This is a genomic window from Massilia sp. DWR3-1-1 (genome assembly GCF_049898325.1).
In the GTDB taxonomy this organism is placed as follows: Bacteria; Pseudomonadota; Gammaproteobacteria; order Burkholderiales; family Burkholderiaceae_D; genus JAFCUW01.
On the sequence record NZ_JAFCXL010000005.1, the window covers coordinates 112,169 to 167,835 of the forward strand.

Consider the following 55,667-nt stretch of genomic DNA (forward strand, 5'->3'; position numbering starts at 1 on the left):
GCGCCGACGTGCTGCGCCCGGTCGTGCAAAGCCTGTCGCCGCCGCTGCCGCCGATGACCATGACGAGCGCCACCGGCCGCATCGACCAGGTCAGGAACATCGTCGACATGCAGGGCGACGTCGTGGTCCTGCGTCCCGGCTCGCCGCACGGCCCGCGCCTGCGCCTGAAAACCGAGGCGCTCACCATCCTCACCGACGAAGACAAGCTACGCACCGATCTGGCCGTTGAAATGCTGCAGGATGCCACCGTCATCACCGGTGTCGGCATGCTGGCCGACCGCGCCGCCAGCCAGGTCGACCTGTACCACCGGGTCCACATCGTCTATCCGCCGAAGCGCTGATGATCTCCACCGAGCCGCCGAACCCTTACCGAACTGAAAGCCGAGAACCGACCATGAACATTCGCCTGCTGCTCTGCGCGCTGATCGCCGCCACCACCTTCGCTGCCGGCACGGCCTGCGCCGAACGGGCCGATTCGAGCAAGCCGACCGTCATCGACGCCGATTCGGCCACCGGCAACGACGTCACCCAGACCCGCACCCTGATCGGCAATGTCGTGCTGCAGCGGGGCACCCTGCTGATGAAGGCGGGGCGCGCCGTCGTCAAGAGCGACCCGGAGGGCTATGTCTACGCCACCTTCTATGCCGCCCCGGGCGGCCTGGCCACGTTCCGCCAGAAACGCGACGGCGCTGACGTCTGGGACGAGGGCGAGGCCGAGCGCATCGAGTACGACAACAAGCTTGAAATCGTCAAGATGTTCTCGAAGGCGAAAATCACCACCCTCGAAGGCAAGCGCAAGACCCAGGAAGTGCAGGGCCCGTACCTGTCCTACGACAGCCGCAAGGAAGTCTATTCGGTCGAGAACGACGTCAGCGGCACCAGCAAGGCCGGCTCGGGCCGCGTGCGCATGGTGATCGAGCCGAAGCAGCCGGCGGCAACGCCAGCGCCCGCCGCCGTGGCGCCGTCGACGCCTGTGCCACCGGCGAAAAAGCCATGATGGAAGCGAAATCCTGCGGCAGTACCCTGATCGTGCGCGGCCTGCAAAAAAGCTATGGCAAGCGGCTCGTCGTGCGCGACGTCTCGCTGCAGGTCGAGTGCGGCGAAGTGGTGGGCCTGCTGGGCCCCAACGGCGCCGGCAAGACCACCTCGTTCTACATGATCGTCGGCCTGGTGGCGTCCGACGCCGGCTCGATCGACATCAGCGGCGTCGACATCTCGAGCCTGCCGATCCACCGGCGCGCCATGCTGGGGCTGTCCTACCTGCCGCAGGAAGCGTCGGTATTTCGCAAGCTGACTGTGGAAGAAAACATCCGCGCCGTGCTCGAACTGCAAAAAGTCGACGGCAAGGCGCTGACCAAGGCGCAGATCAACGAGCGCCTCGACAGCCTCCTGGCCGACCTGCAGATCGACAAGCTGCGCGAGAACCAGGCCTTGTCGCTGTCGGGCGGCGAGCGGCGGCGCGTGGAAATCGCCCGCGCGCTGGCCACCAACCCCCGTTTCGTGCTGCTCGACGAACCGTTCGCCGGGGTCGACCCGATCGCCGTCATCGAGATCCAGCGCATCGTGCGCTTTTTGAAGGAGCGTGGCATCGGCGTGCTCATTACCGACCACAATGTGCGCGAAACGCTGGGCATCTGCGACCGCGCTTACATCATCAATCAGGGCGCCGTGCTGGCCTCCGGGCGCCCCGATGACATCATCGCCGACGAGTCGGTGCGGCGGGTCTATCTGGGCGAACACTTCCGCATGTAGGCCACTGACGAACCATGAAACAGTCCCTCCAACTACGCACGTCGCAGCACCTGGCGCTCACGCCGCAGCTGCAGCAGTCGATCCGCCTGCTGCAGTTGTCGACGCTCGAACTGCACCAGGAGCTCGAGCATCTGCTGTCCGACAATCCCCTGCTCGAGCGTCTCGACGACCCGCTCGACAACTCGGTACGCCTGCTGGCCGATGGCGCCGTCGGCGCCAGCGGCAACGCCGAAGCGCCGGAAGTGTCGAACCAGGATGCGCCGCCCAGCGCCGACGCGCCGGCGGCCGACAGCGGCGAGAACGTCGACATGGGCGGCGAGAGCGCCCAGGACACCAGCGGCGACGGCGAGGACTGGAGCGAAGCGTCGCGCAACAAGTCGCCCGACGACGAGGATTCGCGCCCGCAGATCGAGGCGACGGCCACCAGCCTGCGCGAGCACCTGTGTGAGCAGATGCGCCTGGCCATGCTCGAAGTGCGCGACCGCGCGCTGGTCGAACTGATGATCGACGCGCTCGACGACAATGGCTACCTGACCGAATCGCTCGACGACATCCTCGAGCGCATGCCGGCCGAACTCGAGATCGATCCGGACGAGCTGAAAACCGCCTTGTCGCTGCTGCAAAGTTTTGACCCGCCCGGCGTGGGCGCGCGCAACGCCGCCGAGTGCCTGGCGATCCAGATCCGGCGCATGGCGGGCGTGCCGCTGGTGACGCGCCGCATGGCCCTCGACATCGTCTGCAATCACCTGACCTGGTTCGCCCAGCGCGAATTTAACAAACTCAAAAAAGCCCTCGACTGCGATGACGAGGACCTGCGCGAAGCGCAAGCGGTAATCCGCCAGTGCAATCCGCACCCGGGCGCCGGCTTCGGCGCCGGCGCCTCCGACTACGTGGTGCCCGACGTCATCGTCAAGAAGGGCCGCGGCGGCTGGACCGTGAGCCTGAACAACGACGTCATGCCGCGCCTGCGCGTGAACAGCATGTACGCCAACCTGCTCAAGCAGGGCAAGGGCGAGAGCCAGATGGGCGCGCAGCTGCAGGAAGCGAAGTGGCTGATCAAAAATATGCGCCAGCGCTTCGACACAATTTTGCGCGTGGCCGAGGCCATCGTCGAGCGCCAGAGAAATTTCTTCTCGCACGGCGCAGTTGCCATGCGGCCACTTGTGCTGCGTGAAATTGCTGATACACTGGGCCTACACGAGAGCACTATCTCTCGGGTAACCACTCAAAAATACATGCTGACCCCGCATGGAATGTTTGAGTTGAAATATTTCTTTGGCAGCCACGTAGCGACCGACGCCGGCGGCGAAGCATCGTCGACAGCGATCCGGGCACTGATCGTGCAATTGACAGGAGCGGAAGACCCGAAGAACCCACTTTCAGACAGCAAGATCGCAGATATGCTGGGGGAACAGGGGATGGTCATTGCGCGCCGCACGGTGGCCAAATACCGTGAAGCGCTCAAGATTCCACCTGTCGCTCTCCGCAAGAATCTGTAGATCGTTTTTTCAGTGTTCCTCTACGTCCCGCTTTATGCGGCATGCATGAACAGGAAGCGACATCATCTAAGGAGTGTGTATGAATCTCACAATCAGCGGACATCATCTTGAAGTGACCCCAGCCATCCGTGACTACGTACAGAGCAAACTGGAACGCGTGCGGCGCCATTTTGACCAAGTGATCGACATTGCTGTCATTCTCACCGTCGATAATCTGACTGAAAAAGAAAAACGGCAGAAAGCCGAAATCAACCTCCGATTGCCGGGCAAGACCATCAACGTCAACGCCCTGTCGCACGACCTGTATGCCGCCGTCGACTGTCTCATCGACAAGCTCGACCGCCAGGTCATGAAATACAAATCCCAGATCCAGGACCACGACCACCAGGCCATCAAGCACCTGTCCGAGCAAGAACTCCCGGCCGCTGCCGCTTAAGGCCGACCAATTCGGATGAGGGCGCCGTCAAGGCGCCCTTGTCATTGGGGCGGCCGCTTGTGCGCGGGGCGACTGCTAAAATAGGCGTTTTATTCCAGTCCCCACGCCATGACCGACTTCGTCAAGACCCGCATCGCTGTGCGCACCGGCATCATCACGCTGGACCGCCCGCGCACCCTCAATTCGCTCTCGCTGGACATGATCCGCGCGCTCACCGATGCGCTGCTGGCCTGGCAGGACGACGCCGCGATCGACGCCGTGGTCCTGCGCAGCAGCACCGACAAGGCCTTGTGCGCGGGCGGCGACATCCGGTATTTTTACGATGTCGGCACCTTGCCCACCACGGGCGGCAGCGCGTCGCTGGAAGATTTTTTTACCGAGGAATACCGCCTCAACCACCTGATCCACTTTTACCCGAAAACCTATATCGCCCTGATGGACGGCGTCGTCATGGGCGGTGGCCTGGGCGTGTCGGAAGCGCACCGCGAGCGGGGCCTGCGGGTGGTCACCGACGGCAGCAAGTTGGCCATGCCTGAAGTAAACATCGGCCTGTTTCCCGACGTGGGCGGCAGTTATTTTCTCAGCCATGCGCCCGGCAGACTGGGCTACTACCTGGCTTTGACGGGCTTGACGGTGCGCGCCGCCGACGCCTTGTATTGCGGCCTGGCCGACACCTTCGTCACCCAGGCCACCATGCCGGCGCTGCTCGAACTGATTGAGCGCACGCCGGGCGCGCAATTGCGCGAGGCCGTCGCCGCCTTCGCCGCGCCGCTGCGCAGCACCGCCGGCGTCGCCCCGCTGGCAGACCAGCGCGCCGCCATCGACCGCCATTTCAGCTTGCCCACGATCGAAGCGATCATGGCCTCGCTGGAGAAGGATGACAGTGAGCCCATGCAAAAAGCCCTGGCCGCCATGCGCAAGCGCTCGCCGCTGCTGCTGAAAGTGACGCTGGAATTGTTAAATCGGGGAGCCACACTGGACCTCGCCGACTGCCTGCGCATGGAGCGCATCCTGGTGCGGCGTAATTTCGAGCATGGCGAAGTGCTCGAGGGCATCCGCGCGCTGGTGATCGACAAGGACAATGCGCCCCGCTGGAATCCGCCCACCCTCGACGCCGTCAGCGATGCCATGGTCGCGCAGTTTTTCGCCTCGCCGTGGCCGGCGCGCGCCCATCCCTTGCGCGATCTGGGCGTCTAAATCACCGGGCCTGCGCTACGCCTGCTCGCGGTGGCGCAGCACCACCCGTTCGGTGGGGCCGAAATACGCCGCCAGGCGCTCGGCCATGTACACCGAGCGGTGCTGGCCACCCGTGCAGCCCAGCGCCACCGTCAGGTAGCTGCGGTTGTCCGTCTTGAACGAGGGCAGCCATTTTTCGATGAACGCGCGGATGTCTTCCAACAGCTCGCTGGCGGCCGGCTGGGCATCGAGAAAGGCGATCACGGGGGCGTCCATGCCTGTCAAGGGACGCAGGGTAATGTCGTAATACGGGTTCGGCAGGGCGCGCACGTCGAACACGAAGTCGGCGTCGAGCGGCACGCCCAGCTTGAAGGCGAAGGACTCGAAAAACAGCGTCAGCGGCGCCCGTTCGAGGGCCACCAGCTCCTTGATCCAGGCGCGCAGTTTATTGGCCGACAAGTCCGAGGTGTCGATGACCAGTCCCAGTTGTTCGATGGCGGACAGGCGCTCGCGCTCTTCGGTGATGCATTCGATCAGGGTGCGCCGCGACGCCGGATTTTCCTGGGGGCGCAACTGGTGCGACAGCGGATGGCTGCGCCGCGTTTCCGAAAACCGCGCCACCAGCGAATGGGTATTCGAGGTGAGGAACATGACCTTGACGTCGTGCCCCTGGGCCTTCAGTTCGGCCACATTGACGGGCAATTCGACCAGCGACTCGGAGCTGCGCGCGTCGACGGCGACGGCCACGCTGGGCACGCCTTCGGCCAGCAGGGTATCGACCAGCGGCGCCAGCAAGGCGGGCGGCAGATTGTCGACGCAATAATAGCCGGCGTCTTCGAGAACGTTGAGGGCGACCGATTTACCGGAGCCTGAAATACCTGAAATGAGAACAATGCGCATGGGGCGATGATACCGCATGCGGGGCCGAAGTCGCAGCCAGGCCCCGATTTAATGCTCAGTGCGCTTGCTCAGGCGCCCGGGTCGGCGGCGCGCACCACCAGTTCGGCATAGCCGGTGGCGGGATCGAACTGGCGCGCCAAGTGCCAGCCCGGGGTGGGCGCGAGCAGCACTTCCGCCGTGGTGCGCACCAGGTTGCCATACACGACGTGGCCGCCAAACACGGCGCCAGCCGCGTCCGCCTCCGCCATGTGCAAATGGGCGCCCTCGGCGGTGATGGCGCCCGCCATCGAGACGATTTCGAAGTCGCCCGGCAGCAAGGTCGGCTGGGCCGCGCCCGCGAAGCGCAATTGCACATCGCGCAAGCTGCCCATGGCCGAGACGACGAAGGCGCCGCCCGCGCCGGCCGCCTCGAGCGCGCGCCGCAGGTCGGCGCCCGGCGCCAGTCGCATGGGCAGCAGGTCCATCAGTCGCCGCTCATCGCCTGGCGCTGGCGTTCCATGAATTCCTGCAAGGTGTCGATGCCACGCAATTGCAAGATCGTGTTGCGCACGGCCGCTTCGAGCAGCACGGCGATGTTGCGGCCGGCCGCCACGGGAATGACCACCTTGCGCACCGGCAAGCCGAGCACGTCTTCGGTGGGGAACAGGAAGGGCAGGCGCTCGGCTTCCTCTTCCAGCGCGCTGCGGCGCACCAGGTGCACGATCAGTTTCAGGCGCATCTTGCGGCGCACCGCCGTTTCGCCAAAAATGGCCTTGATGTCGAGCAGGCCCAGGCCCCGCACTTCCAGCAGGTTTTGCAGCAGGGGCGGGCAGCGGCCCTCGATCATGTTGGGCGCGATGCGGGAAAACTCGACGGCGTCGTCGGCCACCAGGCCATGGCTGCGCGAAATGAGTTCGAGCCCCAGTTCGCTTTTACCCAGCCCGGAGTCACCCGTGATGAGCACGCCCACGCCCAGCACGTCCATGAACACGCCGTGCATGATGATCCGTTGCGCCAGCTTTTTCGACAGGTACACGCGCAGGTAATCGATCACCTGGGCCGCCGGCAGCGGGGTGGAAAACAGGGGAATGTTCTGCTCGTCGCAGATGGCGAGGATGTCGGGCGGGGTGTCGAGCCCCTGGGCGATGATCAGGGCGGGCGGGCCGCCGGCGATCAGTTCGCCGATGACGTGGCTGCGCGAATTCGATTTGAGGCGGTGGTAATAGGTCAGTTCCTGGTGGCCGAAGACCTGGATGCGGCCCGGGTGGATCAGGTTCAGGTGGCCGACCTGGTCGGCGGCCGAGGCGACGTCACCGGAAATGAGGCGCTCGCCGCCGGGAAAGCCGGCGAACCAGCCCAGTTGCAGGCTTTCGCGGTTGTCGTCGTACAGCCGTTGAATGGTCAGCGGGGATTGCAGCATGGAAGGTCTTCATTCAGTCAAGACCGGCAGTGTAGGGAGGCAGGGCGGCCGGCACGAAAGAAGTTTAACCCAAGGCTTGCAGGCTCGGTTGCCAATTGATAATGCGGGAATGGACGGCGCGGGGGTCGTTTTCCGTCGACAAGGCCGTGCGGATGGCGTCATCGGAGAATATTTCGGCGATTTCCGACAGAATTTCCAGGTGCTGCTGGGTAACGTGGTCGGGAATGAGCAGGAAGAACAGCAAATTGACAGGCTGGCCATCGGGCGACTCGAACGGAATCGGTTCGAGCAGGCGCACGAAGGCGGCCAGCGGCGACTTGAGGCTCTTGCTGCCCTTGATACGGCCGTGCGGCACGGCAACACCATGACCGAGGCCCGTGGATCCCAGCCGTTCGCGGGCGAACAGGTTGTCGGAGACGGTCGAGCGGGCGATGCCGCAATTGTTCTCGAAAATCAGGCCCGCCTGTTCGAATGCCCGCTTTTTGCTGGACACTTCGAGATCAAGCTGGACATTCTCAAGGGATAAGATTTTGCTAAGATTGGTCATGACACTAGAAATCGTGCTCTGGGCACAGTGACTTGCGAGCCGGAATTATAGGCCTGTTTGCGGGCCCCCGCATGGCATTTATCACAGTGCAACGATACAACAACGGTCGGCGTGAAGGTTGAGACTAGGCCCGCCTGCGGTCAAGGTCAACGGCGCAGCAAACTGCGCTTGCGCGCGATCAAAAAACAGCCAATTTTGCCCTTTTATTGCCGCGCGTTACGCAAATTCGGTGGGCGCCCACTGGTAAAGTTGGTACGCCATGGGTTGATATCAAGCCCCCCGCGCCGGGTATAACGGGCATACACGGCCAGTTTTTGCGGTTTGCAGGCGCGCAGGATATCGACAAAGATGCGTTCGACACATTGTTCGTGGAATTCGTTGTGCTCGCGGAAACCTATCAGATAGCGCAGTAGACTTTCCTGGTCGATCTGGGGGCCCACATAATGAATTTGTACGCTGGCCCAATCGGGCTGCCCCGTGACCAGGCAATTCGATTTGAGCAGGTGCGACAGCAGCTTTTCTTCCACGGGGGCGCCGTCGAAGCGGGCCGTGAGCACGTGCGGCGCCGGTGCATAGCTGTCGATTTCCAGGTCGAGGCGGTCGAGCAGCAGGCCGTCGAGTTCGCCCATCCGGAGCTGGTCGAACTGGTCCGGCAACACCAGGCTCACCTGCACGGGCGCGCCGAAGCCGCCCGCCAGGTCTTCCCGCAGCAGCGCCAGCAGGGCCTCTTGGTTGGCCAGTCGGGTCTGGTTAAACGAGTTCAGGTACAGCTTGAACGATTTCGATTCGATGATGTTGGGGCTGTCGGCGGGCGCCGTGATGGTGGCGATGGCCACCTGCGGCTTGCCGCGCATGTTCAGCCACGACACCTCGTAGGCGTTCCAGATATCGACGCCGAAAAACGGCAGCGTGCCCGTCAGGCTGAGCTCATCGCGCTTGTCCTGGCGGGCGATGGGAAACAGCAACTCGGGCGCGTAATCGCTGCGGTAGGCGGCGCTCTTGCCGAGCGGAGAGTCGGCCGGGGTGCCGGCGGCGGTATCTGGAATCATCGATCAACTTTACATGTATTTATAGGAACAGCTTGTAGACGGGGTTGGCCGTCTCGTCCCAGTGGCGGTAGCCCAGGCTGGCGAGGAAGCGACGGAAATCGTCCATTTCTTCGGCCGGCACCTGCAAGCCGACGAGGATGCGGCCCACATCGCCGCCCTGGTTGCGGTAGTGAAACAGCGAAATATTCCAGTTCGGCGCCATGCTGTCGAGAAAGCGCATGAGGGCGCCCGGCCGTTCGGGAAATTCAAAACGGTAGAGCAACTCGTCATGGGCCAGCGCGCTCTTGCCGCCCACCAGGTGGCGGATGTGCAATTTCGCCAGCTCGTCGTGGGTCAGGTCGAGCGTCTTGAAGTCGTGCTGTTCAAACGTGCGCGCCAACAGGCCGGACTCGCTGCGCTTGCCGATCTGGATGCCGACGAACACGTGGGCCTGGGCCTGGTCGCTGACCCGGTAATTAAATTCGGTGACATTGCGCGGTCCCACCAGCTGGCAAAAGCGGCGGAAGCTGCCCCGTTCTTCCGGCATGGTGACGGCGAACACGGCTTCGCGCGCTTCGCCCAGTTCGGCCCGCTCGGCGACAAAGCGCAGGCGGTCGAAGTTCATGTTGGCGCCGCAGGCGATGGCCACCAGGGTCTGGCCCGCGATGGGCTGCCTGGACATGGCGGCGCGCTCGACGTAGGCCTTGGCGCCGGCCACGGCCAGGGCGCCGGCCGGTTCAAGAATGCTGCGGGTGTCCTGGAACACGTCCTTGATGGCGGCGCAGATGGCATCCGTGTCGACGATGATGATCTCGTCGACGACCTGCTGGGCCACCCGGAAGGTTTCCTCGCCCACCAGGCGCACCGCGGTGCCATCGGAAAACAAGCCGACGTCGGGCAGGGTGATCCGGCTGCCCGCCTTCAGGCTTTTCGCCATGGCGTCGGAGTCGAGCGTTTGTACGCCGATGATTTTAATGTCCGGGCGCACCGCCTTGACGTAGGCGCCGATGCCCGAAATCAAGCCGCCGCCGCCGATGGCGACGAAGATGGCGTGGATCGGCCCCGCGTGCTGGCGCAGTATTTCCATGCCGATGGTGCCCTGGCCGGCGATCACGTCGGGGTCGTCGAAGGGGTGGACGAAGGTCAGGCTTTGCTCGCGTTCGAGCGTGAGCGCGTGGTTGTAGGCGTCCGTGTAGGAGTCGCCGAACAGCACGATTTCCACGTTCGGTCCGCCCCGTTCGCGCACGGCCTCGATTTTTACGGGCGGCGTGGTGGTGGGCATGACGATCAGGGCGCGGCAGCCCAGCTTGGCGGCCGACAGCGCCACGCCCTGGGCGTGGTTGCCGGCCGAGGCGCAAATGACGCCGCGCTTGAGCTGGGCGGGCGACAGTTGCGCCATCTTGTTGTACGCCCCGCGCAGCTTGAAGCTGAACACGCTTTGCATGTCCTCGCGCTTGAAATAGATGCGGTTGTCGAAGCGCTGCGACAGCGATGGCGCCAGTTCCAGCGGGGTTTCCTGGGCGACGTCATAGACGCGCGAGGTGAGGATTTTCTTCAGGTAATCGATGGTCATAGGGCGGGGCGGTCTCGGCAGTCTGTGGACAATTGGCAGGAACATTGTTGACCAGGACTGCGCAGGGCGGCGGATGACCGGTCTGGCAGTGCGAGGCAGGGCCCGGTTGGCAGGCTCGGCGTATCGTGTCGTTGCATGGAGTTTTCCTCATTATAATAGACGCCTCCCCGCAGCGGCTCCCGGCCTCCTTCCTGATGATCGAATCTGCCGTAATCTGGCTATTGAAGCTGGTCGCCGCCCCCGCGGTGGGTTTGTCGTCGATTTTTATTGTCAGTTTCATTTCCGCCACCTTGCTGCCGCTGGGCTCGGAGCCGGCCGTGTTCGCCGTCGTCAAGGCCAATCCCGATCTGTTCTGGTCGGCCATCCTGGTGGGCACGCTGGGCAACACGCTGGGCGGCGCCTTCGACTATTTTCTCGGCTACCGCGCCAAGGTGGCCTTCGCCAAGGAGCGCAAGACGCGCTGGTTCTTGTGGCTCGAGCGCTATGGCCCGAAAACGATGTTGTTGTCGTGGGTGCCCGGCATCGGCGACCCCCTGTGCACGATGGCGGGCTGGCTGCACATGCCGTTCTGGCCCAGCGTCGGCTACATGGCCGTCGGCAAGTTTGCCCGCTATGTGAGCATGACGTGTTTGTTGCTGTACGTGCCAGACGGGGTGTGGAAAAAACTGGGCGAGCTGATCTCCTAGGCCCGTGATCAAGGCTTCCTGCCGCAGCTTCCTTCGGTCATCGTCATTTTTGCCGAATTTTAGGTTGTCGGCACTTCGTTCCAGTCTCATTGCTTCGGCCTGTCGTCCAGCGTGGTGCAGCGCAATACGCTAGAATAAGCGTCCCCGGGCCAGCCCACACGCCACCACTCCATGAACGCCCCAGTCCAGATCCAGGCCCTCCTGTCCGATGCGCCGCACGGCCCGTCGACAACGCGCTTGCGCGAAATTCCCTACAACTACACCTCGTTTTCCGACCGCGAAATCGTCATCCGCCTGCTGGGCGAAGACGCCTGGCAATTGCTCGATCAATTGCGCGGCTCGCGCCAGACGGGCCGTTCGGCGCGCATGCTCTACGAGGTGCTCGGCGATATCTGGGTGGTGCGCAGGAATCCGTACCTGCAGGACGACATGCTGGACAACCCGAAGCGGCGCGCCGAACTGATCGACGCCCTCCATCACCGCCTGGCCGAGGTCGATAAACGCCGCCTGGCCGTCGATGTCAGCGAGGCCGATCCGGCCGTGGCCGCCGCCCGCAGCGCCGCCGTCGAACGCCTGCTGGCGGCCGCCCGCAAGGCCGTCGACGACTTCGGCGCCGAGTTCCGCGCCACCTACGACCTGCGCAAGCGCGCCGTCAAGGTGCTGGGCCGCTACACGGACAAGCACAACATCCGCTTCGATGGCATCAAGCGCGTCTCGCACGTCACCGACGCCACCGACTGGCGCGTCGAATACCCGTTCGTGGTACTCACGCCCGACAACGAAGATGAAATGGCCGGTCTCGTCACCGGTTGCATCGAGCTGGGACTGACCATCATCCCGCGCGGCGGCGGCACCGGCTACACGGGCGGCGCGATTCCCCTGACGCCCATGTCGGCCGTCATCAACACGGAAAAGCTGATCGACCTGGGCCCCGTCGAAATGACCCGCCTGCCCGGCGTCGAGCGCGACTACGCCACCATTTATTCGGGTGCCGGCGTGGTCACCAAGCGCGTCTCCGACGCCGCCGACCGGGCCGGCTTCGTGTTCGCCGTCGACCCCACGTCGGCCGAAGCGTCCTGCATCGGTGGCAATATCGCCATGAATGCGGGCGGCAAGAAGGCCGTGCTGTGGGGCACGGCGCTGGACAACCTGGCCTCGTGGAAAATGGTCGACCCCAACGGCGACTGGCTCGACGTGACGCGGATGGACCACAATCTGTCGAAAATCCACGACGCACCCGTCGCCACGTTCCGGCTCGACTGGACGCACCCGAACGCCAAGGGCGAAGCGAAAAGCGCGCCGTTCAAGACGGAAACCCTGGTCATCCAGGGCAGCAAGTTCCGCAAGGAAGGCCTGGGCAAGGACGTCACCGACAAGTTCCTGTCCGGCTTGCCGGGCGTGCAAAAAGAGGGCTGCGACGGCTTGATCACCTCGGCCCGCTGGATCTTGCACAAGATGCCCGCGCACGCCCGCACCGTCTGCCTGGAGTTTTTCGGCCAGGCGCGCGACGCCATTCCGTCCATCGTCGAAATCAAGGACTACCTCGACAATCTGCCGAAAACGGGCGGCGCGCAGTTTGCCAGCGTGCGCCTGGCGGGCCTGGAACATCTGGACGAGCGCTACCTGCGCGCGGTCGGCTATGCCACCAAGTCCAAGCGGGCCGTGCTGCCGAAAATGGCGCTGTTCGGCGACATTGTCGGCGACGATGAAAACGCGGTGGCCATCGCCGCCTCGGAAGTGGTGCGCCTGGCCAACACGCGCGTGGGCGAAGGCTTTGTCGCCGTCAGCGCCGAAGCCCGCAAAAAATTCTGGCTCGACCGCGCCCGCACGGCGGCCATCGCCAAGCACACCAACGCCTTTAAAATCAACGAAGACGTCGTCATTCCCCTCAACCGCATGGGCGAATACACGGACGGCATCGAGCGCATCAACATCGAACTGTCGATCCGCAACAAGCTCAAGCTCGTCGAGCAATTGCGCGCCTTCGTCAATGGCGGCAACCTGCCGGTCGGCAAGAGCGACGACGCCACCGGCGAAACCATCGGCGTCGAAGAAATGCTGGGCGACCGCGTGCAGCAGGCCGAGGCGATCCTGGCCGGGGCGCAGCTGCGCTGGCAGTGGTTGCTCGACCATCTCGATACAGATTTGGCTGGAAGTCGCCAGGAAATGTATCAGATTGGCTTGCAGGAGCTGGCCGCCGCGTTCGAGCAGCGCCTCGATGCGCAACCGGCCGCGCGCGTGTTCGACATCGTCCAGGACCGCACCGTGCGGGTGTCGTGGAAGCAGGAAATCCGCGTGCCCCTGCGGCAGATTTTCAATGGCGCCGCCTTCAAGCTCATTCTTGACGAATTGAACGCCATCCACGCCAAGGTCTTGCGCTCGCGCGTGTTCGTCGCCCTGCACATGCACGCGGGCGACGGCAATGTGCACACCAACTTGCCCGTCAATTCCGACGACTACGCCATGCTGCAGGACGCCCACCAGGCGGTCGAGCGCATCATGGCGCTGGCGCGTTCGCTCGATGGCGTCATTTCGGGCGAGCACGGGATCGGCATCACCAAGCTCGAGTTCCTCAAGGAAGAGGAAATCAGTGAATTTCGCGACTACAAATTGCGGGTCGATCCGGAAGGGCGCTTCAACAAGGGCAAGCTGCTCAATCTCGATGGCGTCAAGGCCGATCTGACCAACGCCTACACGCCCTCGTTCGGCCTGATGGGCCACGAATCGCTGATCATGCAGCAAAGCGATATCGGCGCGATTGCCCACAGCATCAAGGACTGCCTGCGCTGCGGCAAGTGCAAGCCCGTCTGCACCACCCACGTGCCCCGCGCCAACCTGCTGTACTCGCCGCGCGACAAGATCCTCGCCACCTCGCTGCTGATCGAAGCGTTCCTGTACGAGGAGCAAACCCGGCGCGGCGTCTCGATCCGCCACTGGGAAGAGTTCGAAGACGTGGCCGACCATTGCACGGTGTGCCACAAGTGCGTCACGCCGTGCCCCGTCAACATCGATTTCGGTGACGTCTCGATGAACATGCGCAATTTGCTGCGCAAGATGGACAAGAAGAGTTTCAAGCCGGCCAATGCGGCCGCCATGTTCTTCCTCAACGCCACCGATCCCACCACGATCAACGCGGCGCGCGCCGTCATGACGGGCATCGGCTTCAAGGCCCAGCGCATGGGCAACACCTTGCTGCGCAAATTTGCCGCCAAGCAGGTCGCCGCGCCGCCGCCGTCGACCGGCAAGGCGCCCGTGCGCGAGCAGGTGATCCACTTCATTAACAAGAAGATGCCGGGCAACCTGCCGAAAAAGACGGCGCGGGCGCTGCTCGACATCGAGGACGATAAAGTCATCCCCATCATCCGCAATCCGAAGTTGACCAATGCGGACACGGAAGCGGTGTTTTATTTTCCTGGCTGCGGCTCCGAGCGCCTGTTTTCGCAGGTGGGCCTGGCCACCCAGGCGATGCTGTGGGAAGTGGGGGTGCAGACCGTGCTGCCGCCGGGCTACCTGTGCTGCGGTTATCCGCAGCGGGGCGCGGGCCAGTTCGACAAGGCCGACAAGATGATGACGGACAACCGCGTGCTGTTCCACCGCATGGCCAACACGCTCAATTATCTCGACATCAAGACCGTGCTGGTGTCCTGCGGCACCTGCTACGACCAGTTGGCGACCTACGAGTTCGACAAGATTTTCCCCGGCTGCCGCATCATGGACATCCATGAATACCTGCTCGAGAAGGGCATGCGCCTCGAAGGCGTCAGCGGCACCCGCTATATGTATCACGAGCCCTGCCACAACCCCATGAAGCTGCAGGACTCCGTCAAGACCGTCAATGCGCTGGTGTCGACGGTGGACAACACGAAAATCGAGAAGAACGACCGCTGCTGCGGCGAGTCGGGCACCTTCGGTATTTCGCGGCCCGATATCGCCACCCAGGTGCGCTACCGCAAGCAGGACGAAATGGAAAAGGGTGCGGCCAAGCTGCGCGCCGACGGTTTCGACGGTGAAGTGAAAATCCTCACCAGTTGCCCATCCTGCCTGCAAGGCTTGAGCCGCTACAAGCACGACGCGGGCGCCACGGCCGATTATATCGTGGTGGAAATGGCCAAACACCTGCTGGGCGAGAACTGGATGCCCGAGTATGTGGCGCGCGCCAACAACGGCGGCATCGAGCGGGTGCTGGTGTGACCATGGCCGCTCCGTGCGAATTGTGTGAGTTGAGCCAGTCGGGCAGCGTTCCCGTCTGGCGCAATGAACTTTTTTCCGTGATCATGGTCGATGATGCTGCGTATCCAGGTTTCGTGCGCGTCATCTGGCACGACCATGTGCGCGAAATGAGCGACCTGGCCGACGCCCACCGGCTGGCCCTGAACGATGCCGTCCACCGCGTCGAGCTGGCCGTGCGGGCGGTGATGCGCCCCTTGAAAATCAACGTGGCAAGCCTGGGCAACGTGGTGCCGCACCTGCACTGGCACATCATTCCCCGTTACCTTGACGACGCCCATTTTCCTGCCCCCGTGTGGGCCAGCCCCGTGCGCACCACCGCCGAGGCCGTATTGGCCGAACGGCGCGCGCACTTGCCCCAACTGCGCGCGGAGATCATCCGCCGCATGACGATAGAATGAGTCCACTATGAGCAATCCAATTCCTACCGATCTGACCGTCCACCAGCAATCGCGCCTGCTCGACATCGCCTTCGATGACGGCGCCGCGTTCACCTTGCCGTTCGAATACCTGCGCGTGTACTCGCCCTCGGCCGAAGTCAAAGGCCACGGCGCCGGCCAGGAAGTGCTGCAACTTGGCAAGCGCGAGGTGGGCATGACGGCGCTCGAGCCGGTCGGCAACTACGCCGTCAAGCCCACTTTTTCGGACGGCCACGACAGCGGCCTGTACACGTTTGCGTATTTATACAAGCTGGGCACGGAGCAGGGGGCCTTGTGGGCCGACTACCTGCGCCTGCTGGAAGAAGCCGGTTTCGCCGGCGACACGGGGCGCGCACCAGGCGCCGCCATTGCCGGCGCACCGACCAAGGCAAAAAGCTGCGGTTAAGCCCAAGTGCCTATCCCAGTAGATTGGAGTCGCTGCTGCCGCGCCTGGCAAGCGGGGGCGGCGTTGCTCGTCGTTGCATGGCTAGCCATGCCGCCTCCTCGCGCCTAGCCCGCGCTTGCCAGTCATCGCCATCCGCTTCCTCCCCTCTACTGAGATAGGCACTAAATCACGGGGGCGGGCGCGCCAGCACGCGCCTTGTATAATGCAGTCAACATTAACGGGCTGCAGACCATGACCAATACCACCCATTTCGGCTACAAAACCGTCTCCGAGGACGACAAGGTCCACGAAGTCGCCAAAGTGTTTCACTCTGTCGCGGCCAAGTACGACGTCATGAATGACCTGATGTCGGCCGGCCTGCACCGGGCGTGGAAGATTTTCACGATCGCCAAGGCGGGCGTGCGCCCCGGCTTCAAGGTGCTCGACATTGCCGGCGGCACGGGCGACCTGGCCAAGGCCTTCGCCAGGCAGGCGGGGCCGACGGGCGAAGTCTGGCTCACCGACATCAACGAGTCGATGCTGCGCGTGGGCCGCGACCGCCTCTTGAACAAGGGCTTGATGACCCCCACCTTGCTGTGTGACGCCGAAAAACTGCCATTTCCCGACAATTATTTCGACCGGGTCAGCGTGGCCTTCGGCTTGCGCAACATGACGCACAAGGACCAGGCGCTGGCCGAAATGCGGCGCGTCCTGAAACCGGGCGGCAAGCTGCTGGTGCTGGAGTTTTCCAAGGTGGCGGCGCCCCTGCAAAAGCCCTACGATCTGTACTCGTTTTCCGTGCTGCCGTGGCTGGGCCAGAAGATCGCCGGCGACGCCGACAGCTACCGCTATTTGGCCGAATCGATCCGCATGCATCCGGACCAGGAAACCCTGAAAACCATGATGGAAGAGGCGGGCCTCGAGCGCGTCGATTATTACAATCTCACGGCCGGTGTCGCCGCACTCCACACCGGCATCAAACTCTAGGATGACAACGATGAAAAAATTTTTAGCCAGCATGATGATCGCCGTGACCATGACGTCGATGGTCGCTGAAGTGGTCGCCAAGCCCATGGGCGGCGGCCGCTCGATCGGCCGGCAATCGCAGTCGGTCACCCGCCAGCAGGCCGCACCGGCCGCGCCCGTGCAGCGCCAGCAAGCCGCGCCCGCGCCGGCAGCCGCACCGGCCGCCGCCGTGCCAAAACCGGCCTCGCGCTGGAAAGGCATGCTGGGCGGCGCACTGCTGGGCCTGGGCCTGGGCGCCATGCTGTCGCACTTCGGCCTGGGCGGCGCCATCGCCTCGGCCATCAGCTCGATCCTGATGATCGCCTTGCTGGCCGGCGCCGTGTTCTTTATCTACCGCATGTTCAGCCGCAAAAATGCCGCGGCGCCCGCGGCCGGCGGCTTCAAGCCCTTCGACAGCCCGCTGCCCGCCGGTGGCACGCCGGAAATCGGCTCCGGCCTGAACCAGCCCTACGTCCCGGCCCAGCCGGCCGCCTTTGAGGCGCCCGCCTCGGGCGGCGCTTACGCCCCTGCCGCCCAATTTGGCGTGCCTGCCGACTTCGACAGCGCCGCCTTCCTGCGCCATGCCAAGTCCTCGTTCATCCGCATGCAAGCGGCCTGGGACAAGGCCGACACCAACGACCTGCGCGAATTCACCACGCCGGAAATATTTGCCGAGCTGAAAATGCAAATCCAGGAACGGGGCGCCAGCGCCGATTTCACGGACGTCGTCACCATCGATGGCGAACTGCTGGGCATCGAAACGATCGGCAACGAGTACCTGGCCAGCGTCAAGTTCACCGGCATGATCAAGGCGGCCCCGACGGCCGCGCCGGAGCCGTTCGCCGAGGTGTGGAATATGTCGAAGAACGTCGCCGGCAATGGCGGCTGGGTGCTGGCCGGTATCCAGCAATTGTCCTGATCTATTTTGCCGGGCCGCCCACACGCACGGCGATTCTGTCCGGCAAACTGGTAAGATCGAAACCGCCCGCGCACCGGGCGGTTTTTTTGTTTCTACAGCGAGCGCCATGCCTTCATCTTCCTTCCTGTTCGACCTGAGCCTGGCCACCCCCGCCGTGGCCGCCATCAACCACCTGCTGGCGCAAGAGGGGTGGGCGCGCGAGCTGTTGCGCCCGCACGCGGGCAAGCTGGCGCTGATCGATGCCGGCAGCATCGCCTTGCGCCTGGCGGTGACGGCCGACGGCATGCTCGCCGCCGGCGCCCTGGAAGCCGAGCCGGCCGTGACGATCCGCATGAAGCTGTCGGACCTGCCCCTGATCGCCCAGCAGCGCGAGCGCGCCTTTTCCTTCGTCAAGATCGAAGGCGACGCCGAGTTCGCCAACACGATTTCGCAGCTGAGCAAGCACTTGCGCTGGGAACCCGAAGCCGACCTCGAGCGCTTCGCCGGCCCCATCGCCGCCACCCGCCTGACCGAGGGCGCGCGCGGCCTGTTCGCCGCCGCCGTCACGGGCCAGCGCAAGCTGAGCGAAAACGTCGCCGAATACCTGGCCGAAGAGCAGGGCGTGCTGGTGCGCCCGGCCTTGCTCGAAGCCATGGGCGCCGACATCACCCGCTTGCGCGACGACGTCGAACGGGCCGCCAAGCGCATCGCCCGACTCGACGACCAATTGAACAAAACGGCGGCAGCGCCGCGCGGCGTCGCCGTGTTACCGCCCTCCCTGGACCGCTGATGATATTGAAATTCCTGCGCCTGCTGAAAATTCTGCGGGTGGCGACCAAGTACGGTCTCGACGAGATCGCCATTTCCGGCTTCAAGGTGCCCCGCACGGCCAAGCTGATCGACACGGTGGTGTTCTGGCGCGACATCTCCGCGCCCCGCGGCGTGCGCCTGCGCATGGCGCTCGAGGAGCTCGGTCCCATCTTCGTCAAGTTCGGCCAGGTGCTGTCGACCCGCGCCGACCTGATGCCGCCCGACATCGCCGCCGAACTGGCGGCGTTGCAAGACCGGGTGCCGCCCTTCGATTCCGACCTGGCCATCGCGCAAATCACCAAGTCGCTGGGCGCCCACCCGGACCAGCTGTTCGCCAGCTTCGAGCGCATCCCCGTGGCGTCCGCCTCGATTGCCCAGGTCCACTTCGCCGTCCTCAAAAACGGCAAGGAAGTGGCCGTCAAGGTGCTGCGTCCCGGCATGAAGAAATCGATCGACGAGGACGTCGCCCTGATGCATCTGGCCGCCCAGCTGGTCGAGCGCCTGTGGACGGAATCGAAGCGCCTCAAGCCGCGCGAAGTGGTGGGCGAGTTCGACAAATACCTGCATGACGAACTGGACCTGATGCGCGAGGCGGCCAACGCCAGCCAGCTGCGCCGCAACTTCGCCAATTCGAACTTGCTGATGGTGCCGGAAATGTACTGGGACTATTGTTCGAGCAGCGTGATCGTCATGGAACGCATGCACGGCATTCCCGTCTCGCAGATCGAGCGCCTGTCGGCCGCCGGGGTCGACCTGTCGAAGCTGTCGAGCGACGGTGTGGAGATTTTCTTTACCCAAGTGTTCCGCGACGGCTTTTTTCACGCCGATATGCACCCCGGTAACATCCTCGTGTCGGTGGCGCCGGAAACTTTCGGGCGCTACATCGCCCTCGACTTCGGTGTGATGGGCACCCTGAACGACTTCGACAAGGATTACCTGTCGCAGAACTTCCTGGCGTTTTTCCAGCGCGACTATAAACGGGTGGCCGAAGCCCACATCGAGTCCGGCTGGGCACCCCCGAGCACCCGCGTCGACGAGCTCGAGTCCGCCGTGCGCGCCTGCTGCGAGCCCATTTTCGACCGGCCGCTCAAAGATATCTCGTTCGGCCAGATCCTGCTGCGCCTGTTCCAGACCTCGCGCCGCTTCAATGTCGAGGTGCAGCCGCAACTGGTGTTGCTGCAAAAAACCCTGTTGAACATCGAAGGCCTGGGCCGCCAGCTCGACCCCAACCTCGATTTGTGGAAAACCGCCAAGCCCTACCTGGAAAACTGGATGGGCGAGCAGGTGGGCTGGCGCGGCCTGGTCGAGCGCCTCAAGGCCGAGGCGCCCCGTTACGGGCAGATCATCCCCCAGTTGCCCCGCCTCGTGCACCGCGCGCTCGAACGCGTGCAGCACGGCGGCAACGACAGCGACATGATGAAGCTGCTGCTGCTCGAACAGCGCCGCACCAACCGCCTGCTGGGCTTTTTCGTGGTGTTCACGGTCACGCTGGTGGCCGGCTTCGGCGCCATCCGCCTGTTCCTGCACTACCACGGCGGTTTCTAAATGGACGAGGCGCCATCCAGCCCCGCACCCGCGTTTGCCGTGCGCGACCCGCTCGACCCGGCCTTCTGGGACGAGCGCTTTCGCCGCGGCTTCACGCCGTGGGACCGGGGCGGGGTGCCGCAGGCGCTGCGCCAGTTCGCCGCCACCGCCGCCCCGTGCGTGACCTTGATTCCCGGCTGCGGCGCCGCCTACGAACTGGCCGCCCTGTGCGAACTGGGCTGGGACGCCACCGCCATCGATTTTTCGCCCGCCGCCGTGGCCCAGGCGCGCGCGCAACTGGGCCCGTGGCAAGCACGCGTCATCGAGGCCGATTTTTTTGCCTACACCCCACCGGTCCCCTTGCAGCTGATCTACGAGCGCGCCTTCCTGTGCGCCTTGCCGCCCGCCCTGTGGCCGCAGGTGGCGGCGCGCTACGCCGCCCTGTTGCCGGCCGGCGCGCTGCTGGCCGGGTTTTTCTTTTTCGACAGCACCCCCAAGGGGCCACCGTTCGGCATCACGCCCGCACGGCTCGACGCGCTGCTGTCTCCCCACTTCGAGCGCCTCGAGGACGCCGCGGTCAGCGATTCCATCGCCGTGTTCGCGGGCAAGGAGCGCTGGCAGCTGTGGCGCCGGCGCGATTCGGACGCTTCTTGACAGGCATGCGACAATAGTCGCATAATCGGAGCCATCGTCACGCACGGAGTCTCCCATGGCTGTTCCCTCGATTTCTGAACTGAGTTTATTAAAAGCCCTGTGGCGCCAGCAGCCGCTGAGCGCCCGCGAAATCCACGAGCGCATCGTCGACGAGCTGGACTGGTCGTATTCGTCCACCCGCAAGACGCTCGAGCGCATGCTCGAGAAGGGCATGGTCAGCCAGCAGATCGTGCACGGCATGCAGGTGTACCAGGCGGTGCTGGAGAAGGTCGATACCCTGGCCGCCTTCGCCCACGATTTCGCCCACCGCGTGATGGAGATCGACACGCCCTTGCCGGTCACGATGTTTACCGGGAGCAAGCTGGTCGATGAGGCCGAGCTGGCCCAGCTGGAACAATTGCTGCACGACTGGCCCAGCGACGAGGCCGATGCCCCATGAGCGGCTTCGACCTGTTCTGCATGCGCTTCGCGCTGGCGACCCTGGCTTGCCTGGCAGCGGGTGCGGGGGTGGCGGCCGTGTGCGCGCTGTGCCGCCGCTACCTGCCGCTGCTGGCCTTGCAGCGTTCGGCCTGGCTGCTGGGGCAACTGGCCATTGCCGCCACGTTTATCCTGGTGCTGCTGCCGCAAACGGCGCCCCTGCGCATGGTGCCCGCCATCGAGGTGAGCGAGGCGGCGCCGTCTGCCCCGGCGGCGGCACTCGATGGCGCCAGCGTCGATGGCGGCAGCCTTGCCGCGCCGGCCAGCGGGGCCGCCATCGACTGGCCCCTGCGGGGTGCGCAAGGCTGGCTGGCGCTGTACCTGCTGGGCCTGGCGCTGGCGCTGCTGCGCCTGTGGCGCAGCAGCCGGGCGGTCGACCGCCTGGCGCGGGCCGGCGCGCACTTGTCGAGCGCCGACCCGCATGCGGGGTTTGGCGCCGGCACCGTGCTCACGCCCGCCGTCATCGAAGTGGACGCGGCCATCTCGCCCATGCTGTGCGGGGTGTTCCGTCCGCGCCTGCTGCTGCCGCGCCACCTGCGCAGTTTTGAGGTGCTCCAGCAGCAATTGATCGTCGCCCACGAACTGACCCACTGGCGCCGCGGCGACCTGCGCTGGACGGGCGCGGCGGTGGCGCTGCAGACCCTGTTCTGGTTCCACCCGGCCATGCGCTTGCTGCGTGCCCATCTGTCTTGGGCGCAAGAGCTGGCCTGCGACCGGGACGTGTTGCGCGGACGTCCCCAGGCCGCGCGCAAGGCCTATGCCGCGGCGTTGCTGGCGCAACTGAAAACCCGGCAGCGCCCGGGCGAAGTGGTGCTCGCTTTCGGCGGCGCCAACAGCGACACGCTGGCCGCGCGCATCGGCCTGATCCGGGCACCGCTGGCCGCCGTGCACGGTGCGCTCAGCCGCACGGTCGCGCTGCTGGCGCTGGGCGCCGTCTTCGCCGTCAACCTGGCGCTGCAACCGGCGCTGGCCTGGCACGCTGGCGCGCCCCTGCCACAGCCGCTGGTCGCGGGCGTCGTCGCCAGCCCCGCCAATGGCGAACTCGACTGCACTCTGCTGGTCGACGCCACCAGCGGGCGGCGCCTGCAACAGCTGGGCGATTGCGACACCCGCGTCACGCCCGCATCGACGTTCAATATTGCGGTGAGCCTGATGGGCTTCGACAGCGGCATCCTGCGCGACGCCCACGCGCCCCTGCTGCCGTTTCGGCCCGGCTACGCCGACTGGAACAGCAACTGGCGCCGCGCCACCGACCCCACCCGCTGGATCAAGGATTCCACGGTCTGGTACGCGCAGCACGTCACCAATACGCTGGGCGAGGCGCGGCTGGCGCAGTACCTGGACACTTTTGCGTACGGCAACCGCGACGCCTCGGGCGATGCTGGTAAGCACAATGGCCTGAGCATGTCGTGGATCAGTTCGTCGATGCTGATTTCCCCCGTCGAGCAGGCGGCGTTCCTGCGCAAGGTCGTCAACCGGCAATTGCCACTGAGCGCGCACGCCTACACCATGAGCGCGCAATTGCTGCGCCTGCCCGACCAGGGCGGCTGGCAAGTGTTCGGCAAGACCGGCACGGCCATGGGAATACCGCCTGACGGCGCCGCCGACCCGTCCAGGACCTACGGCTGGTTCGTGGGCTGGGCCAGCAAGGGCGGCCGCACGGTGGTGTTTGCCCGCTTGCTGCGCGACCGGACGCAGGCGCGCGCACCGGCCGGCCCCCGCGTCAAGCAAGCCTTCCTGCGCGAGCTGCCGGCCCGGCTTGCCACCCTCGATCAATTCTGACTCACCTGGAGAACCGCATGACTGCAATTCGCCTGGCGCTCGCTGGCGCCCTGCTGGCCGGGGCCGCGTCCGCCCACGCCGACGACTGGAACGATCCCCAGGAGCCGTTCGCCATTTATGGCAACACGTATTATGTGGGTGTGCGCGGCCTCAGTGCCGTGTTGATTACGTCGCCCGACGGCCACATCCTGATCGACGGCGGCAGTCCCGACTCGCCCGCGCAGATCGCCGCCCACATCGGCCAGCTGGGATTCAAGGTGGAGGACATCAAGTACATCCTCAATTCGCACGAGCACTTTGACCATGCGGGCGGCATCGCCGCCTTGCAGGCATGGTCAGGCGCGACCGTGCTCAGCAGCCGCCGCGGCGCCACCGTGCTGCGCAGCGGCCGGCCCAATCGCGCCGATCCCCAATACAGCGCGCGCACGCCCGCCATGGCAGCGATGCCCAGGGTGCGCGCGCTCGACGACGGGCAGGTGCTCAGCCTGGGCGAACTGCGGGTGACGGCGCATTACACGCCGGGCCACGCGCCGGGCGGGGTCAGCTGGACCTGGCAATCGCGCGAGGGCGAGCGCAGCGCCAACATGGTGTACGCCGACAGCATCAGCGCCTACGCCGCCAAGCCGTTTCGCTACAGCGGCAGTGCGCGCTACCCGCAGGCGCGCGCCCAGCTCGAGCGTTCGATCGGCGTGATCGCCGCGCTGCCCTGCGACATCCTCATCTCCGCCCATCCCGAGGTGGGCGAGCTGTGGACCCGCAAGGCGCGCGCCGACAGCGAAGGCAATGGCGCCTTCATCGACCCCGCCGGCTGCCGCGCCTACGCCGCCAAGGGACAAGCCCGTTTAAGCACGCTGCTGGCCGAGGAGGCGCAAGCAAAATGAACACCATGACAAACCACCTGCGGCGCTGGATACCCCTGCTGTTGTTGCCCGCCAGCATGCTGGCCCACGCCGCCGAATGGCGGCAGAATGCGGACATCGACGCGCTGTTCAAGAAGGAGGGGGTGCGCGGCACCCTCGTCGTGCACGACGTTGCCACCGATGTCTACACGGTGCACGACCGCGAGCGGGCGCACCAGCGTTTCGTGCCCGCCTCGACCTTCAAGATTCCCAACAGCCTGATCGGGCTCGACACGGGCGTGGTGGCCAGCGTCGACACGGTGCTGCCGTATGGCGGCGGGCCCGTCGCGCGCGCCGAGTGGGGGCACGACATGTCGCTGCGCGAGGCCATCAAGATCTCGAACGTGCCGCTGTACCAGGGCATGGCGCGGCGTATCGGCCGGGCGCGCATGGCCGAGAAGATGCGCGGGCTCGACTACGGCAACGGCGACATCGGCACCGAGGTCGACAATTTCTGGCTCAAGGGCCCCCTGAAAATCAGCGCCGTCGAGCAGACCGCGTTCCTGCAGCGGCTGGCGCAGGACCATCTGCCGTTCTCGGCCGGCGCGATGGCGGCGGTGCGCGCCATCACCTTGCAGGACGGCAGCAGCGGCCTGCACGCCAAGACGGGCTGGGGCGGCAATCCGCCCTCGACCGCGGACATCGGCTGGTGGGTGGGCTGGGTGGAGAAAGACGGCCGGCTGACCACCTTCGCCCTGAACATCGACATTCCCGACGACGCCACGGGCGCCAGGCGGGTGCCGCTGGGGAAGGCGGCGCTGCGCTTGCTGGGCGTGCTCGATTAGGTCAATTGCTCAGGCGGGGAAGGTCCACATCGTCGTGATCAAACCCTCGCTCACTTCGAACACCACCACCATCTCGATAGGGGTGTCGGCGACGCCCCAGATGCGCTCGTGGTCGAACACCCGCGTGCCGCTGACGATGCGGTTGATCAGTTCGGCCCGCAGCGCGCTCACGTTGAAGCGCTCGGTGGCGTAAAAGTGCGACAGCGCCGCCTTGCCTTGCATGGCCAGCGTGGCGGCGGGCATGCGGATCACCTTGATGTCGTCGGCAAAATGGGCCATGAAGGCGTCCAGGTCGCGCGCGTTGTAGGCGTCGAACTGCGATTCAATGAGGGCGAGGGGGGATGGTTGGGACATGGCAGAGGATCCTGACGGGTGGTGAATTGGCAATCATACTGGCAGCCCGAATTACATGGCGGCGGCCGCTTCAATCACTTCGGGCGCCAGCGTGATCGCGTTCGCATTGGCAAACGCGAGCACGGCCTTGACTTCGGCGCGCAGTTGCGTGGCCAGGTCGGGCGTGGCACGGGCGGCGTGCAGGGCGACCCGCGCCGGCGCGCCGGCGGTGACGAGGGCCTGCTTGGTGGCGCCAATATTTTTTGTCAGCGCCGTCATGTCGCGCGCCGCCAGGGTCAGCGCCGCCGCGCCGCTGGCAAACGCCGCCTTGTTCGCCTCACTCAAGGCGATGGGCGTGGCCAGCAACTGCGACACCTGTTCATGCAGGGCGCCGGCGGTCACGGTGGCATGGGTGATGTCGGCCGTCGAGGCCTGCATGTCCAGCGCCAGCGGCGCAGCACTTGCCAGCTTGGCGCCCAGTGCCTGCAACAGCGTGCTGTTGGCCGCCACATCGGCGCGCGCCAGGTCGACAAATCTGCCCAGGAATTCTTCTGGCCGCGGTTGCGACAACAGGCCGCTATAGGTCGTGCCACCATTGCCCAACTGGCGCGCATGGCCCGCGCCAGCTGCCGCGAGGGCGGCCATTGCGACGACGAACACCAGGGTGCGCTTGTATGTTTTCATTATTAAAAACTTAAAATTGAATAAGAGAAATGCTAAATTACCACTTTCGAAGTGGTGTGGCAAATCGGCCCGCATGATGGGGCAGGCGCAGCGGGACGGCAATCGTTCAATCGAGTGTGCGCCGGTAGGTCAGCAGGGCGACCGTGCCCGCCGCCGCCATGAACAGGGCAATCGGCCACAGTTGCGGGGCAATCTCGGCCAGGCCATTGCCCTTCAATAAAATCCCCCGCACGATGCGCAGGAAATGCGTGAGCGGCAGCGCTTCGCCGATGGCCTGCGCCCACGGCGGCATGCCCCGAAACGGGAACATGAAGCCCGACAGCAGTATCGATGGCAGGAAGAAGAAAAACGTCAGCTGCATTGCCTGCAACTGGCTGCGGGCGATGGTGGAAAAAGTAAAGCCGACGGCCAGGTTGGCGGCCATGAACAGCGCCAGTGCGCCCGCCAGCACGGCGTAGCTGCCCGCCATCGGCACGGCGAACAGCAGGCGCGCCGCCACCAGCACCACCGCCACCTGGACGTAGCCGATGCCGATATAAGGGGCGATCTTGCCGATCATGACTTCGAGCGGCCGCGCCGGTGTCGCCAGCAGGTTCTCCATGGTGCCCCGTTCGCGTTCGCGCGTCATCGCCAGCGCCGTCATCATCACCATCGTCATGGTCAGGATGACGCCGATCAGCCCCGGCACGATGTTGTAGCGGGTCAGTCCTTCCGGGTTGTAGCGGCGCTGGATGCGGATGTCGTAGGGCAGTGCGCCAGGCTGCAAGGGGGCCAGCACGCCGCGCGCATCGTGGGCCAGCGCCTGGCGCGCGATCGGTTCGAGCGCCGCCAGCGCGGCCGCTGATGCGGCCGGATCGGTGGCGTCGGCGGCGAACAGCAGGGCGGGGCGCTGGCCCCGTTCGAGCGCGCGTGCAAAACCGGCGGGGATCTCGAGCAGGAACTGCACCTGCCCCGTGGCCAGCAAGTGCTCGCCCTGCGCCGCGCTGGCGGGGCGCTGGACGACGCGAAAATACTGCGAGTTCTCCAGCGCCGCCACCAGGCTGCGCGCGTGGATGCTGTTGTCGGCGATGAGCAGCGCCGTCGGCAGCGCCTTCGGATCGGTGTTGATGGCAAAGCCGAACAGCACCAGCTGCATGACGGGCACGCCGACCATCATGGCGAAAGTCAGGCGGTCGCGCCGCAGCTGCAGCAGCTCCTTGATCAGGATGGCGGCCAGGCGCGACCAGCTCATGGGCGCTCACCGCCGTCGCCGTCCATCAAGGCGATAAAGACGTCTTCGAGCGTGGTGGCGACGGTGGCGATGGGCACACCCTGCTGCCTGTACGGCGCCAGCGCGGCGTCGAGCCGGGCCGCGCTGGCGGCGCTCACGTGCAGGGCCGCGCCGAAGGTGGCCACGGTGCGGATGCCGGGACACTGGCGCAGCGCCGCGCCGATGCGCAGCAGGTCGGCCTGGGGCGCGCCGCTGATCTCGCAGGTGGACAGGGCCGCCTGGGCGACGAGCTGGGCGGGGCTGCCCTGGGCCAGCAGCTTGCCGTTGGCGATATAGGCCAGCCCATGGCAGCGCTGCGCCTCGTCCATGTAGTGGGTCGACACCAGCACCGTCATGCCCTGGCCAGCCAGGGCATGCAACTGGTCCCAGAACTGGCGGCGCGCTTTCGGGTCGACCCCGGCGGTGGGCTCGTCGAGCAGCAGCAGCCGGGGGCGGTGCAGCAGGCAGGCCGCCAGCGCCAGGCGCTGCTTCCAGCCGCCCGACAGGGACCCGGCCAGTTGTGCGCGGCGGCTGGCCAGGCCCAGTTCAACCAGGGTGGCCTCGACCCGCGCGCGGCGCCCGGCGATGGCATACATGCGGCCGATGAAGTCGAGATTTTCGGCGATGCTCAAATCGTCGTACAGGCCGAATCGCTGGGTCATGTAGCCGACCTGGCGCTTGATCGATGGCGCCTGGCGGCCGATGTCGAACCCGAGGCAGCTGCCGCTGCCCGCGTCGGGCGTGAGCAGGCCGCACAGCATGCGGATGGTGGTGGTCTTGCCGCTGCCGTTGGGGCCGAGAAAACCGTGGATGCGCCCGCGCGCCACTTGCAGGTCGAGGTTGTCGACGGCCAGCTTGCCGCCAAAGCGCTTGCTCAGGCCGCGCACGTCGATGACGATGTCGTCCGCGCTCATGGCGGCGCCGTCAGCCGCACCTGCAGCGGCTGGCCCGGGTGCAGGCGCGCCGCCTGCGCGGGCGCGGGGCGCGCTTCGACCATGAACACCAGGCGCGCGCGGTTCTCGTTGCTGTAGATGAGGGGCGCGGTAAATTCGGCGTTCGGCGCTATAAAGGTGATGGCGGCGGCGACGGGCGCGCCGCAGCCGTCGCAGCGCAGTTCGACGGCGCGGCCGATGGCCAGTGTGCCCAGCTGGTCTTCGCGGACGAAGAAGCGCGCCTTGATGTTGGCCGGCGGTAGCACGCTGAGCACGGGGCTGCCCGCCGGCACCAGCTCGCCCTCGCGGTAGTACACCTCGACGACGGTGCCGGCCTGGGGAATGGTTTGCGCCTTTTGCGCCAGCTTCCATTCCGCTTGCGCCAGCTGCGCCTGGGCCGCCTGCTGGTCTTGCGCGGCGGCGGCGATGGCGTCGCTGCGGGCGCCCAGGCCGGCCAGGCGCAGCTGGGCCCGCAGCTCTCCCACGCGCGCCTGGTCGCGCTGGGCGGCCGCACGCGCCGCGTCCTGCTGCGCGGGGGCGCTGAAGCGGGCGGCGAACAGGGTTTGCTGGCGCGCCAGTTCGGCCTGCGACAGCAGTTGCGCCGCCTCGGCCTGGTCGAGCCGGGCGCGCGCCGCCGCCAGCTCGTCGGGTCGCTGGCCCTTGCGCAGGTCGGCCAGTTGGGCGCTGGCGCGTTGCAGGCGGGCCAGCGCCTCGGCGCGCTCGGCGGTTTCGACGTCCCGCTCGAGCGTGAAGGCGGGCGATCCCTGCGCGGCCTGGTCGCCCGTGCGCAGGTACAGCCGGGTGAGGGTGCCGGTGAGCGGCGCGGCAAGGCGCACGGTTTCGCCCTCGGCGTAGCCGGGCAGGCCCTCGTCGGGCGCGCGCGCGCAGCCGACGAGGGCAACAGCGATGGCGAAGCAGGGCAGGCGTTTCATGGGATCGTTGGCGTGCGAGGATGGGCCGTACGCCCACGATACCGTGGCGGCGCAGGCGCAGCGCGCGGTAGCCGGCCGGCATCGGGCAAGTCCTCGCGTCCATAAAAAAAGCCCGCTTGCGCGGGCTCTTCAATACTGGCTTCTTGTATGTGATGCGGCGACGAATCGCGCAAAATTCTGTTTCTTGATGCGGAGGCCTTATCCCCGCCGCCAACGGCGTGCGTCGGTGATGGGTATTGAATCATTATTGTTGATGAGGGGCAAAGTGTTTTTCATTTTACGTACTTCAAAAAACAACACTGGCGGGCGCCGGTGGCCGCCGCCATGCCAGCGGCGCCGGTGCTTTTGCATTGATGGTCAGTGCGGCCCGCAAAAGCTTTATAATTCAGGGTTTTGACGATTTTTGCGGAGTTATCGATGCCGATTTACGCTTACCGCTGCGATGAATGCGGGTTTGCCAAGGATGTGTTGCAGAAGATGTCAGACCCCGTTCTGACGGTCTGCCCCTCCTGTGGCCAGCCAGCCTTCAAGAAGCAATTGACCGCCGCGGGCTTCCAGCTCAAGGGCACCGGGTGGTACGCCACCGACTTCCGTGGCGGCAAGGCGCCTGCCACCGGCACGGCCAGTGGGCCGGTCGAGAAGCCGGCGCCGGCCGCGGCCAGCGAGGGCGCCAGCGCCCCCGCCCCGGCGGCCAAGCCGGCGGCCCCGGCCAGCGACAAGTCCTGAACGATGCGCGCGGGCGGCAGTCTGCCCGTGCCATCGCTGGTGTGGCCGCCTGAGCAACACGCTCAGTGGGCAAACTGAAACCAACCGAGAACCCGAGTACACGATGCGTAAATATTTCATCACAGGCTTGCTGGTGCTGGTGCCCCTGGCGATCACCGCGTGGGTGCTCAACCTGGTCATCGGCACGATGGACCAGTCGCTGCTGATCCTGCCCAAGCAGTGGCAGCCGCGCGAACTGTTCGGCTTCGACATTCCCGGCCTCGGCACCATCCTGACCGTGCTGATCGTGTTCGTCACGGGCCTGTTGACGAACAACCTGGTGGGCAATTACGTGGTGCGCATGTGGGAAAAGCTGTTGCAGCGCATCCCCGTGGTCAGTTCGCTCTACGGCAGCGTCAAGCAGGTCTCCGACACCCTGTTTTCCTCGTCCGGCAACGCCTTTCGCAAGGCCGTGCTGCTGCCGTACCCGCATGCCGATTCGTGGACCATCGGCTTTCTCACCGGCGTGCCGGGTGGCGATGTGCGCAATCACCTGGTGGGCGATTTCGTCAGCGTGTATGTGCCGACCACGCCGAACCCCACCTCGGGCTTTTTCCTCATGCTCGAGCGCAGCCGCGTGATCGAACTGGACATGTCGGTCGATGCCGCCCTCAAATATATCGTCTCGATGGGCGTCGTCGCCCCCGAGCACCTGCCGGTGAAATCCCCGGCAGCGCCTGAAATTAACTAACCTGGATCGAAAACTATGTCCTCCATGCGTACCCATTATTGCGGCCTCGTCACCGAAGAATTGCTGGGCCAAACCGTCAGCCTGTGCGGCTGGGTGCACCGTCGCCGCGACCACGGCGGCGTCATCTTCATCGATCTGCGCGACCGCGAAGGCCTGGTGCAGATCGTCTGCCATCCGGACCATGCCGCCGTCTTCAAGGCGTCCGAATCGGTGCGCAACGAGTACTGCCTGCGCATCACCGGCACCGTCACCAACCGCATCGAGGGCACCATCAACAGCAACCTCAAGTCCGGTAAAATCGAAATCACCGCCCTTGACGTGGAAGTGCTCAACGCCTCCGTCGCCGTGCCGTTCCAGCTGGACGACGACAACCTGTCCGAGACCACCCGCCTGACCCACCGCGTGCTCGACCTGCGCCGCCCGCAGATGCAAAACAATCTGCGCCTGCGCTACAAGGTGACGATGGAAGTGCGCAAGTACCTCGACAACCTGGGCTTCATCGACATCGAAACGCCGATGCTGACCAAGTCGACCCCGGAAGGCGCGCGCGACTACCTGGTGCCGTCGCGCGTCAACGCCGGCAAGTTCTTCGCCCTGCCGCAGTCGCCGCAGCTGTTCAAGCAGCTGCTGATGGTGGCCAACTTCGACCGCTACTACCAGATCACCAAGTGCTTCCGCGACGAAGACCTGCGCGCCGACCGCCAGCCTGAATTTACCCAGATCGACTGCGAGACCTCGTTCCTGTCCGAGCAGGAAATCCGCGACCTGTTCGAGGACATGATCCGCGTGGTGTTCAAAAACACCCTCGACATCGACCTGCCGAACCCGTTCCCGGTGATGGAGTACGCCAACGCCATGGGCCTGTACGGTTCCGACAAGCCGGACATGCGCGTCAAGATGGCATTTACCGACCTGACCGAGATCATGAAGACGGTCGACTTCAAGGTCTTCGCCGGCGTCGCCAATTCGGTGGGCGGTCGCATCGTCGGCCTGCGCGTGCCGCAGGGTGGCAATATGCCGCGCTCGGAAATTGACGCCTACACCCAGTTCGTCGCCATCTACGGCGCCAAGGGTCTCGCTTACATCAAGGTCAACGAAAAAGCCAAGGGCCGTGACGGCCTGCAGTCGCCGATCGTGAAAAACCTGCACGACGACGCGCTCGCCCAGATCATCGAGATGACGGGCGCCGAGGACGGCGACCTGATTTTCTTCGGCGCCGACAAGGCGAAAATCGTCAACGACGCCATCGGCGCGCTGCGCGTGAAAATCGGCCACTCCGACTTCGGCAAGAAGGCCGGCCTGTTCGAGGACCGCTGGGCGCCGCTGTGGGTGATCGACTTCCCCATGTTCGAGCACGACGAAGAGAGCGGCCGCTGGAACGCCACCCACCACCCGTTCACGGCGCCGAAAGACGGCCACGAAGACATGCTCGAAACCGATCCCGGTGCGTGCATCTCGAAGGCCTACGACATGGTCCTCAATGGCTGGGAACTGGGCGGCGGTTCGATCCGTATCCACCGCGAAGAAGTCCAGAGCAAGGTGTTCCGCGCCCTGAAGATCGACGCCGAAGAAGCCCAGCTCAAGTTCGGCTTCCTGCTCGACGCCCTGCAATACGGCGCGCCACCGCACGGCGGCCTGGCCTTCGGCCTCGATCGCATCGTCACCATGATGACAGGCTCGGACTCGATCCGCGACGTGATCGCCTTCCCGAAAACCCAGCGCGCCCAGTGCCTGCTGACCAATGCCCCATCGGAAGTGGACGAGAAGCAGTTGAAAGAGCTGCATATCCGCCTGCGCAACGCCGAGCCGAAAGTGGTGTAAGCGGCACCGCTTCGCTGTGCTCGTAAAAAAGCCGGGTTCTTGCGAATCCGGCTTTTTTTATGGGGCCGCTGTGTTTGCCCGTTTTGCGGTAATCTAGCGCCCATGCCGCACAAAATCCCCGAATCCGTCCTCGTCGTCATCCATACCACCGACCTGCAGGTGCTGCTCATCGAGCGCGCCGACAAGGCCGGTTTCTGGCAATCGGTCACCGGCTCCCTCGACAGCGTCGATGAAGCGCTGATCGACACCGCCGCCCGCGAACTGTTCGAAGAAACCGGCATCGTCGCCGATGGCCGCGACATCGTGCTGCGCGACTGGCAACTGGCGAACATCTACGAAATCTACCCCGTCTGGCGGCACCGCTACGCGCCCGGCGTCACCCACAACACCGAGCACGTGTTCAGCGTCTGCGTGCCGTGCGAGGTGGCCATCACGCTCAGCCCGCGCGAGCACGTGGGCCATGCCTGGCTGCCCTGGCTGGTCGCGGCCGACCGCTGCTTCTCGTCGTCGAACGCGGAAGCGATCCTGCAACTGCCCAGCCGCTTCGTGAGGCAATAATCATGCGCATGCCACGGTGTGTACTGGCCGCGCTGGCATTGAGCGTCGTGTCCCCGCTGGCGCAGGCGCAGGCCTACCCGAACACGGAAAATTTTGGCGTCGACTTTGACCACGACGCTCCCTGGTACCAGGCCTGCCTGCGCGTCCGGCATGCCGTGCCGGCCGCGCAGGCCGCGACGGCGGCCCCCGCCTGCGATGCGCGCGCCGCCTACTACACCAAGCTCGACCAGGCCGTCACCAGCGCCGCCGAATGGGCCGCCGTGCGCGCCTGCGCGGCGGCGTCGAACGACAGCGCGGTGCTGTCGATGCTGTACGCGAACGGCCTCGGGGTGGCGAGAAATACCGATGTGGCCACGTTCTACGCTTGCAGCACGGGCGCGGCCCACGCCGAAATGGCGGCGCGGGTGGCGCACCTGGCCACGCTGGCGCCCGCGGCACGCTTCGACCTGTGCGACGACATCACCAGCGGCAGGATGGGCGGCGAGTGCGCGGCCATCGCCGCCAGTCGCGCCGAGCGCATCGAGACGGCGTATTTTGCGCGCCTGCGCGCCACCCTGAGCGGTCCGCAGGCGCGCGCGTTTGATCGCCTGGTGAAAGCCAACGCGCGCTTCGCCCAGGCCCACGGCAGCGGCGAAACGGCGCGCGGCGGCTCCGGCTACGTCGGCTTCATGATCGGCGCGCAGGCGCGCGAAAGCGAGTGGCTGCGCGAACACCTGCTCGCTTTCGAAAAGGGCAAGTTCCAGTTGCCGCCGCCGTCGCAGTTCGCCAGCGACGACGCCGAACTCAATCGTCGCTACCGCGCACGCATCGCGCCGGGCGCCGCACCCGATGAATACGCCATAGCGCCAGCCGCGCTGCGCGCGGCCCAGCGCGCCTGGCTGGCCTACCGCGACGCCTGGGTGGACTTCGCCGCGCTGCGCTATCCGCAGGTGCCGGCGGCGGCCTTGCAGGCGCTGTTGACCCAGTGGCGGATCGCACAGTTATAGGCGATACGGCGCCTGTCAGAACGCGTGCAGCGCCTGCAAACGGTCGAGAATGGCCCCTTTGACGGCTGCCCCGGCCAGGTCGCCGCGGCGGCGCCCACTGCCGCCCGGCACGGAAAATTCCTGCACCACCTCGCCCAGCAGCAGCACCCGTTCGGAGAGGTACAGGGCCTCGTCGATATCGTGCGTCACCAGCAGCACGGTGACGGCATGCTCGCGCGCCACCTTGAGCAAGACATCCTGCAACTGCATGCGGGTAAACGCATCGACGGCGGAAAACGGCTCGTCCAGCAGCAGCACCCGCGGCTGCCGATACAGCCCGCGCGCCAGCGCCACCCGCTGCGCCTGGCCGCCCGAGAGTTGATGGGGCAGGGCGTTGCCGCGTCCTTCCAGCCCCACTTCGTCGAGCAGGGCGGCGACGCGGGCCAGGTCGATCGACTCGCCGAAGGCGATGTTCTGCGCCGCCGTCAGCCACGGGAACAGGCGCGGCTCCTGGAAGATCAGGCCGATGCCGTCGACGGGAGAATGCACCTCTGCACCATCGAGCAGTACCCGGCCCCGGTAGGCGGTATCGAGCCCGGCGGCGATCGACAGCAGCGTGCTCTTGCCGCAGCCGCTGGCGCCGACCAGGCTGACGATCTCGCCCGGCTGCAGCGCCAGTCGCACCTCGCGCAGGATGGCGCGCTCGCCGTGCCGCTTGTCGGCGATGGCGATGTCCAGCGCCGCCGTCATCGCGTGCCCTGCGCGTCGAAGCTGTCGCGCCAGTCGAGCCAGCGCCGCTCGAGCCAGCGCATGCCGCTGTCACTGGCCTTGCCCAGCAGCGCCAGCAGCACGATGGCGGCCAGCACGATGTCGGCGCGGCTCGTTTAGCGCCCGTCCGAGAGCAGGTAGCCCAGGCCCCGGCTGGCGGCGATCAGTTCGGCCGCCACCATGAACATCCAGGCCAGGCCCAGGCCATTGCGCAAGCCCGTCATCAGGGACGGCAGCGCCGCCGGCAGCAGCACCCGGCGCACCAGTGCAACGCGGCCCAGCCGATACAGGCGGCCCACTTCGACCAGCTTGCGATCGACCCCGCCGATGCCCGACACGGCCCCCATGTAGACGGGGAAGCTGGCGCCGATGGCGATCAGCACCAGCTTCGGTGCTTCATCGATGCCGAACCACAGCAGCAGCAAGGGCACCCAGGCCAGCGATGGTATCGCCCGCAGCGCCTGCAAGGTGGGATCGAGGATGGCTTCCAGGCGCCGGCTCAGGGCCACCGCGGCGCCCAGCAGCACGCCCAGGCTGGCGCCGGCGGCGAAGCCCACCAGCACCCGCATGCTGCTGCTGACGACGTGGCCGGCCAGGCCGTGCGTGGCCAGATAGCCGATGGTCTCGAGCACCTGGCTGGGCGCCGGCAGCAGGTTGGCCGGCACCGCGCCGCTCCTGACGAGCACTTCGGCCAGCGCCAGCACGGACACGGGCAGCACCAGCCCCAGCGGCAGCCGCGGCAGTGCCAGGCGCCGCCGTGGCGCGCGGGCGGGCAAGGACATCGAACGGCGCAGCAAACGGCTGTTCATGGCCTCAGGCGCGCACGATGTACGGCAGGGCGAAACGGGTGTCGACCAGCTTGCCGATGACGCGGGCGATATCGGTGTCCGGTTTGACCAGGCCCTCGTCGCGCAGGATCGGCGCGGCCAGTTGCAGCGCCTTGACGTGTTCGAGCGAGGGCTGCGGATTGCTGAAGTCGCTGCGCAATTTAATTTGCAGCAGCGCCACCGGCAGCGATACCTTGGCTTCTTCGGCGAGGATCCTGGCGCCCTCGGTGGGATTGGCGCGCAACCACGCGCGCGCCTTTTCGTAGGCCTTGATGACCTTTGCCACCGCCTGCGGCTGGGCGGCCAGAAAATCCTCGCGCACGTTCAGGAAGCCGTAGGTGTTGAAGGCCACGTTCCGGTACAGCAGGCGCGAGCCCCCTTCCAGTTCGCTGGCGGCCATGTGCGGATCGAGTCCGGCCCAGGCATCGACCTTGCCCTGTTCGAGCGCGGCGCGGCCGTCCGCGTGCTGCAAGCCCACGTGCTCGATGTCGCCGCGCTTGAGGCCCGCGCTGGCGAGCGCGCGCAACAGGAACAGGTAGGGATCGGTGCCCTTGGTGGCGGCGATTTTCTTGCCTTTCAGATCGGCCAGCGTGCGGATCGGCGAATCCTTCCTGACCACCAGCGCCGTCCATTCGGGGCGCGAAAAAATATACGGCGTGGTGATCGGGTTGCCATTGGCCTTGGCCAGCAGGGCGGCCAGGCCGGCGCTCGAGCCGATGTCGATGCTGTTGGCGTTGAGGTATTCGAGCGCGCGGTTGCTGCCCGCGCTGAGCACCCACTTGACGGTGGCGCCGTCTTCCTTGAACGCTTCTTCCAGCCAGCCGAAGCGGCGCAGCACCAGGCTGGTGGGCGAGTAATAGGCGTAATCGAGCCGGATTTCCTTCAGCGGCGTGGCGGCGGCGCCCAGGCGGGGCAGGGTGGCCAGGGCGGCGGCGCCGGCCAGTTTCAATATTTTTCTACGCTGCATATGCTTCTTTCAAGGGGGAAGGATCCAGGCGCACCTGGCGTCCGGGGTGGGATTCGGGCAGGCGGGGGCCGGCGCCCAGCAATTGTTCGCGCAGGGTGCCGTCGCGGTAGACGCTGCGGTAGCGGCCGCGCTGTTGCAGTTCCGGCACGATCAGTTCGACGACGTCGCGCATCGATTCATGGGCGACGGCAAAGGCCAGGTTGAAGCCGTCGATGCCGGTCTCGTCGAGCCACGCTTCGAGCTGGTCGGCCACTTGCGCCGGGTCGCCCACGATGACGGGGCCACGCCCGCCCAGGCCGATGAACCTGGCCGCTTCGCGCACCGTCCAGCGGCGCGTGGGATCGGCCGCGCTCAGCGAAGCGAGCGCCGAGCGGCCGGCCTCGGTGTCGATGTAGTCGATGGTGGTGTCGAGCGCCTGGCTGCCGAAGTCGACCCCGGTCCAGCCCGACAGCAGGGCCAGCGCCGCGTCGATATCGATGTGGCTTTCGTACTCGGCCAGCCGGGCGCGCGCCGCCGCCGCCGTGGGGCCGGTGACGATCAGCGCTTGCGCGTACACCAGCAGGGCGTCGCCGTCGCGCCCGGCCGCGGTGGTGGCGGCGCGCGCCTGCTCGACGTAGCGGCGCACCACGGTCTTGCTGGGGCCACTGACGAAGCTCGCCTCGGCGTGGCGGGCGGCGAAGGCGATCCCGCGCGGCGAGGCGCCGGCCTGGTACAGCAAGGGCGTGCGCTGTGGCGACGGCTCGCACAGGTGAATGCCGGGCACCTTGTAGTGGCGCCCCGCGTGGTTGATGGGGTGGACCCGGGCCGGATCGGTGTACAGGCCACTGGCCTTGTCGCGCACGACGGCATCGTCGTCCCAGCTTTTTTCCCACAGCTTGTAGACCACCTCGAGATATTCGTCGGCCAGGTCGTAGCGCGCATCGTGGCCCAGCTGGCGATCGAGGCCCAGGTTGCGGGCGGCGCTGTCGAGGTAGCCGGTGACGATGTTCCAGCCGATGCGCCCGCCGCTGAGGTGATCGAGCGTGGAGATGCGGCGGGCGAAGGTGTAGGGGTGCTCGTAGGTGAGCGCGGCGGTCACCCCGAAGCCCAGGTGCTTCGTCGCGTGCGCCATCACCGGCACCAGCGCCAGCGGGTCGTTCAGCGGCACCTGCACGCCGTGCCGCAGGGCGGCATCGTGGCTGCCCTGGTAGACGTCGTAGACGCCCAGCACGTCGGCCAGGAACACGGCGTCGAAACCACCCGCTTCGAGCAGCTGCGCCAGTTCCACCCAGTGGGCCGGGTCGGTGTAGCGGTGGCTGGTGTCGCGCGGGTGCGTCCACAGCCCCGGCGACTGGTGGCCGACGGTGTTCATCTGGAAGGCGTTGAAGCGGATGGGTTTACTCATTTTGGGCTCAGGGCCAGCTGGTAGTCCGGCTTGGAATAACCGGCGAAGTACTTGTTGGTGATGTCGAGGAACTCGCGCGAACGGTAGGCCGCGGCGATGTCGCGGGCGAACTGCTTGTCCTTGTCGGCCGTGCGCACCGCCACCCGGTTGATGTAGTTGGGCGAGATTTTTTCCGCCGCCAGCGCGTCGGTCAGCTTCAGGCCCGAGGCCAGCGCGTAATTGCCGTTGACGAAAGCGAAGTCGGCGTCGTCGAGCGCGCGCGGCAGCTGGGCCGCTTCGAGCGGCAGCAGTTTGATTTGACGCAGGTTGACGGCGATGTCCTTCTCGGAAGCGCGCACGGGATCGAAATTCTCGCGCAGCTTGATCCAGCCCAGCTGGTCGAGCAGCACCAGCGCGCGCGCCTGGTTGGTGGGGTCGTTCGGCAGCGCCACCGTGCTGCCTGCCTTGACCTCGGTGAGGGCGCGGTGCTTGCGGCTGTAGATGGCGATGGGCGCGGTGGGAATCGTCACCAGGTCCGTCAGCGCCAGCTTGTGCTCGAGGGCGAACTTGTTGAGGTAGACGATGTGCTGGAACACGTTGGCGTCGAGCGCCCCTTCGGCCAGCGCGAAGTTAGGCTGGATGTAGTCGTTGAACTCGATCAGCTTGACCTTGTAACCCTGTTTTTCCAGGATCGGCTTGATGCCCAGCTTGATCTGGTCGGCGTACGGACCGGCGCTGGTGCCGATGACGATTTCCTTCGGGTCCTTGGCCAGCGCATTGAAGGACAGGGCCAGGCCGAGGGCGAGGGAGAGGACGGTGCGGCGACGGATGCTCATGGGGGCTTTCGTGAGATAAAAAATGGGGCCGAAAAATTCAGCGCTGGTCGATCCGGCGGGCGATGCGGGTGCCGGTGAACTGGATCAGCTGCACCAGCGCGATCAGCACGGCGACGGTGAGGACCATGACGTCCGTTTCAAAACGGTAGTAGCCGTAGCGGATCGCCAGGTCGCCGATGCCGCCGCCGCCGACCACGCCGGCCACCGCCGAATACGACAGGAAGCTGATCGACAGCACCGTCAGCGCCAGCACCAGGCCTGCGCGCGCTTCCACCAGCAGCACGCGCAGCACGATCTGCAGCTCCGAGGCGCCCATCGCATGGGCCGCTTCGATGACGCCGCGTGGCACGTCTTTCAGGTTCTGTTCGACCAGCCGGGCGAAGTAGGCGATCGCCGCGATCGACAGGGACACGCTGGCCGCCAGCGGGCCGATCGAGGTGCCGACCAGCCAGCGCGTGAACGGCACCAGCGCGACGAGCAGGATGATGAAGGGGAACGAGCGCACCGTGTTGACGAGCCAGCCGACCAGCAGCGCGGCCGGGCGGCTTTGCAGCGACTGGCCGTCCGCGATCAGAAACAACAGCACGCCCAGCGGGCCGCCCAGCAGCACCGCCGCCAGCAGGCCGATGCCCAGCATCGTCATGGTCTGGCCCAGTGCGACCCACAGTTCGGGCAGGATGGCGATGGCATGCTCAAGCATGGGCGCGCTCCCGCCAGGAGGAAAGCTGCGCGCCGCGGGCAGGCCCGCACAGGCTGGCCAGTTCGCGCCCCAAGGCCGTCTTGCGCACGCTGGCATGGTCGCTCAGGGCAAACTGCTCGGCGACGGCGCCGTCCTCGATCACGGCGACGCGGTCGCAGATCGCCGCCAGCACCGACAGCTCGTGGCTGACGATGACGATGGTCACGCCCAACTGGCGGTTGATGTCGCGCAGGGTGTCGAGCAGTGCGCGCGTGGTGTCCGGGTCGAGCGCGGAGGTGGGCTCGTCGCACAGCAGCACGGCTGGCCGGCTGGCCAGCGCGCGGGCGATCGCCACGCGCTGCTTCTGGCCGCCCGACAGCTGCGCCGGATAGCTGTGCGCCTTCTCGAGCAGGCCCACCAGTTCCAGGCATTCGTAGGCGCGCGCGGTGACGACGGTGTCGGCCGCCGCGTGGATGCGCAGGGGGAAGGCGACGTTGTCGAACACGGTGGCGTTCTGCAGCAAATTAAACTGCTGAAAAATCATGCCGATGTTCTGGCGCGCCTTGCGCAAGTCGCGCTTGCCCAGCGCCGTCAGCTCGCGCCCATCGACGGTGACGGTGCCGCGGTCGGGGCGCTCGAGCAGGTTGATCAGGCGCAGCAGGGTCGATTTGCCGGCGCCGCTCTTGCCGATCAGGCCGAACACTTCGCCTTGATCGACCGTGAAAGAGGCGTCGCGCACGGCGTCGAAGCGGCCCCCGCGCGGCAGATCGAACGATTTGCTGGCGTGGGCGACGTGGATCAGGGGGGGAGTCGTGGTGGCCATATCAGGAGTACGCGGTCGGTTCCGGCAAGGCGCCGTCGAGCGCGTAGCGGCCCAGATCGCGGATCTTGTAATCGATCGGGTCGTGCAGCGTGTGCACGCGCACGTTGCGCCAGTAGCGGTCGAAGCCGTACTGGGCCGAGGTGCTGCGCGCGCCCGTCAGTTCGAACATCTGGCTGCTGATCTCGAGGCCGGCCTGGTGCGACAAGGCCTTCGCTTCGGCCACGGCGATGGCCACGGCGCCGCGCTCGTCGCGGCTCAGGCTGGCGCCGCGCTGAAAGGCCCGTTCGATCAGCACGGCGGCGTGGTCGGTGGCCAGTTCGGCTGGCCGCAGCAGCAGCCACAATTTGCCGTAGCGGTGCTGCACCAGCGGATCGTCCTGCGCCTTGTCGACCTTGGCGGCGAACCAGGGGCGCGTCTGCTCGCGCGTGTAGGTGCGGGCTGCCTCGAAGGCGCCCTGGCCGATGCCCAGGTACAGATTGGCCATGATCAGCTGCGCCACCTGCGAGCGCAGGCTCGCCTGCGCCGTCGGCGCCTGGCCCGGTGCCTGCAGCACCAGGTCGGCCGGCAGGTGCACGCGCTCGAAGCGGACATTGCCGCTGTCGGTCTGGCGCTGGCCGAACGCGTCCCAGTCCGCCTGCACGGTAATGCCCGCCTGCGTCGCCGGCAGCACGGCGATCAGCGCACCGTCCACGCTGTGGTCCCACGCCGACAGGGTCAGCCAGTCGGCGCCCACCGAACCGGAGCAAAAGCTCTTGATGCCGTCGAGGATAAAACCGTCGTCGCTGGCGGTGGCGATGGTGCGCTTGTCGAGGGGATTCAAGGCATTGCCCCAGAACAGGCGCTCGCGCACGGTGGCGGTGAGCAGGCGGTGCCGCTGGTCGGCATTGCCGTACAGGGTCAGGCCGGCCAGCTGCAGGTGGTGGAAGGCGTAGACATGGGCCAGCGCGCTGTCCGCTTGCGCCAGGATGCGGATGGTGGCGTAGACGGTCGGCCAGTCGGCGCCGGCGCCGCCGAATTCGGCCGGCACCGACAAGGCCAGCAGGCCGGACTGGCGGATCCATTCACGCTCGACGGCGGCATGGCCGCCCGTGCGGTCGCGTTCGAGCGCCGTGGTGGCAAGGCGCGCCGCCAGGGTGCGGGCAATGCCGATCGGGTCGTCTGGTTGCAGGTGAAGCAGCGTGGCAGGCATAAAAGAGTGCACTCGTAAAGGTTCGGTGACGTTCATCGTGCCTTGCGCGCTGCGCGCTGGGAACGAAGATATCCATGCTTCGATATGCGGAAAACACGCGAACGAAATTCGCATATCGAAGCGCGAAACCATTCGTTCGCCTTTCGCCCGCTGGTCTATAGCCTGTGCAGACCATCAACCTGCACTGGAATTACCATGAGCGTTCTTTTGATCAGCGGCAGCCCGTCGCCCACCTCCAGCGGTGCCCGCCTGCTGTACCACATCGGTGAACGGCTGGCCTCGCATGGCCATCACTGCAGCCGCCTGCTGGTGCGCGACCTGCCGGCCGAAGCGCTGTTGCATGCGAATTTCAGCGACCCCGCCATCGTCCGCGCGCTGGCCCAGGTCGCCGCCGCCGACGCCGTGGTGATCGCCACCCCCGTCTACAAGGCCGCCTATTCCGGCATTCTCAAGACGTTTCTCGACCTGCTGCCGCAAGAGGGCCTGGACGGCAAGCTGGTGCTGCCCGTCGCCACCGGCGGCAGCCAGTCGCACATGCTGGCGCTTGACTACGCGCTGCGGCCCGTGCTCGCTGCGCTGAACGCGCGCTTCATCCTGCCCAGTATTTATTCCACCTCGGACCAGCTGCACTGGCACGTCGAGCAGGGCCTGTCGCTCGATCCGGCGATCGCCCCCCGCGTGGCGCGCGGCGTCGAGCAGCTCTCGTCGGAACTGTTCGCGCTGGCGCTGCGCAGCCCCGCCATCCCCCTCAACCAAACGGCCCTGGCCTGATCGAAAGCGACCATGACACATCCAACCCAAGCACAACGCGCGGCCCGTCGACAGGCGCTGGCGATGATGGGCGCGGCCGTGTTGGCCGGCGCGCTGCCGGCCACGCTCGCGCGCGCCGCCACGGCCACGCGCGAAGTGCGCATCGGCTTTCAGAAGTACGGCACGCTGACCCTGCTCAAGGGCCGCGGCACGCTCGAGCCGCGCCTGGCCGAGAAGGGCATCACCGTCAAGTGGACGGAGTTTCCCGCCGGCCCCGTGCTGCTCGAGGGCCTCAATGTGGGCAGCATCGACTTCGGCACCGTCGGCGAGGCGCCGCCCATCTTTGCCCAGGCCGCCGGCGCCAACCTGGTCTACGTGGGCCACGAGCCGCCGTCGCCCGCGTCCGAGGCGATCGTGGTGCCGAAAGGCTCGCCCCTGCGCACGCTGGCCGACCTGCGCGGCAAGAAGGTCGCGCTCAACAAGGGCTCGAACGTGCACTACCTGCTTGTCAAGGCGCTGGAAAAGGCCGGCATCGCCTACGCCGACATCCAGCCCGTATTCCTGCCGCCGGCCGACGCCCGCGCCGCCTTCGAGCGGGGCGCCGTCGATGCCTGGGCGATCTGGGACCCGTTCCTGGCCGCCGCCGAGCACCAGTTGGGTGCGCGCGTGCTGGCCGATGGCAGCGGCCTGGTGGCCAACCACCAGTTCTACCTGGCGGCGCGCCCGTATGCGGAAAAAAATGCCGACATCGTCGCCATCGTGCTCGAGGAAGTGGCCAAGGTCGATGACTGGGGGCGCCAGCACCTGGCCGAGGTGGCGGCCATCCTGGCGCGCCAGACGGGCCTGGAACCGGCCGTGCTGGAACTGGCGGCCAAGCGCTATTCCTATGGCGTCAAGCCGGTCTCGGCGGCGGTGATCGCCGAGCAGCAGAAAATCGCCGACACCTTCCTCAACCTGAAACTCATTCCCGCCGCCATCGTCGTCAAACACGCCCAGCTGGCCGCGCGCTAGAAAGCCATTGCCATGTCATCGACTCCCCTGAACATCTTCTGGTTCATTCCCACCCACGGCGACAGCCGTTATCTCGGCACCACCAAGGGCGCGCGCACGGTTGACGGCGACTATCTCAAGCAGGTGGCGGTGGCCGCCGACACGCTCGGCTACGACGGCGTGCTGCTGCCCACGGGGCGCTCCTGCGAGGACGCCTGGGTGGTCGCGTCGAGCCTGATCGCCGTGACCCACAAGCTCAAGTTCCTGGTAGCGATCAGGCCGGGGCTGTCCAGTCCCGGCCTGGCCGTGCGCATGGCCTCGACGTTCGACCGCATCTCCAACGGCCGCCTGCTGATCAATGTCGTCACCGGCGGCGACCAGGGCGAACTGGAAGCGGACGGGGTGTTCGCCGACCACGCCAGGCGCTACGAAATTTCCGACGAATTCATCCGCATCTGGCGCGCCAGCATGGCCGGGGAAGGGGGCGCCGCCGGCTACAATTTCGACGGCAAGCACCTGCAGGTCAAGGGCGCCAAGACCTTGTATCCGCCCGTGCAAAAACCGTATCCGCCCCTGTACTTTGGCGGTTCGTCCGAGCCGGCGCACGAACTGGCGGCCGAGCAGATGGACACCTACCTGACCTGGGGCGAACCGCCGGCGGCGGTGGCCGAAAAGCTCAACGACATCCGCGCCCGCGCCGCCAGGCACGGCCGCACGCTCAAATTCGGCATCCGCCTGCATGTCATCGTGCGCGAGACCAACGAGGCCGCGTGGCGCGCCGCCGATGAACTGATCAGCCACCTCGACGACGACATCATCGCCAACGCCCAGAAATCGTTCGCCAAGATGGATTCGGTGGGCCAGCAGCGCATGGCGGCCCTGCATGGCGGGCGCCGCGACAAGCTGGAGGTGTCGCCCAACCTGTGGGCCGGCGTCGGCCTGGTGCGCGGCGGCGCCGGTACGGCGCTGGTGGGCGACGCGGAAACGGTGACGGCACGCCTGCGCGAGTACGCCGACCTGGGCATCGACACCTTTATCTTGTCCGGTTACCCGCACCTGGAAGAAGCTTACCGTTTCGCCGAGCTGGTATTTCCCCTGCTGGGCAAGGGCAAGGCGGCCGGCGAGCAGTCGCTCACGGGACCGTTCGGCGAAATGATGGCCAGCGATATCGTGCCGAAAAGGGCGGCCTGAGATGCAGCGCGGGTCGTGGGGTGAGCGGCTGGCCCCCTGGGCCTTGCCGCTGGCGCTGATCCTGGGCTGGGAAGTGGCGGCGCGCGCCGGCTGGCTGTCGAGCCGCATCCTGCCCGAGCCGCTGGCGGTGGCGCGCGCGTTCTGGCAGCTGACCGTCTCGGGCGAACTGCTGCTGCACTTGCGCACCAGCCTGTGGCGCGCGCTGTCGGGCTTTGCCATAGGCGCCGGCCTGGGCCTGGCGCTGGGCCTGTTGACGGGCAGCGTCAAGCGCGCCGAAACGCTGCTCGACACCACCTTGCAAATGGTGCGCAACATCCCCGCGCTGGCCCTGATCCCGCTGGTGATCCTGTGGTTCGGCATCGACGAGACGGCCAAGCTGTTCCTGCTGGCGGTGGGCGTGTTCTTCCCCGTCTACCTCAATACCTTTCACGGCATCCGCTCGGCCGACCAGTCGCTCATTGAAATGGCGCGCAGCTACGGCGTGCGCGGCTGGCCGCTGTACCGCGACGTGATCCTGCCGGCGGCGCTGCCGTCGATCCTGGTGGGGGTGCGTTTTTCGCTGGGCCTGGTGTGGGTGCTGCTGATCGTCGCCGAGACCATCTCGGCGCAGGCCGGCATCGGCTACATGACCATGAACGCGCGCGAATTCCTGCAAACGGACGTCGTGCTGGTGGGGATCATGCTGTACGCCCTGCTGGGCAAGGGCGCCGACGTGCTGGCCCGCGCGCTCGAGCGGCGCTGCCTGCGCTGGAACCCTGCTTACCTGTGAGAGAACCATGCACAACAACCTGATCGAACAACGCACCGTGGGCGCTGCCGCCGCGCGCGGCGCGCACGCCACGCCGGCGACGACGACAACGGTACCGGCGACGGTGCCGGCGACAGCGCTGGTGCTGCACGGCCTGGCCAAGTCGTTCGGCCCGCGGGTGGTGCTCGAGCGGCTCGACCTGGAACTGGCCGCCGGCCAGTTCGTCGCCATCGTCGGCCGCAGCGGGTGCGGCAAGAGCACCCTGCTGCGTGCCGTGGCGGGCCTGGAAACGCTCGACGGCGGCACCATCGGCGGCGCCGACGACGTGCGCATGATGTTCCAGGAGGCCCGCCTGCTGCCGTGGAAAACCGTGCTGCAGAACGTGCAACTGGGCCTGGCCGACGACGGCGGCCGCGCGCTCGAGGCGCTCGCTGCCGTCGGTCTTGCCAGCCGCGCCGCCGACTGGCCGGCGGCGCTGTCGGGCGGCCAGCGCCAGCGCGTGGCGCTGGCGCGCGCGCTGGTGCACCAGCCGCCCTTGCTGTTGCTCGACGAGCCGCTCGGCGCGCTCGACGCGCTCACCCGCATCGACATGCAGCGCCTGATCGAGTCGCTGTGGCTGGCGCGCGGCTTCACGGCGCTGCTGGTGACCCACGACGTGCAGGAAGCGATCGCGCTGGCCGACCGCGTGCTGGTGATCGAGCAGGGCGCCATTGCGCTCGACGTGGCGGTCGAGCTGCCCCGCCCGCGCCAGCGCGATGCCCGCTTCGCCTTGCTCGAGCAGCGCCTGCTCAATCACCTGCTCGGTCAGCCGGCGGGTCAGGCCGCCTGAACGGCGCCAGCCGACCCGGGCGGCACGCACGATTGAGTTCGCTGAGCAAATCTGACCGCGGTTGCGGTTAGAATGTTCCCATGAAGATTCGTGTCGCTACCTACAACATCCACAAAGGCGTGTCCACCATCCGCGCCACGCCCCGCGTGCTCGCGCTCAAGAAGGCCATCGGGCTGTTCGAGGCCGAGGTGGTGTTCTTGCAGGAAGTGCAGGGCAAGCACGACAAGTACACCAGCAAGTTCGGCGACGAAACCCGGGGCCACCGCCACTGGCCGCAGGCGGCCCAGCACGAATTTTTCGCCGGAGAATCGCACCATGCCGCCTACGGCATGAACGCCGTGTACGACCATGGCCACCACGGCAATGCCCTGCTGTCGGCTTTCCCGATTGGCAATATGGTCAACCACGATGTGTCCGACCATGCCTACGAGCAGCGCGGCGTCCTCCACTGCGTGCTGGAAACGCCGGGCGGCACCGTGCACTGCTTCGTGGTCCACCTGGGCCTGTTCGAGGCGGGCCGCACGCGCCAGACCCAGGCCCTGATCGATTGCGTGAACGCCTCGGCGCCCGATGGCGAGCCGGTCATCATCGCCGGCGACTTCAACGACTGGCGCAACACCCTGTCGGCCAATTTGCGCGACAAGCTGGGCGTGGTCGAGGTGTTCGACGAGCTCGGCACCGGCTCCACGCTGGGCGGCATGGTGCGGGGCCTGATGGGCGCCAAGCGCAAGGTCACGCCGGCGCGCACCTTTCCGGCCGCGCTGCCGTACTTTCGCCTGGACCGCATCTATGTGCGCGGTTTCAAGGTCGATACCGCCGAGGTCCTGCACGGTCCCGTGTGGGCCAAGCTGTCCGACCACGCGCCCATCGTCGCCACCCTCAAGCTGGCCTGATGGGCCGCGCGCCACACCCTCCCGGTCTTCATGCGCTCAGTCCATTATCAATACAATAATGAGGTAACGCTGCTGCAGAGCGGGGAGGCGCTGTTTCCTGCCCTGCTGGCGGGGATCGCCGGGGCCGAACAGGAAATCCATTTCGAAACCTATATTTTTGCCGCCGACGACACGGGGACGGCCGTCGAACAGGCCCTGGTTGCCGCCGGCCTGCGTGGCGTCAAGGTGCGCGTCGTCATCGACTGGTTCGGCAGCGGCCATGCCCAGTGCAAGCGCCTCAAGGCCGTGTTCGCCGCGGCGGGCGTGCACTGTCGCATTTTTAATCCCTGGTTCCGCAAGGGCGTCACGCGCACCCACCGCAAGATCACCGTGATCGACCGCCACCACGCCTTCGTGGGCGGCATCAACGTCAACGACGACTACCTGTGCGACTACGATCCCCATATCCGCCTGCCGGCGCCGCGCTGGGATTTTGCCGTGCGCGTGGCCGGCCCGCTGGTCGAGGACATCCACCGCGAAGCGCAAGCGCAGTGGGCGCGGGTGGGCCGCATGGGCCTGCTGCGCCGGATCGACCTGTTCCGCCAGCTCAAGCGCGACGGCCCCATCGCCGGCAACGGCCCCATGCAGGCGGGCCTGGTGGTGCGCGACAATCTGCGCAATCGCCGCACCATCCAGCGCGCCTACCTGCAGGCGATCGGCCGCGCCCGGCACAGCATCCTGATGGCCAATCCATATTTCGCACCGGGGCGCAAGTTTCGCGAGGCGCTGGGGCGCGCCGCCGAACGGGGCGTCAAGGTCACGCTGCTGATCGGGGTGGGCGAATTCAAGCTGCAGGACATGGTGGCCCACTCGTTCTACCCCAAACTGCTGGCCTGCGGCGTCAATGTCGTCGAGTACCAAAAAACCCAGTTGCACGCCAAGGTCGCCGTCATCGACAACGACTGGGCCACGGTGGGCTCGTCGAACTGCGACGGCCTGTCGCTGTTCCTGAACCAGGAAGCCAATGTGGTGGTGCGCGACGCCGCGTTTGCCGCCAGCATGCGCGCGCACATCGAAGCGGGCATCGCCGACGGCGTGGTGATTCCCGACGACCATTTCAACAAGGTGAGCCGCTGGCAGCGGGCCGGCTACGGCATCGCCTATTTTTTCTATAGACTGGTGATGCGCATCGTCGCCATTGGCTACGCGTGATCATGGACACTGTACGCATCGACAAGTGGCTGTGGGCAGCCCGTTTTTTCAAGACCCGTTCGCTGGCCACCGATGCCGTCGACAACGGCCGCGTGCGCCTTGACGGCGAACGCATCAAGCCGGCGCGCGCCGTCAAGGTGGGTGATCAGCTCAGTGTCGACAACGGCGCCGACCGCTGGGACATCGAAGTGCTGCAGATTTCCGACCAGCGCGGCCCGGCGCCCGTGGCGCGCTCGCTGTACGACGAAAGCGCCGCCAGCGTGGCCAAGCGCGAGCTGCTCAAGGAGGGCCGGCGCCTGTACCCGGAGCCGGGCAGCACCATCAAGGGCCGCCCCACCAAGCGCGACCGTCGCGCCCTGAGCAAGGCCAGCCAATAGCGTGCGCGGTGGCGGCGCGGGAAATCGTCCCGGCCGTCGCCGCGAGGAGTACCATCGACTTGCGCCCTCATGGCCGTGGTCAAATAGAATCGCCCTTCTAAGTTCCCGTTTGACATTTGCCCCCGGCTGGATAATAGTACGAGCGTTCGGATTTTTATGCGCCAGTCACCGCTGTTCAACTTCGTAGGTAACTTATTAACACTTCAGTCAAATTCATGCGCAAGGGCGAGTTGACCCGGGCCGCCATCCTCGACGTGGCGCTCGACCTGGCCAGCCGGGAGGGGCTCGAGGGTCTGACCATCGGCCTGCTCGCGGATAAGATGAACATGAGCAAGTCGGGCGTGTTCGCCCACTTCGGCTCGCGCGAAGATCTGCAGATCGAAGTGTTAAAGCTGTATCACGCGCGGTTCGAGCAGGAAGTGTTCTTTCCCAGCGTGCAGGAAGCGCGGGGCTTGCCGCGCCTGCGCTCGATGTTTGCCCGCTGGGTCAAGCGCGTCAGCGTGGAAATCGCCTCGGGCTGCATCTATATCAGTGGCGCCGTTGAGTACGACGACCGCCAGGGTCCCATCCGCGAAGAGCTGGTGGCGATGGTGCGGGCCTGGCAGGGCGCCTTGCGGCGCTGCGCCGAACAGTCGATCAGCAGCGGCGACCTGAAAGCGGACACCGATGCGGGCCAGCTGGTGTATGAAATGTACGGCCTGATCCTGGCCCTGCACCACGACGCCCGCTTCCTGCGCATGCCGGGCAGCGTCGACCGCTGCCGCGTCGGCTTCGACCGGCTGATCGAGAATTACCGTCACCCTTGAGTCGCAGGTCGTCGCTTTACTAGCACCGCAGCACCGCTTTACCTTTATTCTTTATTTATTCGTCATTCGTCACATTCCACCTCGTCAGGAGAAACACCATGGGTCAATACGTCGCGCCACTCAGGGACATGCAGTTCTTGTTGCACGAAATGTTCAACGTCACCGAAGAACTCAAGGCCATTCCCAAGTTTGAAGATGTCGATGCCGACATCATCAACCAGGTGCTGGAAGAGGGCGCCAAATTTACCCAGGAAGTGCTGTTCCCGCTGAACCACTCGGGCGACCGCGAAGGCTGCCACTACGATGTGGCCACCAAGTCCGTCACCACCCCGAAGGGTTTTAAAGAGGCGTACCAGAAGTACGTCGACGGCGGCTGGGCTGCGCTCGCGTGCGACCCGGAATACGGCGGCCAGGGCCTGCCCGTTGTGCTCAATAATTCCTTCTACGAGATGCTCAATTCGTCGAACCAGGCCTGGACCATGTACCCGGGCCTGTCGCACGGCGCCTACGAGTGCCTGAAAGAACACGGCACCGACGAGCAGAAAAAACTGTACCTGCCCAAACTGGTGTCGGGCCAGTGGACCGGCACCATGTGCCTGACCGAAGCCCATTGCGGCACCGACCTGGGCATGCTGCGCTCGAAAGCGCTGCCGCAGGACGACGGTTCGTGGCTGATCACGGGCTCGAAAATCTTCATCTCGGCCGGCGAACACGACATGGCCGAAAACATCATTCACCTGGTGCTGGCCCGCGTGCCTGGCGCACCGGAAGGCTCGAAAGGGATCTCGCTGTTCGTGGTGCCGAAATTCCTGCCGAACGAAGACGGCACGGTCGGCGCGCGCAACCCGATCACCTGCGGCGCCATCGAAGAAAAGATGGGCATCCACGGTAACTCGACCTGCCAGATGAACCTCGATGCGGCGCGCGGCTGGATCATCGGCGAGCCGAACAAGGGTCTCAACGCCATGTTCGTGTTCATGAACGCGGCCCGCCTGGGCGTGGGCATGCAGTCGCTGGGCCTGACCGAAGTGGCCTACCAGAACGCGCTGGTGTATGCGCGCGACCGCATCCAGATGCGCTCGCTGTCCGGCCCGAAAGCGCCCGACAAGCCAGCCGATCCCATCATCGTGCACCCCGACGTGCGTCGCATGCTGCTCACCGCCAAGGCCTACGCCGAAGGCGCGCGCGCCTTCTCGTCGTACGTCGCGCTTCAGATCGACCGCGAACTGCACCACCCTGACGCCGACGTGCGCAAGGAAGCGGCCGACGAAGTGGCGCTGCTTACGCCGATCATCAAGGCCTTCATCACCGACAACGGCTGGATCGCCACCTCGGAAGCGATGCAGGTCTACGGCGGCCACGGCTACATCGCCGAATGGGGCATGGAGCAGTACGTGCGCGACGCCCGCATCAACATGATTTACGAAGGCACCAACACGATCCAGTCGCTCGACCTGCTGGGCCGTAAAATCCTGATGGACAACGGCGCCAAGCTGCGCAAGTTCGGCGAAAAAATCAAGGCCTTCGTCGAAGAAAACGGCACCGACGAAGCGATGTCCGAGTTCGTCACCCCGCTGGGCGACCTGGGCGACAAGGTCACCAAGCTGACCATGGAAATCGGCATGAAGGCCTTCCAGAATCCGGACGAAGTGGGCGCCGCCTGCGTGCCTTACCTGCGCGTGGTCGGTCACCTGGTCTACAGCTACTTCTTTGCCCAGATGGCGAAGATCGCGCTGAGCAAGGAAGACGGCGGCGACACCTTCTACAAGGCCAAGCTGGCCACCACGCGCTTCTACTTTGCCCGCCTCTACCCCGAGACGGCCATGCTGATTCGCCAGGCCCGTTCGGGCGCCGCCAACCTGCTGGCGCTCGACGCCGATTTGTTCTAAGCCTGATAAAAAAGAGAGACATTCATGAGCAACTTCATCGTCAAAAAAGTCGCCGTACTCGGCGCCGGTGTGATGGGCGCGCAGATCGCCGCGCACTGTATCAACGCAAAAGTGCCGGTCGTGCTGTTCGACCTGCCGGCCAAGGAAGGCCCGAAGAACGGCATCGTCCTGCGCGCCATCGAAAACCTGAAAAAACTCAGCCCTGCGCCGCTCGGTAACAAGGACGACGCCGCCCTGATCCAGGTCGCCAACTACGAGGACAACCTCGAACTGCTGGCCGGCTGCGACCTGATCATCGAAGCGATCGCCGAGCGGATGGACTGGAAACACGACCTGTACGCCAAGGTCGCCCCGCACATCGCGCCGAACGCCATCTTTGCCTCGAACACCTCGGGCCTGTCGATCACCGCGCTGGCCGACGGTTTCGACGCAGCGCTCAAGGCGCGCTTTTGCGGCGTGCACTTCTTTAACCCGCCGCGCTACATGCACCTGGTCGAGATCATCCCGACCGCGTCGACCTCGCCGGCCATCGTCGACCAGCTTGAAGGCTTCCTGACGACGACCCTGGGCAAGGGCGTCGTGCGCGCCAAGGACACCCCGAACTTCATCGCCAACCGGGTCGGTATCTTCGGCATGCTCGCCACCATCCATGAAGCGGAAAAATTCGGCCTGTCGGTCGATGTCGTCGACGACCTGACCGGCGCCAAGCTCGGTCGCGCCAAGTCGGGCACCTTCCGCACCGCCGATGTCGTCGGTCTCGACACCATGGGCCATGTGATCAAGACCATGCAGGACAACCTGCAGGACGATCCCTTCTTCGCCATCTACAAGACCCCTGACGTGCTGGCCAAGCTGGTCGCCGGTGGCGCGCTGGGCCAGAAGGCCGGCGCGGGCTTCTACAAGAAGGTCGGCAAGGACATTCAGCGGCTTGACTTCGCCACCGGCACCTACGTCGCCGGCGGCGGCAAGGCGGCCGATATCGTCGGCCGCATCCTGAAAGAAAAGGACCCGGTCAAGAAATTCAAGGCCCTGCGCGAGTCGACCAATCCGCAGGCGCAGTTCCTGTGGGCGATCTTCCGCGACGCCTTCCACTACATCGCCGTGCACGCCGCGTCGATCGCCGACAACGCCCGCGACATCGATTTTGCGATGCGCTGGGGCTTCGGCTGGAATGTCGGCCCGTTCGAAACGTGGCAGGCAGCGGGCTGGCAGCAGATCGCCAGCTGGATCAGCGAAGACATCGCCGAAGGCAAAGCGCTGACCAACACGCCTTTGCCGGCATGGGTCACCAGCGGCGCCGTGGCAGAGGCAGGCGGCGTGCATACGGCCGCCGGCTCCTACTCGGTGTCGAAAGACGCCTTCGTGCCACGCTCGGAACTGGCCGTGTACGACCGCCAGGCCTTCCGCGCACCGGTGCTCGGTTCGGGCGCCATCGACGGCAAGACCGCCGGCGTCACCTTCTTCGAAGACGAGTCCGTGCGCATCTGGCACATGCAGGACGAGGTGCTGGTCATCTCGCTCAAGACCAAGATGCACGTCATCGGCGAAGGCGTCATCAACGGCCTGAAAATGGCGCAGGAAGAAGCGGCCAAGAACTTCAAGGGCCTGGTCATCTGGAATACCGACGCGGCCGAAGGCGGCGCCTTCTCCGCCGGCGCCGATCTGCAATCGGCCCTGCCACTGTTCATGCAGGGCGGCGCCAAGGCGATGGAGCCGGGCATCAAGGGCCTGCAAAACGCTTTCATGGCCATGAAATACTCGAACGTGCCAGTGGTGGCCGCGGTGGCTGGCCTGGCACTGGGCGGCGGCTGCGAAATGGCGCTGCATGCGTCCAAGCGGGTCGCCTCGATCGAGTCCTACATCGGCCTGGTGGAAGTGGGCGTCGGCCTGATCCCGGCCGGCGGTGGCCTGAAAGAAGCGGCGGCGCGCGCCTCGAACGACGCGAAGGGCAGCGACATCCTGCACTTCCTGAAAACCGGCTTCACCAATGCGGCCATGGCCAATGTGTCGAAGTCGGCGCTCGAAGCGAAGGCGATGGGCTACCTGAAGGAAGACGACGTGATTGTCTTCAACGCGTATGAACTGCTGCACGTGGCGAAAGTCGAAGCGCGCGCCATGTTCGACGCCGGCTACCGTCCACCGCTGCAAAAGCCGATCACCGTGACGGGCCGTTATGGCCTGGCCACCATCAAGGCCCAGCTGGTGAACATGCGCGACGGCGGCTTCATCTCCGCCCACGATTTCAAGCTGGGCGAAATGATCGCCACCATCGTCACCGGTGGCGACGTCGACCAGGGCAGCGTGGTCAGCGAGCAGTGGCTGCTGGACATGGAGTGCAAGGCATTCCTCGAGCTGCTCAATCACCCGAAATCGCAGGAACGGATCATGGGCATGATGCAGACCGGCAAGCCGGTACGTAACTGATCTTCAGAACAGAGAGAAGAAAATGACTAAACAACTTCAAGACGCCTACATCGTCGCCGCCACCCGTACCCCGATCGGCAAGGCGCCACGCGGCATGTTCAAGACCACCCGCCCGGACGACCTGCTGGTGCGCGTGCTGCAAAGCGCGATGGCCCAGGCGCCCGGCCTCGACCCGGCCCTGATCACCGATGCCATCATCGGCTGCTCGTTCCCGGAAGCGGAGCAGGGTTTTAACATCGCCCGCATGGCCGTGCTGCTGGCCGGCCTGCCGAAAACCGTCGGCGGCGTCACCGTCAACCGTTACTGCGCGTCGGGCATCACCGCCATCGCCATGGCGGCCGACCGCATCCGCGTCGGTGAAGCCGACGTCATGATCGCCGGCGGCGTCGAGTCGATGTCGATGGTGCCGATGATGGGCCACCACCCATCGATGAACATGAATATGTTCAGCGACGAGAACATCGGCATGGCCTACGGCATGGGCCTGACGGCGGAAAAAGTCGCCAGCCAGTGGAAAGTCTCGCGCGAAGCGCAGGACGCGTTCGCCGTCGAATCGCACCGCCGCGCCATCGCCGCCCAGCAGGCCGGCTTCTTCAGGGATGAAACCACGCCCGTCGAGATCATCACGCGCACGCCCAACCTGGCCACCGGCCAGGTCGACATCGTCAGCCGCACGGTCGACACGGACGAAGGCGCGCGCGCCGATTCGACCCTCGAATCGCTGGGCCGACTCAAGCCCGTGTTCGCCGCCAAGGGCAGCGTCACCGCCGCCAACAGCTCGCAGATGTCCGATGGCGCCGGCGCCCTGATCCTGGTGTCGGAAAAAATCCTGCGCGAGCACAACCTGACCCCGCTGGCGAAATTCTCGTCCTTCGCCGTCAAGGGCGTGCCGCCGGAAATCATGGGCATTGGTCCGAAGTTCGCCATTCCCGCCGCCTGCGCCGCCGCCGGCATCACCCAGGACCAGCTCGACTGGATCGAACTGAACGAAGCCTTCGCCGCCCAGGCGCTGGCCGTGATCGGCGACCTGGGGCTCGATCCGTCGAAGGTCAACCCGATGGGCGGCGCGATCGCGCTGGGCCATCCGCTGGGCGCCACCGGCGCCATCCGCGCCGCCACCGTCGTGCATGCGCTGCGCCGGAATAACCTCAAGTACGGCATGGTGACGATGTGCGTCGGCACCGGCATGGGCGCCGCCGGTATCTTCGAACGGGTCTGATCGCGCAGTAACTGCATGAGCCCGCAAGGCCGGGGCCAGTCCTGACACAGGCCTGGCCCCGTTTTTCATTGGCAATCACAACAATAAATCACAGGAGCACCATGGATATCTTGACCAGCAAGGCCGACGGCATCTTGACCATCGCCTTCAATCGCCCGGAACGCAAGAACGCCATCACCGGCGCCATGTACCAGACCATGGCCGACGCCCTGGTCGACGCCGACACCGACAACGCCGTGCGCGCCATCGTCTTTTTCGGCCGGCCGGAAATTTTCACGGCCGGCAACGACCTGGAAGACTTCCTCAAGAACGCCCCCGTCGGCGGCACGGCGGACGCTGCGCGTCCCGTCTACCAGTTCATGCGCGCACTGGCGGGCTCGTCGAAACCCGTCATCGCCGCCGTCTCCGGCGCCGCCATCGGCATCGGCACCACCATGCTGCTCCACTGCGACATGGTGTACGCGGCCGACAACGCCAAGTTCTGCATGCCTTTCGTGCAGCTGGGCCTGTGCCCGGAGTTTGCCTCGTCGGTGCTGTTCCCGGCCGTCGCCGGCTACCCGCGCGCGGCCGAAAAGCTGTTGCTGGGCGAGTCCTTCAGCGCCCAGGAAGCGTTCGAGATGGGCATGCTGTCCAAAGTGCTGCCGCTGGACGAACTGCAACCGTACGCGCTGCGCCAGGCGGCCAAGCTGGTCGCCCTGCCGGCCGCCTCGGTGCGCGCCACCAAGGCCCTGATGAAGCAGCCCAAGCAGGCCGGCATCGAGACGGCGATTGGCGCCGAAATCGAACTGTTCAGCGCCATGCTGCGCGCGCCCGAAGCGAAAGAAGCATTCACGGCGTTCTTCGAAAAAAGAAAGCCGGATTTTTCGAAGTTTGCCTGAGCGCCCGGGCGCCGATTGCACAGGCACTGTGCCTCAGCTTGAAAGCGCGGCGGGTAGTGTGAATGTTGATGTCCACATGCCTGCCGTGTCCGTTCTGAGCAAGCGCTTGCAAAATTTCGCCTGCCGACCATCGGACCGCGTATTCTCGTTGCCGCAAGCTGCCCGCATGGCGACATGGACGTTTTCGGAAAAGTCATATTATTTTGCTATTTCCCTGCCTTATTCGGCCTATCATGCAT

Annotated in this window: 55 protein-coding genes and 1 pseudogene (1 of these 56 cut by a window edge); 37 read left to right on the forward strand and 19 right to left on the reverse strand. The window is 65.8% G+C overall.

Annotated features, from left to right (window positions below):
- The 6 genes from lptC to ACP7EY_RS07085 all read left to right on the forward strand — a co-directional run.
- Positions 1–341 carry the 3' portion of an LPS export ABC transporter periplasmic protein LptC gene (gene lptC / locus ACP7EY_RS07060; RefSeq protein WP_426191858.1) on the forward strand. 286 nt of this gene lie to the left of the window's left edge, so only the last 341 of its 627 coding nucleotides appear in the window; its start codon lies beyond the left edge, outside the window; the stop codon is at positions 339–341.
- 53 nt (positions 342–394) lie between these two features.
- Positions 395–997 carry a lipopolysaccharide transport periplasmic protein LptA gene (lptA, locus tag ACP7EY_RS07065; RefSeq protein ID WP_426191860.1) on the forward strand — a complete coding sequence of 201 codons (603 nt, stop codon included), beginning with the start codon at positions 395–397 and terminating at the stop codon, positions 995–997.
- The gene (lptB, locus tag ACP7EY_RS07070; protein ID WP_426192101.1) at positions 997–1,752 is read left to right on the forward strand and encodes an LPS export ABC transporter ATP-binding protein; all 756 of its coding nucleotides are present in this window, start codon (positions 997–999) and stop codon (positions 1,750–1,752) included. Before lptA ends, lptB begins: the two co-directional genes overlap by 1 nt.
- 14 nt (positions 1,753–1,766) lie before the next feature.
- Complete coding sequence (locus tag ACP7EY_RS07075; RefSeq protein ID WP_426191862.1) at positions 1,767–3,251, forward strand: RNA polymerase factor sigma-54; 1,485 nt, start codon at positions 1,767–1,769, stop codon at positions 3,249–3,251.
- A gap of 79 nt (positions 3,252–3,330) precedes the next feature.
- Positions 3,331–3,687 (forward strand): ribosome hibernation-promoting factor, HPF/YfiA family, encoded by a 357-nt coding sequence (gene hpf / locus ACP7EY_RS07080; protein WP_426191864.1) that lies wholly within the window; start codon positions 3,331–3,333, stop codon positions 3,685–3,687.
- Between the two features lie 108 nt (positions 3,688–3,795).
- On the forward strand, positions 3,796–4,884 hold the full coding sequence (locus ACP7EY_RS07085; RefSeq protein ID WP_426191866.1) for an enoyl-CoA hydratase/isomerase family protein: 1,089 nt from the start codon (positions 3,796–3,798) through the stop codon (positions 4,882–4,884).
- 15 nt (positions 4,885–4,899) lie between these two features.
- Here ACP7EY_RS07085 and rapZ read toward each other — a convergent pair whose 3' ends face one another.
- The 6 genes from rapZ to ilvA all read right to left on the reverse strand — a co-directional run bounded on the left by rapZ (position 4,900) and on the right by ilvA (position 10,310).
- Positions 4,900–5,763 carry an RNase adapter RapZ gene (gene rapZ, locus ACP7EY_RS07090; RefSeq protein WP_426191868.1) on the reverse strand — a complete coding sequence of 288 codons (864 nt, stop codon included), beginning with the start codon at positions 5,761–5,763 and terminating at the stop codon, positions 4,900–4,902.
- A gap of 68 nt (positions 5,764–5,831) precedes the next feature.
- A complete protein-coding gene (locus ACP7EY_RS07095; RefSeq protein WP_426191870.1) occupies positions 5,832–6,227 on the reverse strand; it encodes a PPC domain-containing DNA-binding protein in 396 nt (131 codons plus the stop codon).
- On the reverse strand, positions 6,227–7,162 hold the full coding sequence (gene hprK, locus ACP7EY_RS07100) for an HPr(Ser) kinase/phosphatase (RefSeq protein ID WP_426191872.1): 936 nt from the start codon (positions 7,160–7,162) through the stop codon (positions 6,227–6,229). The genes ACP7EY_RS07095 and hprK overlap by 1 nt, the downstream gene beginning before the upstream one ends.
- 64 nt (positions 7,163–7,226) lie before the next feature.
- Complete coding sequence (locus ACP7EY_RS07105; protein WP_426191874.1) at positions 7,227–7,709, reverse strand: PTS sugar transporter subunit IIA; 483 nt, start codon at positions 7,707–7,709, stop codon at positions 7,227–7,229.
- 203 nt (positions 7,710–7,912) lie between these two features.
- A complete protein-coding gene (queF, locus tag ACP7EY_RS07110) occupies positions 7,913–8,758 on the reverse strand; it encodes an NADPH-dependent 7-cyano-7-deazaguanine reductase QueF (protein WP_426191876.1) in 846 nt (281 codons plus the stop codon).
- A 19-nt stretch (positions 8,759–8,777) separates the two neighbouring features.
- Positions 8,778–10,310 (reverse strand): threonine ammonia-lyase, biosynthetic, encoded by a 1,533-nt coding sequence (gene ilvA, locus ACP7EY_RS07115; RefSeq protein ID WP_426191878.1) that lies wholly within the window; start codon positions 10,308–10,310, stop codon positions 8,778–8,780.
- A 194-nt stretch (positions 10,311–10,504) separates the two neighbouring features.
- On the opposite strand from ilvA, the gene ACP7EY_RS07120 reads away from it, so the two are divergent.
- The 13 genes from ACP7EY_RS07120 to blaOXA (ACP7EY_RS07180) all read left to right on the forward strand — a co-directional run bounded on the left by ACP7EY_RS07120 (position 10,505) and on the right by blaOXA (ACP7EY_RS07180) (position 24,861).
- Positions 10,505–10,996: a YqaA family protein gene (locus tag ACP7EY_RS07120; protein WP_426191880.1), complete on the forward strand. Its 492-nt coding sequence runs from the start codon at positions 10,505–10,507 to the stop codon at positions 10,994–10,996.
- 171 nt (positions 10,997–11,167) lie between these two features.
- Entirely contained in the window at positions 11,168–15,187 is a 4,020-nt protein-coding gene (locus ACP7EY_RS07125) for a DUF3683 domain-containing protein (RefSeq protein WP_426191882.1), read from the forward strand.
- 2 nt (positions 15,188–15,189) lie between these two features.
- The gene (locus ACP7EY_RS07130) at positions 15,190–15,624 is read left to right on the forward strand and encodes an HIT family protein (RefSeq protein WP_426191884.1); all 435 of its coding nucleotides are present in this window, start codon (positions 15,190–15,192) and stop codon (positions 15,622–15,624) included.
- 7 nt (positions 15,625–15,631) lie between these two features.
- Positions 15,632–16,048 carry a gamma-butyrobetaine hydroxylase-like domain-containing protein gene (locus tag ACP7EY_RS07135; RefSeq protein WP_426191886.1) on the forward strand — a complete coding sequence of 139 codons (417 nt, stop codon included), beginning with the start codon at positions 15,632–15,634 and terminating at the stop codon, positions 16,046–16,048.
- A gap of 231 nt (positions 16,049–16,279) precedes the next feature.
- Complete coding sequence (gene ubiE / locus ACP7EY_RS07140; RefSeq protein ID WP_426191888.1) at positions 16,280–17,014, forward strand: bifunctional demethylmenaquinone methyltransferase/2-methoxy-6-polyprenyl-1,4-benzoquinol methylase UbiE; 735 nt, start codon at positions 16,280–16,282, stop codon at positions 17,012–17,014.
- Positions 17,015–17,024: 10 nt separating this feature from the next.
- Positions 17,025–17,951, forward strand: a complete 927-nt coding sequence (locus tag ACP7EY_RS07145; RefSeq protein ID WP_426191890.1) for a Tim44 domain-containing protein — start codon at positions 17,025–17,027, stop codon at positions 17,949–17,951.
- Positions 17,952–18,057: 106 nt separating this feature from the next.
- On the forward strand, positions 18,058–18,720 hold the full coding sequence (locus tag ACP7EY_RS07150; protein ID WP_426191892.1) for a ubiquinone biosynthesis accessory factor UbiJ: 663 nt from the start codon (positions 18,058–18,060) through the stop codon (positions 18,718–18,720).
- Positions 18,720–20,285 (forward strand): ubiquinone biosynthesis regulatory protein kinase UbiB, encoded by a 1,566-nt coding sequence (ubiB, locus tag ACP7EY_RS07155; RefSeq protein WP_426191894.1) that lies wholly within the window; start codon positions 18,720–18,722, stop codon positions 20,283–20,285. The genes ACP7EY_RS07150 and ubiB overlap by 1 nt, the downstream gene beginning before the upstream one ends.
- Entirely contained in the window at positions 20,286–20,918 is a 633-nt protein-coding gene (locus tag ACP7EY_RS07160; protein ID WP_426191896.1) for a methyltransferase domain-containing protein, read from the forward strand.
- A gap of 55 nt (positions 20,919–20,973) precedes the next feature.
- On the forward strand, positions 20,974–21,357 hold the full coding sequence (locus ACP7EY_RS07165; RefSeq protein WP_426191898.1) for a BlaI/MecI/CopY family transcriptional regulator: 384 nt from the start codon (positions 20,974–20,976) through the stop codon (positions 21,355–21,357).
- A complete protein-coding gene (blaOXA, locus tag ACP7EY_RS07170; protein ID WP_426191899.1) occupies positions 21,354–23,177 on the forward strand; it encodes a class D beta-lactamase in 1,824 nt (607 codons plus the stop codon). Before ACP7EY_RS07165 ends, blaOXA (ACP7EY_RS07170) begins: the two co-directional genes overlap by 4 nt.
- A 17-nt stretch (positions 23,178–23,194) precedes the next feature.
- Positions 23,195–24,058 (forward strand): subclass B3 metallo-beta-lactamase, encoded by an 864-nt coding sequence (gene bla / locus ACP7EY_RS07175; protein ID WP_426191901.1) that lies wholly within the window; start codon positions 23,195–23,197, stop codon positions 24,056–24,058.
- 5 nt (positions 24,059–24,063) lie between these two features.
- Positions 24,064–24,861, forward strand: a complete 798-nt coding sequence (gene blaOXA, locus ACP7EY_RS07180; RefSeq protein ID WP_426191903.1) for a class D beta-lactamase — start codon at positions 24,064–24,066, stop codon at positions 24,859–24,861.
- 9 nt (positions 24,862–24,870) lie between these two features.
- On the opposite strand, the gene ACP7EY_RS07185 is transcribed toward blaOXA (ACP7EY_RS07180), so the two are convergent.
- The 5 genes from ACP7EY_RS07185 to ACP7EY_RS07205 form a co-directional block, all read right to left on the reverse strand.
- The gene (locus tag ACP7EY_RS07185; protein WP_426191904.1) at positions 24,871–25,215 is read right to left on the reverse strand and encodes a nuclear transport factor 2 family protein; all 345 of its coding nucleotides are present in this window, start codon (positions 25,213–25,215) and stop codon (positions 24,871–24,873) included.
- A gap of 51 nt (positions 25,216–25,266) precedes the next feature.
- On the reverse strand, positions 25,267–25,878 hold the full coding sequence (locus ACP7EY_RS07190) for a hypothetical protein (protein WP_426191905.1): 612 nt from the start codon (positions 25,876–25,878) through the stop codon (positions 25,267–25,269).
- A gap of 106 nt (positions 25,879–25,984) precedes the next feature.
- Positions 25,985–27,109, reverse strand: coding sequence for an ABC transporter permease (locus ACP7EY_RS07195; protein ID WP_426191907.1), 1,125 nt, complete (start codon positions 27,107–27,109; stop codon positions 25,985–25,987).
- Complete coding sequence (locus ACP7EY_RS07200; protein ID WP_426191909.1) at positions 27,106–28,041, reverse strand: ABC transporter ATP-binding protein; 936 nt, start codon at positions 28,039–28,041, stop codon at positions 27,106–27,108. Before ACP7EY_RS07200 ends, ACP7EY_RS07195 begins: the two co-directional genes overlap by 4 nt.
- Positions 28,038–28,991, reverse strand: coding sequence for an HlyD family secretion protein (locus tag ACP7EY_RS07205; protein ID WP_426191911.1), 954 nt, complete (start codon positions 28,989–28,991; stop codon positions 28,038–28,040). Before ACP7EY_RS07205 ends, ACP7EY_RS07200 begins: the two co-directional genes overlap by 4 nt.
- Before the next feature lie 417 nt (positions 28,992–29,408).
- On the opposite strand from ACP7EY_RS07205, the gene ACP7EY_RS07210 reads away from it, so the two are divergent.
- The 5 genes from ACP7EY_RS07210 to ACP7EY_RS07230 all read left to right on the forward strand — a co-directional run bounded on the left by ACP7EY_RS07210 (position 29,409) and on the right by ACP7EY_RS07230 (position 33,812).
- Positions 29,409–29,717, forward strand: a complete 309-nt coding sequence (locus ACP7EY_RS07210; RefSeq protein WP_426191913.1) for an FmdB family zinc ribbon protein — start codon at positions 29,409–29,411, stop codon at positions 29,715–29,717.
- A gap of 103 nt (positions 29,718–29,820) precedes the next feature.
- A complete protein-coding gene (locus ACP7EY_RS07215; RefSeq protein WP_426191915.1) occupies positions 29,821–30,447 on the forward strand; it encodes a DUF502 domain-containing protein in 627 nt (208 codons plus the stop codon).
- Positions 30,448–30,471: 24 nt separating this feature from the next.
- Entirely contained in the window at positions 30,472–32,268 is a 1,797-nt protein-coding gene (aspS, locus tag ACP7EY_RS07220) for an aspartate--tRNA ligase (protein ID WP_426192103.1), read from the forward strand.
- Between the two features lie 102 nt (positions 32,269–32,370).
- A complete protein-coding gene (gene nudB / locus ACP7EY_RS07225; RefSeq protein ID WP_426191917.1) occupies positions 32,371–32,826 on the forward strand; it encodes a dihydroneopterin triphosphate diphosphatase in 456 nt (151 codons plus the stop codon).
- Between the two features lie 2 nt (positions 32,827–32,828).
- On the forward strand, positions 32,829–33,812 hold the full coding sequence (locus ACP7EY_RS07230) for a lysozyme inhibitor LprI family protein (RefSeq protein WP_426191919.1): 984 nt from the start codon (positions 32,829–32,831) through the stop codon (positions 33,810–33,812).
- A 15-nt stretch (positions 33,813–33,827) separates the two neighbouring features.
- On the opposite strand, the gene ACP7EY_RS07235 is transcribed toward ACP7EY_RS07230, so the two are convergent.
- From ACP7EY_RS07235 to ACP7EY_RS07270, 8 genes and pseudogenes are all read right to left on the reverse strand, one after another.
- Positions 33,828–34,541: an ABC transporter ATP-binding protein gene (locus ACP7EY_RS07235; RefSeq protein ID WP_426191922.1), complete on the reverse strand. Its 714-nt coding sequence runs from the start codon at positions 34,539–34,541 to the stop codon at positions 33,828–33,830.
- Positions 34,538–35,341 (reverse strand): annotated as a pseudogene (locus tag ACP7EY_RS07240) (ABC transporter permease). The gene ACP7EY_RS07235 and the pseudogene ACP7EY_RS07240 overlap by 4 nt, the downstream one beginning before the upstream one ends.
- Before the next feature lie 31 nt (positions 35,342–35,372).
- Positions 35,373–36,353, reverse strand: coding sequence for an aliphatic sulfonate ABC transporter substrate-binding protein (locus tag ACP7EY_RS07245; RefSeq protein ID WP_426191924.1), 981 nt, complete (start codon positions 36,351–36,353; stop codon positions 35,373–35,375).
- Complete coding sequence (locus tag ACP7EY_RS07250; RefSeq protein ID WP_426191926.1) at positions 36,343–37,737, reverse strand: LLM class flavin-dependent oxidoreductase; 1,395 nt, start codon at positions 37,735–37,737, stop codon at positions 36,343–36,345. Before ACP7EY_RS07250 ends, ACP7EY_RS07245 begins: the two co-directional genes overlap by 11 nt.
- Positions 37,734–38,552 carry a MetQ/NlpA family ABC transporter substrate-binding protein gene (locus ACP7EY_RS07255; RefSeq protein WP_426191928.1) on the reverse strand — a complete coding sequence of 273 codons (819 nt, stop codon included), beginning with the start codon at positions 38,550–38,552 and terminating at the stop codon, positions 37,734–37,736. The genes ACP7EY_RS07250 and ACP7EY_RS07255 overlap by 4 nt, the downstream gene beginning before the upstream one ends.
- Positions 38,553–38,589: 37 nt before the next feature.
- The gene (locus ACP7EY_RS07260; RefSeq protein WP_426191930.1) at positions 38,590–39,252 is read right to left on the reverse strand and encodes a methionine ABC transporter permease; all 663 of its coding nucleotides are present in this window, start codon (positions 39,250–39,252) and stop codon (positions 38,590–38,592) included.
- Positions 39,245–40,054: a methionine ABC transporter ATP-binding protein gene (locus ACP7EY_RS07265; RefSeq protein WP_426191932.1), complete on the reverse strand. Its 810-nt coding sequence runs from the start codon at positions 40,052–40,054 to the stop codon at positions 39,245–39,247. The genes ACP7EY_RS07260 and ACP7EY_RS07265 overlap by 8 nt, the downstream gene beginning before the upstream one ends.
- 1 nt (position 40,055) lies before the next feature.
- Positions 40,056–41,243 (reverse strand): acyl-CoA dehydrogenase family protein, encoded by a 1,188-nt coding sequence (locus ACP7EY_RS07270; RefSeq protein ID WP_426191934.1) that lies wholly within the window; start codon positions 41,241–41,243, stop codon positions 40,056–40,058.
- Between the two features lie 195 nt (positions 41,244–41,438).
- Between ACP7EY_RS07270 and ssuE the strand changes: the two genes are divergently transcribed.
- The 13 genes from ssuE (at position 41,439) to ACP7EY_RS07335 (ending at position 55,428) form a co-directional block, all read left to right on the forward strand.
- Complete coding sequence (ssuE, locus tag ACP7EY_RS07275) at positions 41,439–42,014, forward strand: NADPH-dependent FMN reductase (protein WP_426191936.1); 576 nt, start codon at positions 41,439–41,441, stop codon at positions 42,012–42,014.
- Positions 42,015–42,026: 12 nt separating this feature from the next.
- On the forward strand, positions 42,027–43,004 hold the full coding sequence (locus ACP7EY_RS07280) for a sulfonate ABC transporter substrate-binding protein (protein ID WP_426191938.1): 978 nt from the start codon (positions 42,027–42,029) through the stop codon (positions 43,002–43,004).
- Between the two features lie 27 nt (positions 43,005–43,031).
- Positions 43,032–44,174, forward strand: a complete 1,143-nt coding sequence (ssuD, locus tag ACP7EY_RS07285; RefSeq protein ID WP_426192104.1) for an FMNH2-dependent alkanesulfonate monooxygenase — start codon at positions 43,032–43,034, stop codon at positions 44,172–44,174.
- A 1-nt stretch (position 44,175) separates the two neighbouring features.
- Positions 44,176–44,943: an aliphatic sulfonate ABC transporter permease SsuC gene (gene ssuC, locus ACP7EY_RS07290; RefSeq protein ID WP_426191940.1), complete on the forward strand. Its 768-nt coding sequence runs from the start codon at positions 44,176–44,178 to the stop codon at positions 44,941–44,943.
- Positions 44,944–44,950: 7 nt separating this feature from the next.
- Entirely contained in the window at positions 44,951–45,751 is an 801-nt protein-coding gene (locus ACP7EY_RS07295; RefSeq protein ID WP_426191943.1) for an ATP-binding cassette domain-containing protein, read from the forward strand.
- 80 nt (positions 45,752–45,831) lie between these two features.
- On the forward strand, positions 45,832–46,644 hold the full coding sequence (locus tag ACP7EY_RS07300) for an endonuclease/exonuclease/phosphatase family protein (protein WP_426191945.1): 813 nt from the start codon (positions 45,832–45,834) through the stop codon (positions 46,642–46,644).
- A 30-nt stretch (positions 46,645–46,674) separates the two neighbouring features.
- Positions 46,675–47,835, forward strand: a complete 1,161-nt coding sequence (gene clsB / locus ACP7EY_RS07305) for a cardiolipin synthase ClsB (RefSeq protein WP_426191947.1) — start codon at positions 46,675–46,677, stop codon at positions 47,833–47,835.
- 2 nt (positions 47,836–47,837) lie between these two features.
- Positions 47,838–48,212 carry an RNA-binding S4 domain-containing protein gene (locus ACP7EY_RS07310; RefSeq protein ID WP_426191949.1) on the forward strand — a complete coding sequence of 125 codons (375 nt, stop codon included), beginning with the start codon at positions 47,838–47,840 and terminating at the stop codon, positions 48,210–48,212.
- Positions 48,213–48,427: 215 nt separating this feature from the next.
- Positions 48,428–49,018, forward strand: a complete 591-nt coding sequence (locus tag ACP7EY_RS07315; RefSeq protein ID WP_426191951.1) for a TetR/AcrR family transcriptional regulator — start codon at positions 48,428–48,430, stop codon at positions 49,016–49,018.
- A 98-nt stretch (positions 49,019–49,116) separates the two neighbouring features.
- On the forward strand, positions 49,117–50,907 hold the full coding sequence (locus ACP7EY_RS07320; RefSeq protein WP_426191953.1) for an acyl-CoA dehydrogenase C-terminal domain-containing protein: 1,791 nt from the start codon (positions 49,117–49,119) through the stop codon (positions 50,905–50,907).
- 24 nt (positions 50,908–50,931) lie between these two features.
- Positions 50,932–53,331: a 3-hydroxyacyl-CoA dehydrogenase/enoyl-CoA hydratase family protein gene (locus ACP7EY_RS07325; protein ID WP_426191955.1), complete on the forward strand. Its 2,400-nt coding sequence runs from the start codon at positions 50,932–50,934 to the stop codon at positions 53,329–53,331.
- Between the two features lie 22 nt (positions 53,332–53,353).
- Positions 53,354–54,550: an acetyl-CoA C-acyltransferase gene (locus tag ACP7EY_RS07330; RefSeq protein ID WP_426191957.1), complete on the forward strand. Its 1,197-nt coding sequence runs from the start codon at positions 53,354–53,356 to the stop codon at positions 54,548–54,550.
- Between the two features lie 101 nt (positions 54,551–54,651).
- A complete protein-coding gene (locus ACP7EY_RS07335; RefSeq protein WP_426191959.1) occupies positions 54,652–55,428 on the forward strand; it encodes an enoyl-CoA hydratase in 777 nt (258 codons plus the stop codon).
- Positions 55,429–55,667 lie beyond the last annotated feature (239 nt).

Coding starts and splice junctions, on each gene's coding strand:
- ACP7EY_RS07120 (WP_426191880.1), top strand. CDS start 10,505: ATGATCGAATCTGCCGTAATCTGGCTATTGAAGCTGGTCGCCGCCCCC.
- ACP7EY_RS07130 (WP_426191884.1), top strand. CDS start 15,190: ATGGCCGCTCCGTGCGAATTGTGTGAGTTGAGCCAGTCGGGCAGCGTT.
- blaOXA (WP_426191899.1), top strand. CDS start 21,354: ATGAGCGGCTTCGACCTGTTCTGCATGCGCTTCGCGCTGGCGACCCTG.
- rapZ (WP_426191868.1), bottom strand. CDS start 5,763: ATGCGCATTGTTCTCATTTCAGGTATTTCAGGCTCCGGTAAATCGGTC.
- ssuE (WP_426191936.1), top strand. CDS start 41,439: ATGAGCGTTCTTTTGATCAGCGGCAGCCCGTCGCCCACCTCCAGCGGT.
- ubiB (WP_426191894.1), top strand. CDS start 18,720: ATGATATTGAAATTCCTGCGCCTGCTGAAAATTCTGCGGGTGGCGACC.
- ubiE (WP_426191888.1), top strand. CDS start 16,280: ATGACCAATACCACCCATTTCGGCTACAAAACCGTCTCCGAGGACGAC.
- lptA (WP_426191860.1), top strand. CDS start 395: ATGAACATTCGCCTGCTGCTCTGCGCGCTGATCGCCGCCACCACCTTC.
- bla (WP_426191901.1), top strand. CDS start 23,195: ATGACTGCAATTCGCCTGGCGCTCGCTGGCGCCCTGCTGGCCGGGGCC.
- ACP7EY_RS07325 (WP_426191955.1), top strand. CDS start 50,932: ATGAGCAACTTCATCGTCAAAAAAGTCGCCGTACTCGGCGCCGGTGTG.
- hpf (WP_426191864.1), top strand. CDS start 3,331: ATGAATCTCACAATCAGCGGACATCATCTTGAAGTGACCCCAGCCATC.
- ACP7EY_RS07105 (WP_426191874.1), bottom strand. CDS start 7,709: ATGACCAATCTTAGCAAAATCTTATCCCTTGAGAATGTCCAGCTTGAT.
- ACP7EY_RS07145 (WP_426191890.1), top strand. CDS start 17,025: ATGAAAAAATTTTTAGCCAGCATGATGATCGCCGTGACCATGACGTCG.
- ilvA (WP_426191878.1), bottom strand. CDS start 10,310: ATGACCATCGATTACCTGAAGAAAATCCTCACCTCGCGCGTCTATGAC.
- ACP7EY_RS07310 (WP_426191949.1), top strand. CDS start 47,838: ATGGACACTGTACGCATCGACAAGTGGCTGTGGGCAGCCCGTTTTTTC.
- ACP7EY_RS07245 (WP_426191924.1), bottom strand. CDS start 36,353: ATGCAGCGTAGAAAAATATTGAAACTGGCCGGCGCCGCCGCCCTGGCC.
- ACP7EY_RS07125 (WP_426191882.1), top strand. CDS start 11,168: ATGAACGCCCCAGTCCAGATCCAGGCCCTCCTGTCCGATGCGCCGCAC.
- hprK (WP_426191872.1), bottom strand. CDS start 7,162: ATGCTGCAATCCCCGCTGACCATTCAACGGCTGTACGACGACAACCGC.
- ACP7EY_RS07300 (WP_426191945.1), top strand. CDS start 45,832: ATGAAGATTCGTGTCGCTACCTACAACATCCACAAAGGCGTGTCCACC.
- ACP7EY_RS07320 (WP_426191953.1), top strand. CDS start 49,117: ATGGGTCAATACGTCGCGCCACTCAGGGACATGCAGTTCTTGTTGCAC.
- nudB (WP_426191917.1), top strand. CDS start 32,371: ATGCCGCACAAAATCCCCGAATCCGTCCTCGTCGTCATCCATACCACC.
- ACP7EY_RS07250 (WP_426191926.1), bottom strand. CDS start 37,737: ATGAGTAAACCCATCCGCTTCAACGCCTTCCAGATGAACACCGTCGGC.
- ACP7EY_RS07205 (WP_426191911.1), bottom strand. CDS start 28,991: ATGAAACGCCTGCCCTGCTTCGCCATCGCTGTTGCCCTCGTCGGCTGC.
- ACP7EY_RS07330 (WP_426191957.1), top strand. CDS start 53,354: ATGACTAAACAACTTCAAGACGCCTACATCGTCGCCGCCACCCGTACC.
- ACP7EY_RS07255 (WP_426191928.1), bottom strand. CDS start 38,552: ATGAGCATCCGTCGCCGCACCGTCCTCTCCCTCGCCCTCGGCCTGGCC.
- ACP7EY_RS07210 (WP_426191913.1), top strand. CDS start 29,409: ATGCCGATTTACGCTTACCGCTGCGATGAATGCGGGTTTGCCAAGGAT.
- lptB (WP_426192101.1), top strand. CDS start 997: ATGGAAGCGAAATCCTGCGGCAGTACCCTGATCGTGCGCGGCCTGCAA.
- ACP7EY_RS07280 (WP_426191938.1), top strand. CDS start 42,027: ATGACACATCCAACCCAAGCACAACGCGCGGCCCGTCGACAGGCGCTG.
- ACP7EY_RS07270 (WP_426191934.1), bottom strand. CDS start 41,243: ATGCCTGCCACGCTGCTTCACCTGCAACCAGACGACCCGATCGGCATT.
- ACP7EY_RS07200 (WP_426191909.1), bottom strand. CDS start 28,041: ATGAGCGCGGACGACATCGTCATCGACGTGCGCGGCCTGAGCAAGCGC.
- ACP7EY_RS07265 (WP_426191932.1), bottom strand. CDS start 40,054: ATGGCCACCACGACTCCCCCCCTGATCCACGTCGCCCACGCCAGCAAA.
- ssuC (WP_426191940.1), top strand. CDS start 44,176: ATGCAGCGCGGGTCGTGGGGTGAGCGGCTGGCCCCCTGGGCCTTGCCG.
- queF (WP_426191876.1), bottom strand. CDS start 8,758: ATGATTCCAGATACCGCCGCCGGCACCCCGGCCGACTCTCCGCTCGGC.
- ACP7EY_RS07195 (WP_426191907.1), bottom strand. CDS start 27,109: ATGAGCTGGTCGCGCCTGGCCGCCATCCTGATCAAGGAGCTGCTGCAG.
- ACP7EY_RS07335 (WP_426191959.1), top strand. CDS start 54,652: ATGGATATCTTGACCAGCAAGGCCGACGGCATCTTGACCATCGCCTTC.
- ACP7EY_RS07095 (WP_426191870.1), bottom strand. CDS start 6,227: ATGGACCTGCTGCCCATGCGACTGGCGCCGGGCGCCGACCTGCGGCGC.
- ACP7EY_RS07165 (WP_426191898.1), top strand. CDS start 20,974: ATGGCTGTTCCCTCGATTTCTGAACTGAGTTTATTAAAAGCCCTGTGG.
- clsB (WP_426191947.1), top strand. CDS start 46,675: ATGCGCTCAGTCCATTATCAATACAATAATGAGGTAACGCTGCTGCAG.
- ACP7EY_RS07315 (WP_426191951.1), top strand. CDS start 48,428: ATGCGCAAGGGCGAGTTGACCCGGGCCGCCATCCTCGACGTGGCGCTC.
- ACP7EY_RS07260 (WP_426191930.1), bottom strand. CDS start 39,252: ATGCTTGAGCATGCCATCGCCATCCTGCCCGAACTGTGGGTCGCACTG.
- ACP7EY_RS07085 (WP_426191866.1), top strand. CDS start 3,796: ATGACCGACTTCGTCAAGACCCGCATCGCTGTGCGCACCGGCATCATC.
- ACP7EY_RS07295 (WP_426191943.1), top strand. CDS start 44,951: ATGCACAACAACCTGATCGAACAACGCACCGTGGGCGCTGCCGCCGCG.
- ACP7EY_RS07185 (WP_426191904.1), bottom strand. CDS start 25,215: ATGTCCCAACCATCCCCCCTCGCCCTCATTGAATCGCAGTTCGACGCC.
- aspS (WP_426192103.1), top strand. CDS start 30,472: ATGCGTACCCATTATTGCGGCCTCGTCACCGAAGAATTGCTGGGCCAA.
- ACP7EY_RS07230 (WP_426191919.1), top strand. CDS start 32,829: ATGCGCATGCCACGGTGTGTACTGGCCGCGCTGGCATTGAGCGTCGTG.
- ACP7EY_RS07190 (WP_426191905.1), bottom strand. CDS start 25,878: ATGAAAACATACAAGCGCACCCTGGTGTTCGTCGTCGCAATGGCCGCC.
- ACP7EY_RS07235 (WP_426191922.1), bottom strand. CDS start 34,541: ATGACGGCGGCGCTGGACATCGCCATCGCCGACAAGCGGCACGGCGAG.
- ACP7EY_RS07150 (WP_426191892.1), top strand. CDS start 18,058: ATGCCTTCATCTTCCTTCCTGTTCGACCTGAGCCTGGCCACCCCCGCC.
- ACP7EY_RS07215 (WP_426191915.1), top strand. CDS start 29,821: ATGCGTAAATATTTCATCACAGGCTTGCTGGTGCTGGTGCCCCTGGCG.
- ACP7EY_RS07075 (WP_426191862.1), top strand. CDS start 1,767: ATGAAACAGTCCCTCCAACTACGCACGTCGCAGCACCTGGCGCTCACG.
- ACP7EY_RS07160 (WP_426191896.1), top strand. CDS start 20,286: ATGGACGAGGCGCCATCCAGCCCCGCACCCGCGTTTGCCGTGCGCGAC.
- ACP7EY_RS07135 (WP_426191886.1), top strand. CDS start 15,632: ATGAGCAATCCAATTCCTACCGATCTGACCGTCCACCAGCAATCGCGC.
- blaOXA (WP_426191903.1), top strand. CDS start 24,064: ATGACAAACCACCTGCGGCGCTGGATACCCCTGCTGTTGTTGCCCGCC.